Source organism: Methylothermaceae bacteria B42, from assembly GCA_001566965.1.
Lineage (GTDB): Bacteria > Pseudomonadota > Gammaproteobacteria > Methylococcales > Methylothermaceae > Methylohalobius.
The window spans coordinates 1-52,978 of sequence record LSNW01000036.1 but is presented as its reverse complement, the minus strand read 5'-3'; the positions used below and the strand labels follow the sequence as shown (position 1 = coordinate 52,978).

Sequence of the window (52,978 nt, the reverse complement as noted above, 5' to 3'; positions counted from 1 at the left end):
AAATCGCCCCGGGCGGCGGCTTCCGCCAGAACCGCGTCTTCACTCACCGGGATAAACGCCCCCGATAATCCACCCACCGAGGAAGAAGCAAACGCGCCACCTTTCTTGACGGCATCGGTCAACAAAGCCAGGGCGGCGGTGGAACCGGCAGCGCCAACGCGCTCAATCCCCATCATCTGCAAAATTTCGCCCACTGAATCGCCAATCCGCGGCGTCGGGGCCAGGGACAAATCCACAATGCCAAAGGGAACCCCCAACCGCTGCGCCAAGGCGGTGCCAATCAACTCGCCGATGCGGGTGACGCGGTAGGCAGTGCATTTGATCTCCTCGGCCAAATCCCCCAAATTCAGGTCACCGCAACCGGCCCGCAGCCGTTCCACTGCCCGCTTGACCACGCCAGGGCCGCTTACCCCCACATTGATCACGCATTCTGGCTCGCCCGCGCCGTGCACCGCGCCGGCCATGAAGGGATTGTCGTCAGGCATGTTGGCGAAAATCACCAGTTTGGCGCAACCAAACCCGTCGGCATCGGCAGTGCGCCTGGCCAGATCGAGAATCGACCGGCTCACCGCCAGCAAAGCATCCATATTGATGCCGGACCGGGTGGAAGCCACATTGACCGAACCGCAGACCCGTTCGGTGGATGCCAGTGCCTGGGGAATGGCGGCAATCAATGCATTATCGGACCGGGTGGCGCCCTTTTCCACCCGCGCGGAAAAGCCGCCGACAAAATCCACGCCCACTTCTTTCGCCACTTCATCGAGCGCCCTGGCCACCCGCGCCACACCATCCACGTCGTGCTCCGCCGCCCACCACGCCACCGGAGTAATGGCAATGCGGAAATTGACAATGGGAATGCCATAATCTTCGGCCACCCGAGTACCTTCCTGGACCAAATTGCCCGCAAGGCGGCGGATTTTTTTCTGAAGCTTGCGGCATGTGACTGCTATATCAGAATCAGCACAATCCATCAGATTGATGCCCAGCGTCACGGTGCGCACATCGCAGTTCTCGTCCTGGAACATGCGCAGCGTCATCAAGATATCTTCAATCCGCATCATGACAGACACTCTCCTTGTCGCACCATCCGGCGAATCGCACCCACTTCACTGGTGGCGCGGAGGATATCCTGGTGGAGCAGATGAATTTGAATGCCCAGTTCTTCGCCCAGCTTGTCCAGATCCTCCCGCAATTGCTCCGCGCTCCGCCGGTTTTGGGGACGGATTTGCAAGATCAAGGTAATGGCGTCGCCTTCAGTACGGGTGTAAAGGTCTTCTATATTGATTTGCCGCCCGGCAAGATAACGGGTTATGCGGGCAATCAAGCCGGGGCGGTCCCCGCCCTGCATGGTCAGAAAATACGCAGCGGTATCCAATTCCGGCTCAAACAACCGCTCGGGCGTGTAACGCCTCACGCACGCCGCCAGCCCTAACTGGGGCCAGTCCCCTTCCAGACGTTGCTTTATAACGTTTTCCTCCCGCTCCGCCGGCAATGTGGCCCTAAGAATCAAAGTAAAATAACCGCCCATCACGGTTTGACTCAACTCGGTCACATTCCCGCCAAGCTCGAACACCGTTTGGGCGATGGCGGCAATAATGCCAGGCCGGTCTTTCGCCATCACGGCGATGATGAAGTCTTCACAATTGTTGGACATGATTCCCCTTCCTTCCCCGATTGCCTGTTTATGGTAGTGTAGCCGCCCCTAGGTAAAAAAAGCCAATCCCTTTTGCCATGAAACCTAAGGCATAAGAGTCTCGTAAAAAATTTGGTCCGTTCAAGGAGAATAAATCCCGCCAACTTCGAGCACCGTTTTTGTAATGGCCAATTAAAGCCAAGTGAGTCCCTAGAACATGAAAGCCCAGGATTGTCAAGCAAATATCTCACAGAATTTTTGTAAAATTTTTATTACTCATAGTTTTCAACGTCTTCTTATCTTGAGTTAACGAAAGGATGCGTTAATTCCGCAAAGGACTGAAGTTGAACCATCAACCTCAATGAAAAAGGAGACTGTTATGAATAGAGAAGCCTTTTAACCACATTGTTCGTGCTTTCTTCCGCCCTGGGCCAACCTGCTTCGGCTGATCTCAGGGATAACCTGGTCAATCTGATTGACGAACCACAATTAAACCCGCTTGATCCTCCGGTCATCATTTTGCCCCCGGTGAAAGAATCGGATTATGAAGTCCGCACTTCCGGTGCGCATTTTTTTAAACAGGTCATCAGCAGCACCAAGCCGCAGACCACCTCTTCCCGGAAGTTCGTTCCCTTAAAACACGCCAGGACAAAAGTGACAATTCCACCCCGCAGCACGGTACTGGTCAATGCCAGTTTTGACGCGGAATCGCGCTGTAAAGATTTGGCCGGGAAAACCGATTTCGGCTGGTGCGAAGTGAGGATTCTCATAGATGGCAGCGAAGGCGCGCCGAAAGCTTCGGTGTTTCCTCCAGATACCTTTGCCTTTGATAGCACCGACGGTGGAACGGAAGGCGATGGATCTTGGGAAGGCCACGCCATGAGCCGGCATCAGTGCGTAAAAAACAACAGCGATAACTTCAAAACCGTCGAAGTTACCGTTGAGTGGAAAGTAACCAATTTTTCCACAGGCGCCAACCCTAATTTCTGGCTGGATGACTGGAGCCTGGTGGTGGAAATGTCGGAAGGTTGTCAGTTGAAAAAATTTACTGAATAACACCATAACCAATTAACCACAGGAGATCATCATGAAGAAACCAGCAAATCTTTTAGTGATTACGTGTCTTGGGATCGCCATGACCTTACCTGCCTTGGTAAATGCCGCAACCTATACCGTTTACGGAAACCGCGCCTCTTTCCTGGCGGATTTGGGCGGACCGACAGACACCCAGGATTTCGAGAGTTTTCCCAACGGGACCGATATGATGGGCGTGGAATTCTTGCCGGGGATTTCTGTCACCACCAACCTGGACCGCCTGGAAATTTTCCAAGGCACCGGCGATAAAGAGCTATTCTCCATTGATAACCAGGGACGGGGAGATAACGGGGCCTTTTCCGCCTATGACATCCATTTTTCCCTGCCCCACAAAGCCGTTGGCTTTGATATAGAGGCATTTGACCCGGACGCCAATCCCGGGCTGCTGAGCATAGAATTCAAAGACGGGGATTCCTTGGGGCCATTCCCGGTGCCTCCCGGGGCCACGGAACAAACGCCGGTTTTCATTGGTGTGCTTAGCGATACCCCCATCACCAAAATCACCTGGAACGAGCCGTTTGACCCTATTTCCAAAAGTTGCTGCGAAGAAACCTCATTGGATAACTTTGTCATCCCCCAGGCGGTTCCCTTGCCGCCCGCCCTTGTGATGGCGCTGCCCGCCTACGGACTCATTGCGGGAATGTCATGGAGGAAAAAACCCCGTAATTAAAAAATCGCTTCAACTTCCCGCCGGCGCAGGATGCGCCGGCTTCTCTCTTTTTAATGGCAAACGCATAATAGGCCCTTAATCCCCCTCCCGATCAATATCACAGCAATGCCGGTCCGACAAGGTTTGCGGCATTCTGACTGTATTGACATCAACACAACGTAACTCAAAAATACATCTAAAATCAACGGACTGCTAACCGCATTCAACTACAGCGGCTCGGTAATATAACTGCTTGGACTTGCGAAAATGAAAAAATCTGCTTTTTTCCCTGCTTCTGCTTGCCATTTGCCTGGGTGGCTGCGCGGTCAATCCTGTCACAGGTCACAGAGAGCTAATGTTGGTTCCCGAATCCATTGAACTGCAAATCGGGCAAAAAAATTACGCCCCCATGCGGCAAATCCAGGGAGGGGATTATGTGGCCGATCCAGAATTGACCGCCTATGTAAACGAAATCGGCCAAAAGCTGGCGGCTGTCAGCGACCGCCGCTTACCATATGAATTCAAGGTTATCAACAATTCCGTTCCCAACGCCTGGGCGCTGCCTGGCGGGAAGATTTCAATTAACCGGGGCCTGCTGACGGAACTCAATAACGAAGCCGAGCTGGCGGCCGTGCTTGGTCATGAAATCGTGCATGCGGCAGCAAAACACACCGCCCGCAAATTATCCCGTGGCATGTTGTTAAAAGGCGCGATTTTGGCGACCGCCATCGGCACCCAGGGTTCCAATTATGCCCAGCTGGCAACCTTGGGCGCCCAGTTAGGCTCGGCGCTTCTAACCCAGAATATGGCCGGGACGCGGAACGGGAAGCAGACCTCTACGGCATGAAATATATGTCTAGGGCGGGTTATGACCCGCAGGGGGCGGTCACCTTGCAAAAAACCTTTGTCGAGCTGGCCAAGGGACGCCGGCGGAACTGGTTGACTGGCTTGCTTGCCAGCCACCCGCCGTCACAGGAACGGGTGGAAAATAACATGCGAACCGCGGCGACATTACCCAAGGGCGGCATTATAGGGGTTAAGCGCTTTCGACAAAAACTGGCCCATCTCAAACGGGTCAAACCAGCTTACGATGCCTATGGCAAGGGGCGGAAGGCTCTGGCGGAAGGCGATCTCAGCCAGGCGCTCAGGCTGGCCAATAAGGCCATCCAGATCGAACCCAAGGAAGGCCATTTTTGCGCGCTGCTCGGAGATATCGAAGGGAAAAGACAAAATTTCCGTGCCGCCAAAAGACACTTCGACAAAGCCATCCGCCTGAATGGCGATTTTTTCTATTACTATCTGAAACGCGCCCTGCTCAACAAATACCTGGACAATACCCTGGCCGCCCACCGATACTGCCTTTTGCCTTGGCGTAGTATTGTTGGGCGCGGCAAATCTTCCCGCAAATCGCTGGTTAATCCTCGCGGCGGTAATCCCGGGCAATACCTGCGCCTCAGAACCGGCGTGGATTTGTTTGGGCGCTTGAAAGCCGAGATAAGCAATCCAACCCAGCATGATATGAGAGGCGTCGTCATTGCCGTTCAATACCAGGACGCCAGAGGACACAGTCGGCAATTCAAGCGCCGTTTATTCGGCGTTTTGCTGGCCGGCAGAACAAGATATATCAACCTGGGCCTACGCAACCTGCCCGCAAAAAGGCTGCGTACTGTCAGAACCCAGGTGATTTCGGCGCGTATCGCCCGTTAAAAAGCCTTTATACTGAGGTTACGCACAGTCAGGCTCAAACACAGTACATGACCAGACAAGGAATCCTTTCATTGGCTCGCAGGCAAAACAAAGCCCCCTCCCCGGCCCTCCCCCGCAAGCGGTGGAGGGAGCGACGAACCCTGCCTTGAACCCCCTCTCCCTCTGGGAGAGGGGGTGACAGCGCGGTCTTTGCCGTAAATTGCGTAACATCAGATTTAAAGCTGCCCCTAACCGCTCCGTCAGAGCTTACCTAGCTTAGCTGCAAGTCTTTAAATACTAAACCGTATTTTTGGAGATACGCCCGAAGACGCTGTGAATCATTACCAGCTTTTCTGCGCAAGCGGCTTTTGTCAAACAATTTCCGGCCGGCGTCGGCCAGGCTGTGGCTTTGCTGGCAGATACGGATAACCTGGGCAAGTTGAAGCCGCTCGAACAGATCAAGCTGCTCATAAACATCCTTTTTTAACAACGCCCCGAGGGAATCAAAGTCTTCATCAAGCCTGACGCCACCCTGCCAATCCGCCCGCAAGCGGGCAAGTTCGTTTTCCACAATTTCCTCGCTGATTCTGCCACTGGTGGCCAGGGTGGCCATGCGAGTGATGCTGGCGTTCAAATCCCGGAAGTTAGCCCGCCACAAGGCCTCGTTGCTTAAGGCAAAGGCGAGATATTTGGCTTTGGCGGCGCGGTTGAAGCTGACCTTCTGGTTCCGTTCCCGGGCAAAGCGTTGCAATTCAAACTCAATATTGGGTTCGATATCTTCTGATCTTTCCCGCAGGCTGGGCAAACTGTAGCGCCACAAGTTTATCCGGGCCAACAAATCCTCCCGAAACAGTCCCTGGCTTATCCGCTCTTGCAAATCCCGGTTGGTGCCCGCAATCAACTGAAAATGACTGCTGACCTCACGATCCGAACCGAGGGGTGTAAATACCCGGTCCTCAATGGCGCGCAACAACATGGCTTGCTCGTCCAGCCCCAGCTCGCCGATTTCGTCCAAAAACAGCAAACCGCCGTCTGCTTCCATTAACAATCCGGCCCGGTCTCGGGCGGCCCCGGTATAAGCGCCCTTCACATGGCCAAACAAAGTAGACATGGCATTATCGCCGCGCAAGGTGGCGCAATTAACTTCCACAAAACGTCCCGTGAGTTGGCCCCGTTGCCGCTTTAATTCATAGATTTTCCTGGCCAGGTGGGATTTGCCAACGCCAGTGGGACCGGTCAGGAAAATCGGCGCCGTGGACCGTACCGCCACCTGCTCTATTTCCGTAATCATCTGGTTATATCCACGGTTGCGGGTCTCGATTCCGCTTTTGAGATGGCGAATAGCCTCCTGTTCTTCCCGGCGGAAACGGGAAGCGATCTTGTCATAACGGGATAAATCCAGGTCGATAATCTGATAAACGCCGTCAGGGCCGGTTTTACTCGGGGCGGTTTGAATTAATTTGCCCGGGAAATAATTCGCCTCGGTCAGCAAATACACACATATCTGGGCAACATGGGTGCCAGTAGTGATATGGAAATAATATTGGCGGCGCTCAGGATCGAAAGGATAGTCGTGGGCAAAATCATGGAGCTGGCCATAGACCTGCTCAAAATCCCAGGGATCATGAAAGTCGGTAACATAGGGTGTCACCTTCAAGCCGGGACAGATGTGCAAGACATCATTCATGGTGAGATCCGCCAGGCGTTGTTCCTCCCGATGGTGGATCAAGACCAGTTCGTCCACGGGAAACTCATGGTGCATGAGTAGCGATAAAGTAGGACGCCAACGCAACCAGCGTTTTTGGCCGTATCCAGCATTATCCAGACGCTGGCCCAAAATACTTACAACGGTATTATTCATTTTTATAACTATTTATAAAATTATATACAGAAAATGTTATCTGTTTGGAATCCAGGTTGCCAGCATAATTTCTTTTTCAGGAGAAAATAACGCAGTTTCAATAACATACAAGAAATATAGGTCCTGAATAATTTTTGGCACGCTCCATGCTGTTACCCTCATGAGAGATTTTTTTTACAGGAGAAAATCACATGGTCAGTTACGAAGTAATGCATGAAGCCTATTCCCAGGTTCCGGTGAAATCCTGGACCCGGGGCGTGCCATGCGACGATAAAACCAGACAACAGCTGTTGAATCTTACCCGGATGCCTTTTATCCACCGCTGGGTGGCGGCCATGCCTGATGTCCACGTCGGCAAAGGCGCGACTATCGGAAGCGTGATTCCCACGGTGGGCGCGGTGATTCCCGCTGCGGTTGGCGTTGACTTGGGATGCGGGATGATGGCGGTAAAAACTTCCCTTACCACCAGTGATCTGCCAGATCATCTGGGTAACATGCGCAGCGCCATTGAAAAGGCGGTCCCCCACGGCCGCTCCAAAAAATTACGGCGCGGCGCACGGGACAAGGGAAGTTGGGGCGAGGTGCCAGAGGATGTAGCCGACGCCTGGCAACCATTGGCCGAGGGATTCAATCGCCTGACGGAAAAGCATGGATTCATAAAAAACACCAATAATATCAAACATCTGGGAACACTAGGTACCGGCAATCATTTTATCGAAGTGTGTCTGGATGAAAACCAGCAAGTTTGGGTAATGCTGCACAGTGGTTCAAGAGGGGTTGGTAATGCCATAGGCAACCATTTCATTGAAAAGGCGAAGAAAGAAATGGAGCGCTGGTTCATTCACCTTCCCGCCCAGGATCTGGCTTATTTGCCCGAAGGCAGCGAACACTTCACTGACTATGTAGCCGCGGTGGCCTGGGCACAGGATTTCGCCCGGGTCAACCGGGAGGTCATGATGAGAAGAACCCTGCAAGTCATCGCCAAAGCCTTGGGACGAACTTTCGAATCGGCGCTGGAAGCGGTGAACTGCCACCACAACTACATCCGCAAGGAGCAGCATTATGGCCAGGGGGTCTGGGTAACCCGCAAGGGCGCGGTCAGCGCCAGAAAGGGAGAAATGGGCATCATCCCCGGCAGCATGGGAGCCAAATCTTTTATCGTCCGGGGCCTGGGCAATGAGGAAAGCTTTTGCAGCTGCAGTCACGGCGCGGGCCGGGTCATGTCCCGCACCGAGGCCAAAAAGGCAATCACCCTGGAACAGCACCTGCTGGCCACCGACGGCGTGGAATGCCGCAAGGACGAGGGCGTCATTGATGAAACCCCAGCGGCTTACAAACCCATTGAACAAGTGATGGCCGCCCAGCGGGACTTGGTGGAAATTGTCCACACACTGAAACAGGTGGTTTGTGTCAAAGGATAAAACATACCGGTGGCGGCCGAATGCCAGTGCCGCCTGCTGGTGGGGGGATACCCCCCAGGAATTCATTTCCGGGCTGTCTTGCGGTGCTGGTTCTGGATACCAGCCTGACGCCGGACTCACTGAGTCTGGGCGTATCTGGCAGAACGGAATGGATAGCGTCTTCCCGACGTGGTTACGATGGTTCGAATCCATCTCATGACCAACGCTATAGCTCATTCTGGTAGAGCAATCGATCTGTAATCGATGGGTAGCCGGTTCGAATCCGGCTAGCGTTACCAGCCGAAAGGCGTTCTTTCCTCCCGCAAGGGCATACGGTAAAAACCCCGGATTCGCGCCGTGGAATGGAAGCCTTCAAGTTTCCCGGCGCGGGGCAGCCAAACGGAAGCCCCACACCGCGGAAGCCGGAGACTGCCAAACCATGGCAAGAATCAGCGTCCAGACCGCCCCGGTGGCGGGTTTGATTCCAGCGGGTTCATGGCCCGGAGGGACAATATCCCTCCCACCCTTGATCCTCCTGGGTTTCACAAACCATTGGGCCGGGCTGAGCGTGGGGCTTTTGCCATTTGAATTTTGTTTCAAGCAAGGAGAAGACTATGTTGTTTTTTAAAAAAATCATCGTTCCCGAAACCCATCGGGGTCTGTTGTTCAGGAACGAACAATTTCAAAAGGTTTTAATGCCCGGCGTTTACAGACTATTAAATTGGAACAGGAAATACCGGGTTTTGCTGGAAGACATTAGCACCACCCTGGAAAACGGTGTCAGCGATGAAGTTCTAAAGGTTTTGAAATTGCACCCCGAAATTTTGGGGCGACATTTGCAATCCTGGCAAACCGGCGAGCAGGAAGTGGGGCTGGTCTATAACAACGGCGCCCTGCGGGAAATCAAGCCACCCGCCCGGGAAGGCGCGTATTGGCGTGGATTTGGCGATATCGAAGTGCGTAAGCTGAACATTTTACGGGAGTTCAAACTGGACAAAACCCTGGCCAGAATCGTGCTGGCATCCAAAGCCCCGCAATTGAGAGCTTCCGCCGTGGATGCCGTCATCACCGCAACCATCCCTCAACAACATGTGGGGTTTCTGGAAATCGACGGTGAACAACCTATTGCATTAGAGCCGGGTATTCACGCCTGGTGGAAATTCAACCGCAATCTGAAAATCCGTCAGATTGACTGCCGGTTGCAAAACATGGAAGTCAATGGCCAAGAAATCCTCACCAAGGACCGGGTCAGCCTGCGCATCAATCTATCGGCAACCTGGCAAGTTGCCGATGCGCTCAAGGTATGTGAATCCCTCGCCAGTCCGGACGACTTCCTCTATCGGGAATTGCAACTGGCATTGCGGGCGGTGGTTTCCACCCAAACCCTGGATGAACTGCTGGAGGACAAAAACCAGTTGAACCAGGAGGTCAAGAAAATCGCTGCCAAAAAAGCCGCTGAATACGGCATCACCGTCGTCAGCGTGGGAGCCCGGGATATTGTCCTGCCCGGGGAAATGAAAACTATCCTGGCCCAGGTGGTGGAAGCGCAAAAACGGGCTGAAGCCAATCTGATCAAGCGCCGGGAAGAAACCCAGGCGACCCGGTCACTGCACAATACCGCCAAAGTCATGGAAGGCAACCCAACGCTATTGCGCTTGAAGGAACTGGAAGTGCTGGAGAAAATCACCAGCCAAATCAGCACCTTGAACGTCTATGGCGGATTGGACGGCATTCTTAATGATATGGTGCGCATTCCCGCAGCTTTGGGGAAAACCGCGAATGGATGAGGTTGGGGCGATATTGCCCCAACCTTGACTGAAGCAAACTCCGCTTTATCGGCGCACAAGTGATTTCGGCGCGTGACAGTCATTGAGTTTGCAAATGCAACGGTAATCCCATTATTCGTTCTCAAACTGAGCGGCAAATTCGTTTAGCAGAAACCACTTTCTCTCAAAGGCAAGTTTTACCTGAATTTTAATGTGATATGACCTCTTGAACTAATCCCCCTCCCGATCAATATCACAGCAATGCCGGTCCGGCACGGTTTGCGGCAGGATGACGGTGCCGCGAACAGGGCTGGGGCGGTAGGTGGTGCAGCCTTTGAGCCCCAGTTGGTAGGCGCGCAGATACACATTCTGGAAATCCTCAAAGGGGTAGTCTTCTGGAATATGAATGGTTTTGGAAATGGCATTGTCCACATGCTTTTGCAGAACTGCCTGCATGACCAAATGGGCGTTTGGGGAAAGTTCGGTGGCGGTGACAAAGGTGGAAGGCAAGGGCTTGTCTGAATATATTTTCCGCCATAAGCGGTAAGCGGCGTCTTCCACATCCACCATCCGGCACTCAGTGCCAGCCAGTTGGATGCGGCGTTGATACCGGAAGGAAAAAACCGGTTCCAAACCGCTGGAGACGTTGCCCGCCAGCAGGCTGATAGAACCGGTGGGCGCGATGGCGGTCAAGTGGCTATTACGGAGTCCATGCTTGGCGATGGCATCGCGAATGTCATTTGGCAACCCGGTAACGAAAGCGCCATCCAAATAGGGCTCCGCTTCAAAAGCGGGAAAAGCACCCTTTTCCTTCGCCAAAGCCACCGATGCCCGGTAAGCGGCATGGCAGATGGTGGCCATGATTTTTTCGGCCAATTCCCTGGCGGCGTCACTGTCATAGTGAAGTCCCAGCATAATCAGCACATCCGCCAATCCTGTCAGTCCCAGTCCGATCCGCCGGGTCTTATGGGCCTGCGCCTTTTGCCGGGTGAGGGGAAACCGGGATAAGTCAATCACATTATCGAGAAAACGCACCGCCACGGGCACCAATGCTTCAATGGCCTGGAAATCTAGGCGGGCTTCTGGGGTGAAAGGATCACGGACAAAGCGGACCAGATTAATTGACCCCAAATCGCAAGCCCCGTAAGGCGGCAATGGAATTTCCGAGCAGGGGTTGGTGATATGGATCTTTTCGCAATAGTACAGATTGTTGAGGTGGTTGATGCGGTCAATGAACAGCACCCCAGGTTCCGCCACATCATAAGTCGCTTGCATCAACCTGTGCCATAAATCCCGGGCCGGGAGACGCTTCAGTATCTTACATGGTACCGGTCCCGGGTAGCCGGGCCACTCGCGAAGCACGGCCCCCTCTCCCACCCCATCAGCCAACGCGGCTTGAGGAAACACCAGCAGCCATTCCTCGTCCTTTTCCACGGCCTTCAAGAAATCATCCGTGACCTTGACCGAGAGGTTGAAATTACGCAAGACATTGGGATCGCGCTTGGCTTCGATAAAGTCTTCGACATCGGGATGATCGCAGCGCAAAGTCGCCATCATGGCACCCCGGCGGCTGCCGGTGGACAGGAGAATGGCACAGGTCACATCCCAAATATGCATAAAGGACACCGGGCCCGAAGCGATGCCGCCCACGCTGCGGGCCGGGGTACCCTTGGGGCGGAGGGTGGAAAAATCATAACCGACGCCGCCACCGTGCTGCATGGTCAAGGCCCCTTCCTTTAGGGATTCGAAGATTCCGTCCAGGGAATCTTCTATCAACCCCATTGCAAAGCAGTTGAACAAGGTGACTTGTTTGCGGGTGCCGGCACCGGCAAGGATTCGCCCGCCGGGAAGGAATTTAAAATCCTTCAAAATGGCGTAAAACCGGCCGCTCCACTCATCGGCATCCGCTTCCACCGACGCCACCGCGTTGGCCACCCGCTGCCAGGTATCGCGAATACTTGTCTCGCCCTCGGCCCGGTACTTGGTCTGCCAGACCAGTTGGGAGATTTCTGGCGCTGTATTCATCTCCATCGTTTTATTTCCTATGATCGGGTCCAAGCGTTAACCGATATCTGCTCCAACGGAACAGCATGTAATATGAGCCATCCTGATGACCAAGAATGCCACTATTCAGCAACACTATTCCCTTGCGTTCTGGAAATAGCAACCGCCGTGCTTCAGTTTCTTTCGTATTCCGCCATCACGGTGGTGTAAATCCCGCCGCGGACGTTGAATTTGGCTTCCACCTTCATCCAGCGGGGTTGGCACGCCCCTACCAAATCATCCAGAATCTGGTTGGTGACCGCCTCGTGAAAGGCGCCCAGATCGCGGTAGGACCAGATATAAAGCTTGTAGGATTTGAGTTCCACGCATAATTTATCGGGAATATATTCCACGGTGATGTGGGCGAAATCCGGCTGCCCGGTTTTAGGACACAAGCAGGTAAATTCCGGGGTCTCGATACGGATAGTGTAATCACGATCCGGGTTAGGGTTGGGGAAGGTTTCAAGTTCTCTGCTGGGTTTTGTCGACATAGTTCTAAATACGGGTGTGAGATTAACGGTTGGGTGTTCGAACAGGAAACAGGTTTTTTCCTGGCTCCTTGCGTATAATACGGGTTTTCACAACTTTCGTCAGCGCCCGGCTCTAGCCCGGATATTTCACCAGCCGGATTCGGGCTTTTTTGTAATCAACTGATTCTTAAACATAAAGTGCTCAGGTTTGATGATTTCTACGAAATCCAATTTGGATTCAGCCCGAATCCGGCTGGTGAAATATCCGGGCTAGCAAAACTCTCTGATTATTCATGCGTCTGGAAAAAATCAAACTCGCCGGCTTCAAATCCTTTGTCGAACCCACCACCATCGTTTTCCCCAAACGGTTGATTGGCATTGTCGGCCCCAATGGTTGCGGCAAGTCCAACATTATCGACGCGGTACGTTGGGTGATGGGGGAAAGTTCCGCCAAACATCTGCGTGGCAGCGCCATGGCGGATGTGATTTTCAATGGTTCCAGCAGCCGCAAACCGGTGGGCTTGGCCAGTGTGGAACTAATATTTGACAACAGCGAAGGCCGGCTGGGCGGAGAATACGCCCGCTACGCCCAAATCGCGCTCAAACGCCAGGTCAGTCGGGACGGGCAATCCCAATATTTTCTCAATGGTACCCGCTGCCGCCGCCGCGATATTATGGACGTGTTTCTGGGAACCGGCTTGGGGCCAAGAAGCTACGCCATTATCGAACAGGGCATGGTGTCCCGTTTTGTGGAGGCCAAGCCGGAAGAATTGCGGCTGTTCATTGAGGAAGCTGCGGGCCTGTCCAAATATAAGGAACGCCGCCACGAGACCGAACTGAAAATCCAGCACACCCGGACCAATCTGGAACGGTTGGAAGATATTCGCAGTGAGCTGCAAACCCAGGTCAAACGCTTGGAACGCCAAGCCAAAAAGGCGGCAAAGTACCGGGAGTTGCAGCAGACCATTCAGCAACAACAACAAGAGTTACTGGCCATCAAATGGCGCGAAGCCAATGCCGCCCATCAAACCCATCAAGAAAAGATCCAGACGCTTCAACAAGAAGTAGACAGCAAAACCACTGCCCTGCACGAACTGGGGCAGGCTTTATCCCGCCAGCAACAAAGCGTGGAGGAAACCCAAACCCAGCTCCACGACTTACAGGCCCGGCTTTATGAATTAAACAGCGCCATCAGCCGTTGCGATCAGACCATCCAACACGCCCAAAAAACCCTGGAAGAACGGGAGAAAAGCCTCAAAGCCTGGCGGGATGAATTGCAACGCATTGAAGCCGCCAGCCAGCAGGACCGCAGGCAACAGGAAACGTACCAAGCCCAAGGCCAACAGTTGGAAAAAGCTCTGGAACAAGCCCGGGCTGACGAACAAGCAGCCTGGAAGCAGCGTGAAGACACCGAAACCCGGTGGCATCAACTGCGCCGGGAATTTGCCCAAAAGCGGGATGAATTGAACCAAAAAAAAGAACAACTGGAATTGTTGCGCCTGGAAATCCGCCACCTCAAGCAGCGCCGGGAAGAAGCCCAAAACCGCCTCAGCCGCCTGCGGGAAGAACATAGCCAGCTGGATCAAAATGCCGAACAAGCCAATTTATCCCGATTGGAACAGGCACTGGCAGAAACCGAAACCGCCCGCGCCCAACACGCCGAATCGCTCCAGTCCGTCAAGGAGCAAATTCAAGCCCTGCGCCAATCGCTCACGGAAACCCAGAAACAACTGCAATCCCTGCACAGTCAGCACAGCCAGGTTCAGGGAGAAATCCGCGCCATGGAAACCCTGCAGCGCCACGCACTGGGCAAGGACAAACCCAAGCTGCATGCGTTGTTGGCGCAACATGGCTGGGACAACGCTCCCCGCCTGGCGGAACGGCTGGAAACCGCCGAAGGCTGGAGCAATGCCGTGGAAACCGTGTTGGCGGAATTCCTGGAAGCGGTTTGCATTGAAGACCTGGATCTTTGCCACCAACTGGCCAGTCAACTGGATCAGGAAAATGCCGCGTTTTTTCATGGCCAATCCATGGCGTCTTCCCCAGATTCCGAGACCCTGGCGGCCAAAATCCAAAGCCCGTGGAATCTCGATTCCCTGCTGAAAGGCGCCCGCTGTTGTGATTCCCTGGAAAAGGGATTGCGTCAGCGTCATCAATTAAACCCCGGAGACTTCTGGGTTACGCCGGAGGGTGACCGGATTGGCCGCGACTGGCTGCGATTTCAACGTGGCGAGGATAACACTCACGGTGTTCTCGAACGGGAAAAGGCCTTGCGGGAACTCAAGGCCCAATTAGTTGAAATAGAAAACCGCCAAACCCAAACCCAGACTATGCTCCACCAGTACCAAACGAAACTGGAAGCACTGGAAAAACGGCAGGAATCCTTGCGCCAGCAGGAAAAAGAACACACCCAGCAGGCCGGCAAGATTCAGGCCGAATTGAGCGCCACCCGCGCCAGGGTCGGGGAAATTCAGCGGCGTCTGACAAGAATGGCCGAGGAACAAGCCACGCTTGAAGGTCAGCTGGCGGAATTTGAGGAAAATCTCTCCCGGCAACAAGCGCAGTTACACTACCTGGAACAAGAAGAACAGCAATACAGCCAGCACTTGAATACACTGCAAAACCAATCCCATCAGGCCCGCTCCGATTTTGAACAAGCCGACGCCCATGCCCGCCGCATGCGGGAACAACGGCAAAAACTGGAATCTTCCCTGGAGCATTGCAACAACGCCGCCAAATTATTACACCAACAGTTGGAACGGGCATCGCAGCATCAGCAAGCGCTGCGGGAACGCTTACAAGGCGCGCAGTCCCAACAAAGCGAGGGCAAAAAACCTCTGGCGGAGGCGCAGCAAGAGCTCCAATCTCTCCTCGCACAACGCCCGCCGCTGGAACAAGCGCTAACGCAATCCAGGGAAGCGTTGCAACAGGCGGAAAACCAGCTTCAGGATTTCACCGCCCGCCATCATAAAGCCCAATCGGATCTGGACCAAGCCCGCCAGCGCCTGGAACAGGCCCGGCTCGATGCCGAAGCGGCACGGGTCAAACTCACTACGGTACAAGAACAAGCCCAGGAATCCCAAACGCCGCTGGATGGGGTGTTGAGTCAATTACCCGAAGACGCCAGCGCCAGTCAATGGCAAGCCAAACTGGAACAAACCAAGGCCGAGCAAGCCCGGCTGGGGGATGTCAACCTGACCGCCATCGAGGAACATCGCCTCCACAGCGAACGCCTGCGCTTTCTCGACAAGCAATTCGAGGATTTAAACGCTTCCCTGAAAATGCTGGAAAAAGCCATCCGCAAAATCGACCGGGAAAGCCGGGCCCGTTTCAAGGAAACCTTTGACACCATCGACGGTCATTTCAAGCAACGCTTCCCCACCCTGTTTGGCGGCGGCGAAGGCAAACTGGAACTGGTGGGAGAAGACCTGCTCGATGCCGGGGTCAAAATTGTCGCCCGCCCGCCCGGCAAGCGCAACAGCTCCATTCATCTTCTCTCCGGCGGCGAAAAGGCGCTGACCGCCGTGGCGCTGGTATTCTCCTTCTTTGAATTGAACCCCGCGCCTTTTTGCCTGCTGGACGAAGTTGACGCGCCACTGGATGAGGCCAATGTGGGACGCTATTGCCAACTTCTGCAATCCATGTCAGAGCGGGTACAATTCATATTTATCAGTCACAATAAAACCACCATGGAAATCGCCGAGCAGTTGATTGGCGTGACCATGCGCGAACCCGGCGTTTCCCGCATTGTCGCCGTGGATCTGGAAAAAGCCGCGGAAATGGCGGCCGCATAGAGGAAGAGGATTGCAATGGAAAAGACCACACTTCGCATCATCCTGGCTGTCGCCGGGGTCCTGTTGATTCTGGGGATTTATCTTTGGGACCGCTGGAAGCGCCATAAAAAAGCGTTGGACCAGGAATTTGCCGACCTTGATGCCGATATCACCTGGGAAGACGACTTCGAGCCGGAAGAAGTCGATACCATCTCCCTCAATCCCATGGAAGAATCCGCATCTCCCGATTCCGAGGTTTTGGAAAACCAACAGCTTGCTGGAGAGGAACCCCCCCCATCCGAAGAACCTGCCGAACCGGCTCCCCCGCCCCCTGAACCTGCGCCAGCCAAAAAAGAAAGCAAAACCGCTTTGCCAGAAGTCATACAAGTCAGTATTGCCGCGCCAGATGGCGAGACTTTTCAAGGAATTGCCCTGCTCAAGGCCTTCCAGGATTTGGGGCTGAAACATGGAGAAATGGATATTTTTCATTTTTACCAAGGAGAAAATATTCAATTCAGCGTCGCCAGCCTGGTAAAACCTGGAATTTTTCCAGCCGAGGACATGGAGAATTTCAGCACCCCCGGCATTACCCTGTTTTTCCAGCCTGCCTTGGTCAACGATCCAGAAGCCACTTTTGACCGCATGATGCACACTTGCCACGCATTGGCCAAACGACTGGGCGGCAGTGAATGGGATGACCGGCGCCAGCCGCTTTCAGCCTCCAAAATATCCGCTTGGCGGTGGCTATTGCGCGGAGCACGGTAAGCATCTGTGGCAGTTCCAGAATCCATCCGCAAAAGGGCCGAAGAACTCCGCAAGGAGATCGAGTATCACAATTACCGTTATTACGTTCTCGACGAGCCCGTCATTTCCGACGCTGAATATGACGCCTTGATGGCGGAACTGAAGCGGCTCGAGGCACAATATCCGGAATTGATTACCCCGGACTCCCCCACCCAGCGCATCGGCGCGCCCCCCTCGGAAGCCTTCGCGCCCGTTCGCCATGAAGTGCCGATGCTGTCTCTGGAAAACGCCTTTACTGATGAGGATGTCCGCGAGTTCGACCGGCGGGTCCGGGAGCGGCTGGGGGTGGAGAGCGTCGAATACACCGCCGAACCCAAACTGGACGGCCTGGCGGTGAGCATCCTCTACGAACACGGCTATTTAAGCCTGGCGGCTACCCGGGGCGACGGGTACACAGGAGAAAACGTCACTGCCAACGTGAAAACCATCCGTACCATTCCATTAAAACTCGAAGGCTCTGGCTGGCCGGACCGCTTTGAAATTCGCGGCGAAGTCTTTATGCCCATCGAAGGGTTCAAGCAGCTGAATGAATGGGCGCTCAAACACGGTGAGAAGGTCTTCGCCAATCCCCGCAATGCCGCCGCAGGCAGCCTGCGTCAATTGGATCCGAAAATCACCGCCCGCCGGCCTCTGGATTTTTTCTGCTACGGCCATGGCTTGTACCCACCCGAACAGCTGCCAGAAAAACACCATCAGTTGTTGGAGAAATTTAAATCCTGGGGTATTCCCGTTTCGCCGGAATTGGCGGTAGTACAATCCGTGGAAGGCTGCTTGCGTTATTACCGCCGCATGCTGGAAAAGCGGGAATCGTTGCCCTATGAAGCCGACGGCGTCGTGTATAAAGTCAACCGCTTCGACTGGCAGGAACAACTGGGTTATATCGCCCGCGCCCCCCGCTGGGCCATCGCCCACAAATTCCCGGCCCACGAAGCCACCACAGTGGTGGAAGATATCGAAGTGCAAGTAGGCCGCACCGGCATCTTGACGCCGGTGGCAAAACTGAAACCGGTACAGGTCGGCGGCGTGACCGTCTCCAGCGCCACCTTGCATAACTTCGAGGAAGTCAAACGCAAAGATATAAGGGTGGGGGATACGGTCATCGTGCGCCGGGCCGGAGACGTCATTCCTGAAGTGGTCAAAGTCATCAAGGAAAAGCGCCCACCCGACACCAAACCGGTGGAACCGCCGGACCACTGCCCCGTGTGCGGTGCCGAGGTGGTTTCAGAACCCGGCGAAACCTTGATCCGCTGCAGCGGGGGATTATTCTGCCCGGCGCAACGGAAAGGTTCCATCAAACATTTCGCCTCCCGCCGGGCCATGGATATTGAAGGCTTGGGGGACAAGCTGATTGATCAATTGCTGGAAAAAGGGCTGGTTAAAACGGTGGCGGATCTTTACGACCTTACCGTGGATCAACTCGCCAGCCTTGAACGAATGGGGAAAAAATCAGCCCAGAATCTGATTAATGCCCTGGAAAAAAGCAAACACACCACCCTTGCCCGTTTTCTCTATGCTTTGGGAATCAGGGAAGTAGGAGAAGTCACCGCGCAAATTCTGGCCGATCATTTCCGTTCCCTTGAAAAATTGATGTCTGCCTCGGAAGAAGCATTGGAATCGATTCCAGGCATCGGCCCCATTGTCGCCAAGCATATTGTGACTTTTTTCCGCCAACCCCATAATCTTGAAATCATCCAGCGGCTAAGGAAAGCGGGGGTCCATTGGGAAGAACCCGAAGAAGAAACCGGACCTAAGCCGCTGAGCGGGAAAACCATCGTTTTTACCGGCACCCTGTCTTCCATGTCACGGGATGAAGCGAAAAAACGTATCGAAGCCTTGGGCGCACGGGCGACCAATACCGTTTCCAAAAATACTGATTATGTCGTGGTTGGAGAAAACCCAGGGTCAAAACTCAATAAAGCGCGGCAATTGGGCGTGACAATTCTCGATGAAGAACAATTTTTGGATTTACTGCAACAGTTTGACGCTATTTAGACTACGCTTGGAATATTAACCTTGGAAAGTCGAAATTTGACTATAGAACTTGATGAACTCCAAACCCAGCTTTGCATCCTGGAAAGCCATCAGGAAAAGCTGCTGGAACGGATACGCCAAAACGAAGCCAAGCTGAGTCAATTCCATGCTTTGGAAACGACTCTGTTGTCTCTCAATGCGTTGCGGGAATTGGTGGAACACGTCATTGAAGATACCAAGGCTGCTTTCGATCTGGATTTAGTCTCCCTGGTTCTCGTCGATGAAGACGGAGATTTAGCTCAATTCATGAAGGAAGACGGCCTACAGCTGGAAAGTGTTCCCAGTTTGATCCTGCTGCAAACCCCCCAGCCTCTCAAAGAAATTTTTGGCCGGGCGTTTCGCCTCCACTTGGGAGAATTTAAACCGAAATTCAGGTTTTTACTCCCTGGCAACGACTTTCCTTCGAGTGTCGCCCTGCTGCCACTGGTTAGAAGAGGGCAATTGCTAGGCTGCCTGAACCTCGGCAGTCATGATCCATCAAGATATTCGCCAACCATGGCCACTGACTTTCTTGACAGGCTGCGCGCGATTCTATCGGTCTGCCTGGAAAATACCAAGAATTTCGAACAGCTGCGCCGCACCAGCCTTTACGATACGTTGACCGGCGTCAATAACCGGCGTTTTTTTGAGCAACGGTTGGGAGAGGAAATCGACCGGGCACAACGGTCTGGGGAACCTTTGTCATGTTTATTCCTAGATATTGATCACTTTAAACAGGTCAACGACACTTATGGACACCAAACGGGAGACTTGGTCCTGGCGGAAATAGCCTCGCAAATCCGCTCGCAACTACGCAACAATGACGTCTTGGCCCGTTACGGCGGGGAAGAGTTTGTCGCCCTGCTTTCAGGCGCCAACGAAGACCGGGCGATGGAAGTCGCGGAGCGTATCCGCCGGCGGATTGCCAATCACAGTATTACTGATCATAATCACAATACCATTACCTGCACCCTTTCTGTGGGTGTTGCTGAGTATAATCCGGAGAAAGTTTCTCCTGTCTCGGCAGCGGATATACAACGTTTCATCGAACTGGCCGATCAAGCATTGTATGCCGCCAAACACCGTGGCCGCAACCGGGTCGAAAGCGGCGGTGTTTATCAAAGACAAGCATCCAAAGCCGTTTTAGTCAGCGTTTAACCCGGATATTTCACCATCCATCCGGGATGCTGGTGAAATATCCGGGTTAAACAACAAAGGCGCCATTAAGGCGCCTTTGCTTAAATTAGCTTGGGTTAAGCTAAAACCTAAATTCTGCAAGTGTTTTGGCATTCGGCTGCCAAATCAAGCCTTTATGCTGCGTTGGCTGCACTCATTTTATGCTCGAAGTAGCGCTGCCACGCCTGTGCGAAAAGCGGCTTGCCGCCTTGCCCAAAGCCTTGCTTGACACCCTTGGTCTCGAATCACTTGCAAAGTTAGGTGGAATTTAAGACTTTGGCTCTGCTTGAGCTGCCTTTTCCTGTGGTTTTGCAGGTTCCGCCTTGGATTCAGACGGCGCCGGGGTTGCCTGGGCTGGCGCTGGCACCTGTTCCTTCGAAGCATCTGGTGCAGGTTGCTCGGAAGTTTCAGGCTTTTCTTCCGCAGGCGCCGCTTCAGGTGCTGCAGCAGTCGCTGTCAGAATTTTAACGTCCGCTTTTTCCCGTAGCTCTTTGATGTGTTCTTGGATGAGCTTGCGCTTGAGCATATTTTCCACTTGTGGCTTGACCTGCTCAAAAGGCGGTGGGGTTTTTTCCCGGGAGTCCTCCCGCAAAATGACGTGCCAGCCAAAGCGGGTTTGTACTGGTTCTTTGGTGTATTCGCCATCCTTCAACTTAACCACGGCTTCAGAAAAGGCAGGCACCATCCGCTGCGGCACGAACCAGCCCAGATCCCCACCGCTTGCGGCGGAAGGTCCGGTGGAATATTTCTTTGCCAACTCGGCAAAGTCCTTGCCCTTTTCCAGCTTTTTAATAATAGACTCGGCTTCTTCCTTGGTTTTGACCAAAATGTGGCGGGCTTTGAATTCCTTCTGCTTCATCGCGCCCACTAATTTGTCGTATTCTGCCCGCAGTTGCTCCTCGGTGACGGGATGATTTTTCAAGTATTCTTGCACATCTGCCCGAGACAATACCGCCCGTTGAGCGTAACGCACTTTTGCTGCCACTTCTGGCTGCTTGGGAAGTTGCTGCTGAACTGCCTCTTGTTTGAGTAATTCATGGCTGATCAATTCTTCCACCAGCTTTTCTTCAGGCACGTCAATTTTTGCATTGGGATTGCCACGGGCGATATCCGCTTTCACATATTCCAATGCCTGGCGACTGATGGGCTGGCCATTGACCATGGCTACCGCATCTTTTTCGTCGATAGGCGCTAAAGTCAGGCCACCGCTTTTGTTACTGCCGGCATTGCAGCCCGCCAAAATGGCGAAAGATAATGTTGTTAAAGCAAACGTTTTTTTCATTCAATTAGTCCTCAGTAGTTTGATATTCATCGGGGGTAAAAGCCTTAATGCTCAGGGCGTGGATTTCACTTTGCATCAAATCGCCCAGTGTTTGGTAAACCAGTTGGTGGCGCTGTACTGGGTTTTTGCCTGCAAAATGCTCTGAGACGATAGTCAGAAAAAAGTGCCCGGCGCCACCCGCCTGGGCGTGGCCAGCATGATCCGCGCTTGCGTCCACAAGCTCTATTTTGATTGGAGACAATTTTTCCAGCCGCTGCTGGATCATTGCAACTCGATTACTCATTTTGGGAATACCTTGAGAAAGGGTTTAATAATGACTTTTTGATAGACACCCGCCTTAAGATAAGGATCTTCATCAACCCATTTTTTAGCTGCTTCCAGACTGGGAAATTCAGCGACTATCAGGCTGCCCGTGAAGCCGGCTTCGCCAGGATCGGGAGAATCAATAGCGGGATGAGGCCCTGCCAAAACCAGACGCCCATCGTCCTGTAATTTCTCCAAACGCTGGAGGTGAGCGGGTCTATTTTCGCGGCGCAGATTCAGACTGTTGTCGGCGTCTTCACAAATGATGGCATACAGCAAATTCATTCCTTGGTGCTGGATTCAGGCTCCGGCATGTAGCGGGACAAGAAAACTGCCTGCAGCAGGACAAAGGCGAAAGTCAGCCCTAGCATGCCAAACAGTTTGAAATTAACCCAAATATCCGTATTAAAGTTATAAATGACAAATAAGTTGACTGCCCCCAGGAAAATAAAGAATAGCGCCCAACTGAGGTTAAGCTTGTACCAGACCGGTTGCGGCAATTCCACATTCCCCCCCATCATTCGCTGAATGAAGGGGGCCTTGCCAAAAAACTGACTGGCAAGAAAAGCCACTCCGAACAACCAGTTGATGACGGTGGGCTTCCATTTTATGAACTGTTCGTCGTGGAGATACAATGTCGCGCCACCGAAGACGGCGATCAAAACCAAGGTAACCAAATGCATCGGCTCCACCCGGCGGTGTTTTATCCACACCAGCCCCACTTGAATGAAGGTGGCTGCAATTGCCACCATGGTCGCAACATAAATTCCTTGAAACTTGTAAGCGACAAAGAAAAGGATGATGGGAAAGAAATCGAACAGCAGTTTCATAACATTCCAAATTCAAAGCACGTGTCAAACGTAAAGATCTATGCCATATACGATATTAGAAGGATTTTCAGCCGGTATGGATTGATAGCTAGCATAGACTGAAAGCGCCTTTTGCGCCCGCAGGTTTAAATTCTTATCCAATTGCAGGCCATGTTTAGCCGCGGCTTCAAACCAATGCGTGAGAGAGCCACCGCCATTACCATCCCTTTCCGGTTTGTGCGTTGGTTCGACCGCAGTTACCGGATTTAGTTTCTCCTTACGTGCCGCCTCGGTTGGCAACCTCACCGGCGGTTTTATAATATGATTTACAATCTTCATAGCGGGCCCAAGATATGCTTGGCTATGCTATCCTGTCATGGCTTGCAGTGCAAGTATAGCACCAGTTTATTACCTATTAAGTAAATATTACCCATGGACAAACAAAGCCAAACCGAAATTGAAGCTGCTGTTTTCAGAAGGCTGATTCAGCATTTACAAACCCACACTGAAGTACAAAATATCGATTTGATGATTACCGCCGATTTTTGCCGGAACTGTCTGGCTAAATGGATTAAGGCAGAGGCGGAGGCCAGGGGCATTGAAATCGACTACCCAAAGGCTCAAGAAATAGTTTATGGCATGCCTTACTCTGAATGGAAAAAACAGTTTCAGACGGAAGCCACGCCGCAGCAGCTAAAGGCCTACGAAGCGCGGCAACGTCAGAAACAAAAGTCGGAAACATAATCATTACTCATTTTCAACCCAGAGGAGACAGTTATGCGCTTGATCATTTTACCCATTTTGTTTGCCTTTCTTGCCGTTGGTTGCGAAAGCGGCGGACAAAGCAGTTCGGCTAAATCGACCGTCATCGAAGGATTGGTCATCGGAGAAGAAGGACCCGCCGAAAAGGCCCGTATTGAGGCAGTTGACAGCCGCGGTCAGATCATTGCCAAGGCGCAGGTCAAAGGGGAAGGTCGCTATCAGATCACCCTGCCGGCCAATGCCAATTATCCGGTGTTGCTCAAAGCCACATTACCTCAGGAACGCAATAAAGTCTTTCAAGCCGTGGTGACCAGCGATTTAGTGGAAGAACAGGACATCAGTCCGATGACGGATTTGGTTGTCAAATCCGCCCTCGGTCAAGGCGGTTTGACCCCCGAAAACATCGCCCGCGCGGCTGGCGCCGCTATTAACCAGCGCCCGACGCAAGGAGGCAAACGCACATCCAGTGGATTTAAAGGTGATCTCACGAAACAATACAGTGGCTGGCATTAATTCTCGCGAAGTAGCGGGGCTTTAGACCCCGCTATTAAAAGGATTTCTGCTCCTAAAAGGTTCCGCCATTCCACCCCCAGAACTTGCCGGGGATGTTAATAAATTCAATATAAACCCTGGAAGCAGGAATATTCAGTTGTTCTTCAAGAAAGCTGCAGACAAAGCTCGCCAGGGGTTGTGTTTGGGCTTCGGATAGCCCAATGCTTTTTAATTCCACATAGGCTGCCGGTTCTTTATTCCCGGAAAAGCGTAAATGGGTGGCAGCGGTCAATTCCACCATGACATAGCGTTCCGGCTTGCCTAATTCTTTGGCAAGCCGTTTGGAAGCTTCAGTTAAAAAACCATCTGCTCGATCTTCTGGAATTGAAATATTGGTCTGAACATGAAAGTAGGGCATGATCATTCTCCTTGACTTGCTTAAGACAGGAAAATCATACCCTATTGCACCAAAAATTCAGTAAAGAAAACATCCTTGAGCCCATAGCTGTCTGAATAACGGTCCAATACCTTTCTAATCTCATTTAACGCGCTTTCCCGTAATTGCTCCCGCTGGGATATATCCGCCACTTTCTGCATCGGTAAATTACTAAAGTGCATGATCAACGCATGGCGAATCAAGGGGAGATGTTTACGTATTCGCTCGAGATTTTCTTTATCCTCCACAAGTAATTGTATATCCGCCCTCAGATAATGGCGCCTCCCATCCAAATTCACAATCAATTTGGGTTTAACAGGCAAATATTCAATTTCTGGGGCGGAAGAAGCGCCTTCTTCCTCATCTTCTCCCGCCCAGCTTAAAGATACGCAAACAAAAAAAACGATGAAAACCTTTGCAACCGTTTTGAACCAACCGGTTTGATACATACCTCACCCACGCTGTCTTATATTTCAAGAATAATTTGTAACCGATGCGGTCCGGTTACAGCTTCCCTTTAAGTATAGTCAGAAGTAAGGCCTTACCAATGTGGTGGGAAAGATCAAACCAAGGTGCTGTTGAGCCAGGTGTCGTGCTTGTTACATACACTCAAGACATAAATCTGGCCCCTATAGCGGCCCAATGAAAACAGGGAAACTGGTTCCTGGTCATTTTCTGGATCAAACATATGCTCATCGAGAAACCGGTATTTTCCATCGAGGACAATATGCTTGACGATGTAATGCTCGCATCCGTTCATCTCATGGGCGGTTATCACTTGGACTCGAACGGTGCCTTTGTCCTTGGAAATCTGGATTTTAGGCACATGCCCACCTTCCTTGCCTTTCCACCTTCCCGGCGCTTCGCGGGTGTAATAGAGTCCCCCAGCCAATTGCGGCTTGGCCTGGGCAACATTTGGCAAAACTAGACCTGTAACCGAACTTGCTGCAGTGAATTGAAGGAAAATTCTGCGGTTCATTAGCAACCTCCTGTTGTTGAATGAACCTTTATCTTGCACTAGATAGCGGAAAAATCCAAAGGAGAAAGAAAATTCCCCCTTGCCACCTTATCGTGACAAGGGGTTTCCTGGAAGTTATTCGACTGTTACTGACTTGGCCAAATTACGCGGCTGATCCACATCCGTGCCTTTGATAACCGCAACATGATAGGCCAGCAGTTGCAAGGGCACGGTGAAAATTACTGGCGACATTTCGTTTTCCGCCGGCGTCACCCGCATGACGTGGGTGTTTTCGTCCGGGTGGACATCCAGGGTTTCATCGGCAAATACAATCAACTCACCGCCCCGGGCCTTCACCTCTTGCAGATTGGATTTCAGCTTTTCCAGCAAGCTATTGTTGGGGGCCACGGCAATGACGGGCATTTCCGCATCCACCAGCGCCAGCGGGCCATGTTTCAATTCCCCGGCTGGATAAGCCTCAGCGTGGATATAGGAAATTTCCTTAAGCTTCAAGGCTCCCTCCATGGCGACCGGATAATGACTGCCCCGGCCAAGAAATAAAGCGTGGTGCTTATCGGCGAAATGCTCGGAGAATTCCTTGATTTCCTGATTCAACCCCAGTACATCCTCAATCCGTGCCGGCAAGGAAAAAAGCTGGGAAGCAATGCGCTTTTCCGTCACTTTATCCAGCTTGAATCGCCGCCCCAGAGCAATGACCAACATCATCAACGCTACCAATTGGGTGGTAAAAGCCTTGGTGGAAGCCACGCCAATTTCAGGACCGGCGCGGGTCAATAACACTAGATCAGATTCGCGCACCAGGGAGCTTTCTTGCACATTGCAAATGGACAAGGAATGCATTGCGCCGAGGCGCTTTGCTTCTTCCAAAGCAGCCAAGGTATCGGCGGTCTCGCCGGATTGGGAAATGGTCACTACCAACGTATTGGGCAGAAGTACCGGCTCGCGATACCGATACTCACTGGCAATCTCCACATTGCACGGGATCCCAGCAAGGGATTCGAACCAGTATTTGGCTATCAGTCCCGCGTGGTAGCTGGTGCCACAGGCCAGTATTTGTACCGCCTTGACGTTATCAAACACTTCTGAAGCTTGATTGCCAAAGGACTGTTCCAGCAATTTCAGACCGCTGAAGCGGCCTTCCAGCGTTTCCGAAATTGCACGGGGCTGCTCGAAGATTTCCTTGAGCATGTAGTGGCGGTATTCACCGCGCTCCACCGCATCCAGGTTGACTTCGCTTTCCTTGATCGGCCGTTCGACCTGCTCGCCTTGTTCATTAAAAATAGTCACGCCGTCGAGGGTAACCTCCGCAATATCCCCGTCTTCCAGAAAAATGAAGCGCTGGGTGACCGGCAATAATGCGGAAATATCCGAGGCAATGAAATATTCGCCGATGCCGATGCCAATCACCAAAGGACTGCCTTTGCGGCAAGCCACTAATTTGTTTGGCTCCGATGTACTGATTACGCCCAAAGCGTAGGCGCCATCTAGCTGTTTTACTGTTTCTTGAACCGCAGTCAGCAGCGAATCGGTATAGCGCATTTGGTCATAGACCGCGTGGACGATGACTTCGGTATCGGTTTGGGATGTAAACTCGTATCCTTGATCTTTCTGCTCGCGGCGCAATGCCTCGTGGTTTTCGATGATGCCGTTATGAACTAGGGCCACGGTATCCCGGCAGATATGGGGGTGGGCATTTTGTTCGCTGGGAACGCCGTGGGTGGCCCAGCGGGTATGGGCGATGCCGGTCAGCCCAGTAAAAGGGTCATCCTTGAACGCTTCCGCCAATTCCGCCACTTTCCCACGCCGGCGTTTCCTTTTGATTTGCCCTTCGTCAATCACCGCTATCCCGGCAGAGTCATAGCCGCGATATTCCAATCGCCGCAGCCCCTCCAAAAGAATTGGTACCACATTTCTTTGCGCCACTGCGCCAACTATGCCACACATATCTGTTACCTCTCTTGCTCCAATTTCTTAGGCCGCTGCCAATTATCCACGGTAATTTGTTTACTCCGGCTTAACGTCAATTTCCCTTCCGGCGCATCCCGGGTAATGGTGGAACCGGCGCCGATGGTCGCATCCTTGCCCACTTTCACAGGCGCTACTAATTGGGTATCCGAACCGATGAATGCCCCATCTTCAATAATAGTCTTAAATTTATTGACCCCATCGTAATTACAGGTAATGGTGCCCGCGCCAATATTAACGCTATTGCCAACCTCACTATCACCCACATAGCTCAGGTGATTGATTTTCGAACCTTCGCCGACGGAGGATTTCTTGATCTCCACAAAATTGCCAATATGGGTCTCCCGCGCCAGGCGGGTCCCAGGACGCAATCGGGCAAAGGGGCCGATACGGCTGCCCGCGCCAATCCAGGCATCGTCGATGTGGCTGTTGGCCAATATTTCCACATCGTCGTCAACCATGGCATTGCAAATCACCACATTGGGGCCGATTTTGACCCGATTGCCCAATTTGACTTGTCCCTCCAGCACCACATTAACATCTATCTCTACATCCCGGCCGACTTCTACTTCGCCCCGAAGGTCAAAACGCTTGGGATCGCGCAAAGTCACCCCTTGGTCCATCAGCCTTTCTGCTTGGGATTCCTGATACGCCCGTTCCAGTTCCGCCAGTTGGCGTTTATTGTTAATGCCTTGCACTTCACATTCGTTCTCTGCCAGCACGGTTTCAACCACCACCCCATCATCAACCGCCATGGCAATCACATCGGTCAGATAGTATTCCCCTTGGGCATTATTGTTTTCCAGACGGTTCAGCCACTTGTTTAAATAAGAAACCGGCAAAGCCATGATGCCGGTATTGACTTCGTTAATCGCTTTCTCTGCCTCATTGGCATCTTTTTCTTCCACTATCCGCTGAACCTGTCCCTGACTATCCCGGACAATCCGCCCATAGCCGGTGGGATTGTCCAGCTTCACCGTCAACAGCGCCAACCGCTCCGATTCCGCTGTTTGCAGAAGGCGCTGCAAGGTATGTGCTCTCAATAAAGGAACATCGCCATAAAAGATTAAAACAATGCCATTATCATCGGGCAGAGCCACTTGCTGGACTGCGTGACCCGTGCCTAACTGCTCCGCTTGCTCTACCCACTGCACCGGCCAGCCGGAAAATCTTGCCAATACTTGATCGGCGCCATGTCCGTAAACCACGTTGATACTGTCCGGCTCTAATTGTTGGGCGGTTTCTATTACATGCTGCAGTAATGGCCGACCGCCAATTGTGTGTAATACCTTTGGCAAATCTGAACGCATGCGAGTGCCCTGTCCCGCAGCGAGGATAATGACATGAAGTTTCATAATGCTTCTTTCCTTGTTATAAAGCGTTTCACAACCAAGCAGGCATCGAATAAATCAGGTGAAGGAGAGAAAATTGATGATATAAAGATTAGTCCAAATTCATGCAATCATCAAAACAAAAAAGCCCGTTGAATCCGGGTTCATCAGGATTCAACGGGCTTAAATTGAATTGATTGAAGAACGGTTATTTTTCGAAACGGCCTTTGTGTTTCTTGTAACGCTCCAGCACTTGAAGCTGTTTGACCGCTTCCGCCAATTCGGCTTGTGCTTTGGCATAATCGATTTTCCCGGATCGATCCTTCAATGCCTCTTCGGCCCGGCGCTTGGCTTCCAAAGCTGCCGCTTCGTCAATATCGCGCGCGCGAACCGCGGTATCAGCCAACACTGTCACAATATGCGGCTGGACTTCAATCATACCGCCGGAAACAAAAAACGGAAGCTCCTCTCCGGAGGTAGTCTTGACGCGCACTTCCCCGGATTGCAAGCGCGCCAGGAAAGGCGCGTGGCGGGGCGCGATCCCCACCTCTCCCAATTCGGCAGGGGCGAAAACCATTTCCGCCTGGCCGGAGTAGATTTCCTCCTCCGCGCTGACGATATCCACATGAATAATCATTGCCATCGTGGTTTACCTATTAAGCTGCAATCTTTTTGGCTTTTTCCAGCGCTTCTTCGATGGTTCCCACCATATAAAAGGCTTGTTCGGGGATATCGTCGTATTCTCCTTCGACTATGCCTTTAAAGCCACGGATGGTTTCCTTCAAAGGCACATATTTTCCGGGTGATCCTGTAAACACTTCGGCAACAAAAAATGGCTGAGAAAGGAAGCGTTGGATTTTGCGGGCGCGGGATACCGTCAATTTATCTTCTTCCGACAACTCATCCATGCCCAAAATCGCGATAATGTCCCGCAGTTCCTTGTAACGCTGCAAGGTGGATTGAACCTGCCGGGCAACGTCGTAATGTTCGTGGCCGATGACCAAAGGATCCAACTGGCGGCTGGTGGAATCCAGGGGATCCACCGCAGGATAAATGCCCAACTCGGCGATCTGCCGCGACAACACAACGGTTGCATCCAAATGCGCGAAGGTTGTGGCCGGGGACGGGTCGGTCAAGTCGTCGGCTGGAACGTAAACCGCCTGAATGGAGGTAATGGAACCGGTTTTGGTGGAAGTAATTCGCTCTTGCAGAATGCCCATTTCTTCAGCCAAGGTCGGCTGATAACCTACCGCGGATGGCATCCGTCCCAAAAGCGCGGATACCTCGGTCCCCGCCAGGGTGTAACGGTAAATATTATCAATGAACAGCAAGACATCCCGGCCTTCCTCGCGGAAATTCTCGGCGATCGTCAGTCCTGTCAATGCCACCCGTAGACGGTTGCCGGGTGGTTCGTTCATCTGGCCATAAACCAGCGCCACCTTATCCAGAACGTTGCTTTCCTTCATTTCGTGGTAGAAATCGTTCCCTTCGCGGGTACGCTCCCCAACACCGGCGAATACGGAATACCCACTGTGCTCGATGGCGATGTTGCGGATCAATTCCATCATATTCACGGTCTTGCCCACACCGGCGCCGCCAAACAGACCCACTTTACCACCCTTGGCAAATGGACAGATCAGGTCGATCACTTTAATGCCGGTTTCCAGCAATTCCTGTGCCGGGGACTGTTCTTCGTAACTGGGCGCCTTGCGGTGAATTGGCCAGCGTTCCTTTTCCCCTATCGGCCCTTTTTCATCAATGGGCTCGCCCAGGACATTCATAATCCTTCCCAGGGTTTCCGTGCCGATGGGGACTGAAATCGGCGCACCCGTATTGGTAACTTCCATCCCTCGGCGCAAACCGTCGGTGCTGCCCATGGCTACGGTCCTGACCACACCGTCACCCAACTGCTGTTGGACTTCCAGAATCAAATCCTCATTTTCCACTTTTAACGCATGGTAGACGTGGGGTAATGATTCTCTCGGAAAGTCCACATCCACTACCGCCCCGATAATTTGAACAATCTTTCCCGAACTCATTGAAGTTCCTCTCAAATCTAAAATTCTTATTGAATAGCCGCCGCGCCAGAGACAATCTCTGAAAGCTCTTGAGTAATTGATGCCTGACGGGCTTTGTTATAAACCAGTTGCAATTCGTCAATAAATTTACCGGCGTTGTCTGAAGCGCTTTTCATCGCCACCATTCTCGCCGCTTGCTCGCAGGCTTTATTTTCCACCAGTCCCTGAAAAACGATGGACTCGATATAACGAGTCAACAATTCATCCAAAACTTCCCGCGCATCAGGTTCGTAGATGTAATCCCAGTGGGTTATCAATGACTCATCTTCGGCTTCTTCCTCTTCTTCCACTTCGATGGGTAAAAGCTGTTGGATGACCGGCTTTTGTGTCATGGTATTGACGAATTCATTGAAAACCAGATAAATACGGTCCAATTCTCCGTCGTCATATTTGTCCAACATCACTTTGACGACCCCGATAATGTCCTCAAGATGGGGGGCATCGCCCAGTTGCGTGACTTGGGAAGTGATATTACCGCCAACCCCCGAGAAAAAGGAAAAACCTTTTTGGCCAATCACGCCCATCTCTAGCTGATTGCCGGCCTCTTCCCAGCTTTTCATCTGCCGCAGAAGGCCACGGAACAAATTAGCATTGAGGCCGCCGCAAAGACCACGATCTGTCGATATCAATATGATCCCAATTCTATTTCCATCCCGGGGAAGCAAAAAAGGATGTTTATACTCTGGATGGGCATAGGCTAGATGCTTGATGATCTGATGAATGCGCCGCGCATAGGGCCGGCTGGAACGCATCCGGTCTTGAGTTTTGCGCATCTTACTCGCAGCCACCATCTCCATGGCCTTGGTGATCTTTTGAGTATTTTTGATACTCTCGATTTTGGTGCGGATTTCTTTACCGACAGCCATTAGCTTTTACCAAGTGTGGGTGGATTTGAATTTCTTGATGGCCTCATGCAAGGCTTCTGCGATTTCATCATTGTAATCGCAGGTCTCGTTTATTTTGGCCAGTAAATCCGCATATTCACTGCGCATAAAATCCTGCAACGCATCTTCGAAATCCCGGATCTTATTCACTGGAATATCATCGAGATAGCCTTCATTGGCGGCAAACAGGGAAACCGCTTGTTCCGCTACGGACATGGGGGAATACTGAGGCTGCTTGAGGAGCTCGGTTACTCGCTGACCGCGTTCGATCTGTTTGCGGGTCGCTTCATCCAAGTCCGAAGCAAATTGAGCAAACGCAGCTAGTTCCCGATATTGAGCCAAGTCCAGGCGGATACCGCCGCCCAATTTTTTGATGATCTTGGTTTGGGCCGCGCCCCCTACCCGGGAAACGGAAATCCCCGGATTCACCGCAGGCCGAATGCCGGCGTTAAACAGATCGGTTTCCAGATAAATCTGGCCGTCGGTGATGGAAATCACGTTAGTCGGCACGAATGCCGAGACATCGCCTGCCTGGGTCTCAATGATTGGCAGCGCGGTAAGGGAACCAGTACGGCCTTTCACTTTACCGTTGGTGAGCTTCTCCACTTCCTCGGCATTAATCCGGGCGGCCCGTTCCAGCAAGCGTGAGTGGAGATAGAAAATATCCCCAGGGTACGCCTCTCGCCCTGGTGGCCGTCGGAGCAACAAGGAAACTTGGCGGTAGGCCCAGGCTTGTTTGGTTAAATCGTCGTAGATAATCAGCGCATCCTCGCCTTTGTCACGATAATACTCGCCCATGGCGCAACCGGCATACGGCGCAATAAACTGCAGTGCCGCGGCTTCCGCAGCGGTAGCCGCCACCACAGTGGTAAATTCCATGGCGCCGTGCTCTTCCAGCTTGCGCACGATGTTGGCTACCGTGGATTGTTTTTGCCCTACCGCCACATAGATACACTTAACGCCGGTCCCTTTTTGATTGATGATAGTGTCAATGGCGATCGCGGTTTTACCGGTCTGGCGGTCACCAATAATCAACTCACGCTGACCACGACCAATGGGGATCATGGCGTCAATCGCCTTCAATCCGGTTTGCAGCGGCTGATCAACGGACTGGCGCGCAATTACCCCAGGCGCGATTTTTTCAATGGGAGAAAAGACATCGGTTTCCACCGGTCCTTTACCATCCATGGGACGGCCCAAAGCATCGACAACCCGGCCCAACAAAGCTTCTCCCACTGGCACCTGGAAAATCCGGCCGGTACACTTCACGCTGTCGCCTTCGGCCAAGTGTTGGTAGTCTCCCATGACCACGGCGCCCACTGAATCACGCTCCAAGTTCAGCGCCATCCCAAATGTGTCGCCGGGAAATTCCAACATTTCCCCGTGCATGACGTCTTCCAATCCATGAATGCGCACAATGCCATCGGTCAAACTGACGATGGTGCCTTCCGTACGGGCTTCCACGCCCGTTTCAAATTCCTTGATCTTCTCTTTGATAAGATCGCTGATTTCCGCTGGATTCAATTGCATTTTTTATCTCGCTCTAGCTGAAGAGTCTTTTTGCCAATCGTTCTAATTGCCCACGGACTGAACCGTCAATGACTTTATCGCCTGCTTTGATCTGAACGCCACCAATCAGACTATTATCTTTGATAACGTGGAAGCGGACCTTTTTGCCAAATTTCTTTTCCAAGGCGGCACTGAGTTTTTTCTCGTTCTCCTTGCTCAAGGCATAAGCTGTCCTGACCTCGACATCAAGCAACCCTTCGTGCTCCGCCCGAAATTGTTCATAAAGCTCTCGTATCTGATCGATTAAAGTAATCTTGTCATTCTCAACCAGAAGTTTGACGAAGTTCTGACCTTCTTTATCCAAGTACCCCTTGCCGACATCCAAGATCAATCGCAATAGATCTTCCTTGGAGACGTTGGGGTTGACCGCCGCCCAAGCCAACTCCTTGTCCTGCATCGCCAGGGACAAGAATTCCAGCATTTCAGACCAATGATCCAGTTTCCCGCTCTCCAAGGCCAGTTTAAAGACGGCCTCGGCATAGGGTCTTGCAAGCGTGGACAATTCGCTCATTACGCTTGCTCCAGTTGCTTGGTCACATTTTCAAGAATTTCCTGGTGCTTGGCTTTGTCAATTTCCTTATGCAGGATTTGTTCTGCTGCGGTGACTACCAACTGAGAGACTTGTTCTTTGAGATCTTCTTTTGCCCGGTGAACTTCTTGCTCAATTTCCGCACGCGCTGCCGCGATTATCCGGTTGCCTTCTTCCCGGGCGGTTTCCTTGGCCTCGTCAACAATTTCATTGGCACGCTTCTGCGCCAAGGTAATGATTTCATTCGCCTGATCCTTGGCTTCTTTTATGACGGTCTTGGCCCGTTTTTCCGCCAATTCCATTTCATGCTTGCCGCGTTCCGCAGCAGCCAGACCTTCGGCAATCTTCTTTTTGCGCTCTTCCAGCGCCTCTGTTAGGGGCGGCCACACATACTTCATGGTGAACCACACCAGAAGCGCAAAAGTGATCATTTGCCCCAAGAGGGTAATGTTAATGCTCACAACACCTGACCTCTAATCTCCAAGGTGAATGGGATATTCCTTCTTTCGAGGACTTTATAATGCTTATCCACCTGTAACCGGAGAAAGGAAAGGGTTTGCGAAGGTGAAAAACAACGCCATACCGACGCCAATCATGGTCACCGCGTCCAAGAGACCGGCAACGATAAACATCTTGACCTGCAACATCGGTACCATTTCCGGCTGGCGGGCGGCGCCTTCAAGAAATTTACCTCCCAACAGACCAAAACCGATCGCTGTTCCCATCGCCCCCATGCCGAGCACCAAACCCACGGCAATTGCGGTCAAGCCTTGAATGTCAGCAATCATAGCCAAATTTTCCATCGTTTCCTCCGTATTATTAACTGAATAGTATTAACTTAAATCAATGGGATGCGTGCGCCATGCTTAAATATACAATGGTCAGCACCATAAAAATAAAAGCTTGCAGGGTGATAATCAGAATATGAAAGACCGCCCATGGAAAGCTCAGTAATGGCTGGAGATACCAAGGCATCAGAGCAATCAAAATAAAAATCAACTCGCCAGCGTACATGTTCCCAAATAAACGAAGCGCCAGCGAGACAGGCTTGGCAAACTCCTCAACCAACCTTAACAACAAGTTGAATGGAATAAACCAAACGCCGAATGGATGCAGCATCATCTCTTTGAGAAAGCCCCAACCGCCTTTCACCTTGATACTGTAAAAGATAATCAGCAGAAAGACGCTGATGGACATGGCGAAGGTAGCATTCAAATCCGTGCTCGGCACCACTCTCAAATAAGGGGTTCCTTCCAGGGCGGCGATGGTGGGAAGCAAATCCACCGGCAACAAATCCATAGCATTCATCAAGAATACCCAGCAGAAAATAGTCAAAGCCAATGGAGCGATTAATTCGTTACGCCCGTGAAAGGTATCCTTGACCTGGGTATCGACAAATTCCAGCAGCATCTCGGCAAAATTCTGTAAAGGACTAGGGACATCAGAAGTAGCACGTTCTGCCGCCCACTTGAAAGTCAAAACAAATACCAAGCCCAAGACAGCGGAAAAAAACAGGGTATCCAAATGCAGGGTCCAAAAACCATCACCTGCATGAAGCGGCGTTAAATGGTGGACGATGTACTCGGTAGCGCTTTTTGCTGCCATTTTCCCCTCTTAAATCTCAAGACTTTTAGCTTTTTTCCAACAGGAGCGCGAGCCAATGCACGCTCAATACTGCGGCAAATCCAATCATTAACGGCAAAAACAGGATATTTGGCATTTGAAATACCATAACAAACAAGACCATCGTTAAGATGAATTTCACTGTTTCCCCGATATAAAACCCGCGCACAATCTGTTCGGGTTTTTTGCCGCTCGAGCGGCTTATTTTTATCGCCAAATAGGCGTTTGGTATCCAGGATATCGCCCCACCCAGTAAAATCGAGCGGGCTACTTGCCAATCGAAAATTATCCAACTTGCAAGGGCGACACACAGCAATACCACTATTTGCCTGTGGAGGATTCTCCTGACAGCTTCGATAACCAGACTGTCCACTCTATCAACCACACACAAATAAGCGATGGATTGTATAGTTCTCCACTGCCAAAATCAAGGTTGCCTTACAATCGTGTTATTCCAAAGCAGTAATGTCCCTTTTGTCCATAGCCGCCATGAGAACACACGCTTTCCGGCATTCTGGCATGCGCCAATTGGCGCTGATCGATGTTGAGCCTGTCAATTTCTATTTTCATATAGGCCGGCCAACGTGCCGCCGAAACCACATCCGGCATCAAGCAGCCCGCTGATTCTGGAACAAACGTCTCTGTCCGAATACCGCGCAGATAACGGCTCTGCCGACTGGCGCATAGGCTGACCAGCGACGAAGGCGCCCCCACTGCCGTGCCGAAGCGCTGCAACAGCCGATCCGCGTGGGTGATGAAGACTTCAGCATCGATGCCCAATCGAGCCAGGATTTTGGGCTGATGAGCAGGAATATGCCTGTGCTTGTCATCCCGAATGGCCCGGCCAGTCCAGTCCACCAGTTCCAGATAATCCTCGAAGGCGAAGGGAATCGTAAAGGGGGTGCGACCGGTGGCGTCGAAGGGCATCAAGGGGGCCTGCGGCAGGCTTTGGACCTAGGCTTCCGGCAAGGGAACATTAGGCTCTCGGGATTGGACTTCAGGCGGGGGTGGTTCTGCGGTTTCCATCTTTTCCGGCAATCCGCCGGCCCGTTCTTGAATCGAGGTGTAGTCCGAAGTTTCCGGGGTTTCGGCAATCCCGGCCCGCACCAAGTTGAAATCTACATAGGCCATCGCCGCCAGCAGGGTAGGCTCATCCAACAACGCCTGGCTCTTGAAACGCCCTTCCCAGAACCGGCCTTTCACGCCATCCTCGGCATTGGCGCGGCGTGCGATGTACTCGTTCAAAGTGCGCATTAACCAGGAAAGATCGTACAACCGCCCCCGATAGATCGACGCCAGCTCCTCCACTTTGGCGATTTCCGCCTTGCTCATTTCACCACGGGCCTCTGAGAGATATTTCGTCACTAAAGGCGGGCCGGAAAACAGCATCGTCCAACGCTGAAGCACCTCCTCCACCGACCAGCCCAAGGCCCGTTCCCGGTCGATGCGCACCACCAGTGATTGCTCATCACCGCATAGGCGGCCACGTCGATGGCGAAGATTCCCGCCAGTTGCTTGATCCGCTCGGCAATCCAGTCCCGCCGGTGCTCGAAACTTTCCCCCGCATAGCTATCCTCGCCACACAAAAAGGCGCAACGGACACAATGGCTGACGCAGTGGTACCTGGGGGTGTCCTGCAGAGAGACGCGAGAAGAACGGGCTTTGGTCATGTTGGAAGTTCAGGGTTGATTGTGGAGGTTAAAAAAACTAGCATGGGGCAATCCGGGGATCAAATCCATGGGTGTCCTTCAGTTTCCCGTCACCGGCGCCGCCTCTTGATTTGGTGAAGCCACCGGGCAGAAGCAGCAGGCGCATCCCTGCGCCTTAAAGCAGATTAGTCTTGAATCGGTCTGCGCTTCCTGGCGCTTATTCCGACAAGACCGAGAAACCCTGAGCCAAATAGCCAGATTGCAGCGGGTACGGGCACCGTTGATACACTCGGGCCAACACTAAAAAATGGCCCTGGCGTACCACCAATGGGGTCCCAGAACTGAGTTTTAGCTAATGTTTCTCCACCTTGTGCAACTGCGGAAGAAATTGCAACCCATTCAACTATAAATTCATCACCGACAGCGATTTCAGTGAATTGTTGATACAGAGGAATCTCGACTGAAAAAGTATCCAAATCATAAACGGCTGCTAAAGGCGTCCCAACTGGACTTACCTCTTCCGTATAGATGCCGGTAAAAAGATCAGTATCACCAGATAATGAAAAACCTCGGCCTGCTCGACCCCGTAGCGAAACCTCACCAATGATTGGAGTATATGTGAATGACGGGCGAGGGGATATGTTTACAATAAATTTAAACCTAGCTTCCAGATCACCCTGCACCGAGCTACCAAAGTCCCGTAAAGATAAAAAGGTATTGCTAATCCTGGTCGTTAAGACATCCTGATCACTATGCTTGGTAAAAGTGGCCTGATAAACAGAGGTTGCTTCAATACCAGCATCAATAAAACGGGCATTCGCTGAGTTCCCCCATTGCCCTTGAGCATCTGCGTAGCTGGTGCCCACCAACTTGGAATTATTGTCTAAAGCCTGATTGGTCACATGAGGAGCAGGATTAACATCGAAAGCTCTTGTATCAAAGAAATCTGCCGTCGTTGAAGAATGAAGTTTAGTGTATTCAATGGTACTGACAATATTCCGAGGCAACGAAACCGCCTGCGCGACCTGGGTGGAAATCAACCCTGAGACAGCAAGCACTGCAACAAAAAGGTTACAGCACATGCGCCGGTATTGATGCTGAGTTTGTGTGGCGGCCGGTTGCCTGCGGTTCTGTCTGGGGTATGGGTTGGAGTGGTTAAGATAGCTTTGTTGTCGTTTCATAATATTTACCTCTAAACGTAATCCTAAGGTATTTCTCGGCTGCAATAGTAACAAGGCATCTGTGACAGATTGGGAACAGATGGGGGGAATTTACATGGTTACGTATGATAGTATTTGCTTGACAGGAGCGATCGAACCCGAACTCATGACCATGTATCAAGCACGATCATTCGCCAAGCTAAGTGTTCCGCATTGCAGTCGTGTATTTGAGAGAAAAAGGCTTTTTTTACAAATGGATGCGATGCTGGAACACCCGGTTGCCTGGATATCGGGGGCGGCCGGGGCGGGTAAAACGGCATTGGTGTTAAGTTATTTTCAAGCCAAAGCCATAACGCCGCTGTGGTTTCGGATTGATGCGGGTGACAGCGATCTGGCCTCCTTCTTTTATTATCTTGCGCTATTGGCCGAGCAAGACGCCCCGGCAAAAGGTCTGCTGCCGCGGCTGACACCGGAATATGAGCACGGCATTGCTGTGTTCGCCCGGAATTTCATCCGTGATTTTTATTCTCGGCTTCCGGAAAACACCGTTCTGGTGTTTGACAATTTTCAGGATATCGGCGGCAACCATCCGCTTGAACCCTTATTACCGATTCTCCTTGGAGAAATTCCATCGACTATCCGTATTGTGATAATAAGCCGATCTTCGCCTGCGGAAAATCTGACGCGGATGCTGACAACCGGGGATATGCAATGGCTTGACGGACAACCGCTGGAATTTACTGAAGACGAGATCGGCGGCTTGATTAGGTTACGCAACATCGAACAACTTTTCGATCACAACAAAATTGCAGCCCTGCATCACACAACCCGGGGCTGGGCCGCCGGTCTCATTCTGATGCTGGAACAGTCTGCTGACAAGGCGTTGCCTCTAACGACAACAGAATATACTCACTATAAGATATTTCACTATTTTGCCAGCGAGATCTTTCAACACACCAGCGAAACGGTCAAGGCGTTTCTGTTAAAAACCGCTGTTTTGCAACAGATTGACATCCCTGTCGCCAAGCAATTAACAGCTAACTCTCAGGCCAAAGCCATATTGCTGGACATGGCGCAGCGCAATTATTTTACTTTTCACTGCTCAGGCGCCATTGACAGCTTTCACTATCACCCCCTGTTCCGTGAATTTTTACTGGCGCAAGCTGAGCAGCTTTTCGGGCGGGACAAATTGAATGCGTGCCGCGTACAGGCCGCCGAGATTTTATTGCGTGAAAATAATATTGATCATGCCGCCGAGTTATTTCGCCAGGCCCGGCAATGGCGGCGATTATGCGCTGTGATTGAGAATAACGCGCACACAATGATTGAGAAAGGCTTGCACAATACCCTTCGTCACTGGATTGTCTCGCTGCCAGAACCAATGCAAACCCGGAATCACTGGCTCTGCTATTGGCGCGGAATCACAGAAACATCCAAAACTCCTCGCGCAGCCATTGCTTATTTTCAAAAAGCATACCAGTCCAGCAAGCAAGAAAAGGATGCGCTGGCGCAAATTGCAAGTTGGTGCGCCGCTGTCAATGCCTATGCAAGCGCCTGGAGTGAAGTAAAAACCCTGGATCACTGGATTGAAGACCTGGACTCGATTGTTCTTTTGGCGCGAGAACAGGGCGACCCTGTGATTCAGGCGCAAGTGGATTATGCGGTATTTCTGGCTTTGATGTGGCGCCAGCCCGGGCATGAAAAAATGCCGGAATACAGGGAAAAAGTATGGAACATTGTCATGCTCGGCAAGGATTTTGAAACCCGGGTGCAGGCGGCTGGTCAACTTTTGTTTCACCTGACCTGGTGGTGCGGCGAGTTTGAAAAAGCAAAAATGCTGGTGCAGACCGTTCAACCCCTTATGAATCAGCAACAGACTTCTCCTTTGGTAAAAATTACCTGGCATACCATGCTGGGCAATTATTACGCCACGGTTTTCAAACAGGAAGAATGCCTCGGCAATATTCGCAAGGGTGTTGAACTTTCGGATAAAACAGGGATTTATCTGTGGAAATCGTGTCTTTATGACCAGCTATGTTATTTGAATCTGCATCATGGCAAAACCGAGCAGTCAACGCGCTACATTGAGCGAGCGAATGAAACCAAAGCCTTGGGAGGCGAGTTTCATGATGCGATGTATCACGTTTTGAGAGCCTGGTATGAAATACATACTGGCGACATTCATGCCGCCGGTGAAAACATTGGACAGGCAAAAAAACTGGCCAGCATGGTCGGCGCCGTGATGCTGGAAAAAATTGTTGATGTTTGTTATGCAAGTTATTTATTAAAACGAGGGGACCATCACCAGGCGCGGGAATTGACCCGCTCTATTCGCCAAGACCCATCAACTGCACACTCTAATATGCTGATATTTTTGTCCCGTATTGTCGATGCGGAAGACTGTTTAATCAATAACAATCAGAAAGCCTGTGTCGCAGCCCTGGCTGATTTATTCGGCGGCGCCAGGATTTACAGTGCGTTCTGGTGGCGGGATCAGGATTTTTCAAAGTTTTGTTCACTAGCCTTGCAGAATGGTATTGAAAAAGACTATGTAAAGGAAATGATAGCTCGCCACCGATTACTGCCGGAGCCTGGATATGAAACAGACCTGTGGCCGTACCCCGTAAAAATTTATACATTGGGCGGCTTTCGGTTGGTGGTCAATAATAAGGAAGTGGTTTTTAACAAAAAAGCCCCAAAAAAACCTTTGGAGTTGATCAAGGCGCTGGTTGCTTTCGGAAGTCAAAATGTCTCCGACGCGCTGATCATGGAAGCATTATGGCCTGACGCGGACGGTGATGCTGCGTGCAACAGCCTTCGAACAACAGTTAAACGGGCGCGTCAATTGTTAAAAGAAAAGCAGGCTATTCTGTACAGTGATGGCAAACTGGGTTTGAATCCTGACTATTGCTGGGTCGATGCTAGCTGCTTTGACCGCATATGCCGGCATATGCATGATGATAGCACGCAACTGGAAAAAGCCTATGAGTTGTACGCTGGAAAATTTTTGGCAAACCATAGCGAGCATTGGATACTGTCGATGCGCGACCGGTTGCATCATCAGTTTGTTCGCGCCACTTGCCTTTTGGCTGAAGGATATGAAGTTGCTGATCAATGCCAACAGGCGATTGATATCTACCTTAGGGCGTTGAGCATCGATGAACTGCCCGAGGCATTTTATCAGGGTTTAATGCGCTGTTATGAAAAAACCGGACAGGTCGATCAAATCGAAACAACATACAGCCAGCTCTGTCAGCTATTTGACGCCAAGTTACATTCCAGACCTTCTTCGGAAACCATGAAACTATACGATATGTTCATTAAAGAATCTCTTTAAGCTTCCCCCAATAAAATGATTAATTTTCGGGAAAAATAGCGCGGTTATTTATGGCAGGGGCGATTTGCTTCCTACCCGATGGATGAGGGCTGGTTGTTAAGTGCGGTGGTTTATGTTGAGTTGAACCCGGTCAAGGCCGGCATGGTGCGGTACGCTTGGGATTACCCGTGGAGTAGTGTACATGCGCATCTAAAGGGTCGAGACGGGTAGGGTATCGTGGCAACCGGGCCGTTATTGTCTTTGGTCGGGGATTGGGATGGGTATCTGGAAGCAATGCGGCTAAAGGATCTGCCAGATTTCGAGCGGCACGAACGAACCGGGCGTCCATTGGGAGATGCTGGTTTTGTGCAAATGGCAGAAAAGCTGCTTGGGCGAGATGACTTGCGGAAAAAGAAACCTGGGCCAAAGGCGGGTAGTTAAGTATTGTGTCCCCAGAACTTCATTGCGCACTCCAATAAAACAGATGCTTGTGGATTATCACTCACATCATGATACAAGCAGATAGGGCGAAGCACATTTAGCTCATTAATCCTTACGAAGGCTACATGGTAGGGTGTATTGCGACGAGGCATTATTGAGACCCCCAAATCCGATGAAACTAGCGACAATACCGTTTCATCTTCTTCCGCGCTACAGACTTTATGTAATACTATGTCGCGTGATTCAATAAGTGATTGTACTTTGTGCCAAACGTCGCATTGTCGCCGATCTACAAATCGGAACCCGTTAATTTCATGTATATTGATGACATCAAGTGTGGATAGAGGGTTGTCTTTTGAAACTACCAACTCTAGAGATTCCGTAAACAATACCTTGCATTCCGCCTCACAAGGTATACGTTCAGAAAAGAGCAAGTTAATTTTCCCCAACATCAACTCATCTTTAAGAATGTTGCTGTTACCCACCGTGATCTCAATGATTGAAGAGGGGTGCAGTCTGACATAGGACTTCATCATTTCTGTGATACTGGGCATGGGAACGGAATTGCTCACACCAATTCTTACTGTACTGACCTCACCGGAAAGCTGGGATTTGACATTTATGAGCTTGGCATATGCGTCACGAGCCTGCGAATGAAAGATTTCGCCCTCTCGGGTCAAGATAGCCTTTCTCCCACCTCGATGAAATAGCTTCACACCTAGTGAGTCCTCTAGCTTTTTGATTCCCGCCGAAAGCGTTGGTTGGCTGACATGCACCATTTCGGATGCAGCTAAGAATGTTCCAGCATCTATGACTGCGAGGAAATACTTAATTTGCTGCAAATTCATATAGATATCATCTATGTTTTCTATAGAAAACATCTGTTTTAACTATACTACAATTTTGGTTAATATGGCCACGTAGTTAACCGAGCGGAGACAAATATGCTTGAAAATCAAACGGCTGTAATTACAGGAGCATCATCAGGAATTGGCAGAGCATTGGCATCTGCTTTCCTTAGAAAGGGCGCCAATATAGTGATTAATTCGCGCAGTAAGGACCGGTTGGAGAGTTTCTTTGACGAGCACCCAGATCACGCAGCACGTATATGTATGGTACCAGGAGATGTGGGGAATAAATCTACAGGTAAGGCGTTGGCTGAAACAGCGATACGCGAGTTCAGAAACATTGACGTACTAGTCAACAATGCCGGGATCTTCGTACCAAAGCCGTTTTTGGAGGCAACAGAAAAAGATCTTGACATGTACCTTTCAACGGCGGTCAAAGGAACGTTCTTCACAACCCAGGCCGTTATTCCATCGATGATTAGGAACAATAATGGAGCAATCATAAATATAGGCTCTATGTGGGTTGAACACCCACTTGCCACGACACCTTGTTCAGCTTCACAGGTTGCCAAAGGAGGTGTACATACATTAACTCGACACTTGGCCATCGAATTTGCCGCGAACAATATCCGAGTCAACACAATTGCGCCCGCAGTAATTAGTACATCACTGTATGACAACTTGATGCCCCCTAATGAACTAGAAAAACTTGCTGCATTGCACCCTCTTAATAGATTAGGAACCACAGATGACATCACGGCTTGGGTGTTGCACTTGGCAAGTGATGGCGGACGATTTGTGACTGGCCAAACTTTCTTTGTGGACGGAGGAATAACTGTCGGATCTCACTTTTGAGCACCCAATAATGGACAGCTGCTCAAAAAACAAAAAAGGACGTTGCCATAAAGTTGAGCGATAAAACTGAGCAGCGCCCCCAAGACCACTTTAATACCTTCGCCTCACTGGCCTTCCTCTTTTGTTTGTTAAAAATACCTGAAAAAAATGGGGAAACGCCAGTACTTTATAATCAAATAGGCAGGACTCCGCTTTCCTGGCCTTCAAATATTAGGTTTGAAGTAATGCCCTGGCTTGCTGATCCGCATGATAAGAAGAACGCACCAGCGGCCCCGAGGCGACTTGTTTGAATCCCAGATCTTTGGCAATTTCAGCCAATTGATCAAATTCTTCTGGGGGTATATATCGCTGTACTGGCAGGTGGTCACGGGTGGGTTGCAGATATTGGCCGAGGGTGAGCATTTCGCAATGGTGACGGCGAAGGTCATGCATGACGGCGATGACTTCGTCTCTGGTTTCTCCCAACCCCAGCATCAAGCCAGATTTGGTGGCCACTTGGGGCATGGTTTTCCTGGCCATTCGCAATAGGTTCAGCGATAGCTGATAATCCGCGCCAGGGCGAGCCTGGCGGTAAAGACGGGGAATGGTTTCCAGATTATGATTAAACACTTCAGGCGGATGTTGCGCCAGAATTTCCAGGGCCTTGGTTTGTTGCTTGCGGAAATCCGGGGTCAGGATTTCCACAAAAGTTTCAGGCGCATGCTCTCGAATCACGGCTATGCATTCAGCAAAATGAGCGGCGCCGCCATCGCGCAAGTCATCGCGATTGACGGAAGTGACAACCACATATCTCAACTTAAGCTCTCGCACAGCCAGCGCTAGGTTGAGGGGTTCCTCAGGATCTGGAGGGGCTGGACGGCCGTGGGCAACGTCGCAAAAGGGACAGCGGCGGGTGCAGAGATCGCCGAGAATCATGAAGGTGGCTGTGCCGTGTCCGAAGCATTCTCCCAGATTAGGACAAGCGGCTTCCTCACAAACGCTGGATAAGCCATGGCGGCGCAGCAGACCTTTAACCCTGGTAACATTGGGATCGGCACTGAGCTTGACCCGCAGCCACTTGGGCTTGGGCAAGGGCTGATCCACAGTCTCCACTTTCACTGGAATGCGGGACAATTTGGCGGCGCCCCGCTGGTGGGTGTCTGGCTGGGCCCGGGAGGGGGCGCGGAAATCGTCAAGCAATTTGGTCATCCAGGTTTTCCTCAAAACGGGGCAGTTGATGTTCCACCCTTTCTATAGCATCAAAATTCAACTGTTGCAGCAAACTGTCCAACAAGGGAACCGCAACCTCGTGGATTTTCAGGGGTACTTCCAAATCGGCCAATTGGGTAACTTTTAGCCCCTGATAACCACAGGGGTTGATTCGTTGAAACGGGGTCAGATCCATATCAACATTCAAACTCAGGCCATGATAACTCCGGAATTTCTTGACCCGTAGGCCAATCGAGGCAATTTTGGCCTCATTCACATAAACACCAGGCGCGTCAGCCCTGGCCTTAGAATGAATCCCATATTGCTTCAACACCGAAATAACGGCGTTTTCAAGCATTGTCACCAAATCCCGAACCGAGAGCGCCTTGCGGGCCAAATCCACAAGAACGTAGGCAATGAGTTGTCCGGGGCCGTGATAAGTTATCAGGCCACCCCGGTCTGTTTGGATGACAGGAATATGCTCGTCCCCTTGTCCGGCGACAGGGTAGGATATGCCTTCATCCTTGCCATGCCGGTGGGAATAACCCCGTACCCCCAGAGTATAAACGGGGGGATGTTCCAGCAGCCAGATTTCATCCAGGGTTTGTTCTCTCCGGCGGGCGGTGTAATGTTGCATGGCGCGCCAAACCGGTTGATATTCCACTTGCCCCAGCCAGCGGACCCGGACCTGGTTCACAACACCATGACAACGTCTGGGTGGGCGCGCAGATCGGTGTAGATAGCTTCCAGCTGCGCTCTGCTTTGGGCGCGGATGGTCACCGTCACGGCGCTATACTTCCCAGCTTTACTGGGACGGGTTCTGACCGCATTTTCCTTGAGATCCTGTGCATGGCGACGAACTATGCTGACCACTTCCAATTCAAATGCTTCCGTTCCCGGCCCAAACGCCTTGACGGGCCAGTCACAGGGAAATTCCAGAATGTCTTGTTGGTTTTCTTTCATGATCCGCTGCGGAGTGATTGCTTATAGCCCTGGAAAATGCCAAGCATTTTTTCCCACAGTGGCCCGGGTCTTCCCTTGCCCACGGGTTGATCATCCAAAGCGATAACGGGAAGCAGTTCCCGGGTGGAACTGGTGAGCCAAATTTCTTCAGCCTGTTTAAGGTCATCCGGCGTGATTTCCTCTTCCCGAAATGCGATTCCGTTCGCTCCCGCCAGCTCCAGCACAACGTCACGGGTAATGCCCGGAAGTAGGTGGGGGCCTTTTGGGGGCGTCACCAGCACCCCATCCATCACCGCGAATACATTACTTGCAGCGCCCTCGGTTACCTTGCCATCGCGCACCAATATGGCCTCATGACAGCCTCGGTCAATGGCCTGCTGGCGCAATAGCACATTGGCCAGCAGGGTAATGGCTTTGATATGACACCACTGCCAGCGGATGTCATCAACCAGAATGGCTTTTACCGCTTGCGGTTCGCCCGTTTCCATGGGATTGACCATCACCAGTACCGTAGGCTGACCGTCTTTGGGAAAAGCATGATCCCGTTTGGGGGCCACGCCCCGGGTGACTTGCAGATAGACCGATTGATCGCCCTGACCTTGCAGCAGTCCGTGGATGATTTCTTGCCACTGGGCATGGGTCAGGGGAGGAGGCAGACGAATGCCCGATAAGCTATTATCCAAGCGCCGCAAATGGTCATCGAGTCGAAAAGGCTTGCCGCCGTAGACCGGAATAACTTCATAAACCCCATCGCCAAACAGAAAACCGCGGTCAAGGACGGAAACCGTGGCCTCGCTCAGAGGAATAAACTCACCATTTAAATAAACCAGTGGATCGTGCATCGGCATTACCACTGCTTGATCATCAGCCAGGCCTCGTCCATCCACTGGCGGATCAAACCACCTTCTTCGATGGATTCCAAGGCAATTAATGGCCTTTCAGCAATCACCTTGTCTTCAACTTTCAATATCACTTTACCCAGATTTTGGCCTTTTTCCACGGGCGCGCTTGGCCAGGGTTCCACCACCAGTTCGGTCACTAGATTTTTCTCTTGGCCTTTTGGCAATGTAACATATACTGGTTCTGTCACCCCGAGGGGCAGGGTTTCCGTTTTTCCTTTATACACCCTGACTTCAGTCAAAGGTTTGCCGTTATCGTGAACCTTTTGCGTGGTAAAAAAACGGAAACCATAATTGAGGAGGGCTTGGGAGGCGCTAGCCCGTGCATTCTCGCTGGCGGTTCGCATCACTGCGGAAATCAAGCGCATGTCATCACGCTTGGCCGAAGCCACCAGACAATAACCTGCTTCCTCCGTATGGCCGGTTTTCACGCCATCCACAGTGGGATCGCGCCATAGCAGAAGATTGCGGTTTTTCTGGGTAATCCCGTTGTAGGTGAATTCCTTAATGGAAAACCAGCCATAGTACTCAGGAAATTCTGCTATTAACGCCCGGGTTAGACGAGCGAGATCCTTGGCGGTTGTGTAATGATTTTCATCGGGAAGGCCGGTACTATTGACATAGTTGGTATTGGTTAGACCCAGAACTTTGGCGTGATGGTTCATCAGCTCGGCAAAGGTGCTTTCATCGCCGGCGATATGTTCCGCCAAGGCAATGCTGGCATCATTACCCGATTGAATAATCACCCCTTTGAGTAAATCTTCGACAGGAACTTGCTTGTTGACTTCAATAAACATCCGCGAACCCGGCGCCCGCCAGGCTTTTTCACTCACGGTGACAAGTTCATCCAGCTTTAAATTGCCTTGCTTCAACTCTTTAAACACCACATAGACCGTCATGATCTTGGTCAAACTGGCGGGCGGCAGTTTTTCATCCGCATTCTGTTCGGCCAGGACCGTGCCACTGTGAAAATCCGTTAGGATATAGCTTTCGGCCGCCAGTTTAGGCGGGGTGGGAACCACCGCAAACGTTAGGGAAGCAAAAAGCGCTATCGCCCAAAAAAACAGGGCAGTTGAAAATAATCGTGTTTTAGGCATGGATTGGCGTCACTTGAATTGTGAGATGTCGCGGTAAAACTAATTGCCGCTCCCGGCACGACAAGACGTACTTGGGGCCATAAGATAAACGCTTTTCACTCGTATCGCAATGCCTCGGCGGGAGAAGTCCGCGACATCTTCCAGGCGGGATACAAACCTGCCAGCACAGCGGCCGTCACCGCCAATGCTACCCCGCCCACAAGGATAGAACCGTCGATGGTCATCTCCAACGTCCAGCCAAAGGCCCGGTGATTGATTACTTCAATCAAAAGCCAACCCATGGTGATACCCACCGGAATAGCCAGTACGCCAGCCAGTATCCCCAAACAGGCGGTTTCCGCCAAAATTTGTCCCCACAGTTGCCGCGGCGTCAATCCCAAGGCCCGGAGGATTCCCATTTCCCGGACTCGCTCCAGCTGCAAGGCAAGCAGCGCGCTGAACACACCAACAAACGCCACGCCAGTGGTCAACCATCGCAATAATGTCGTCACGGCAAAGGCTTGATCGAAAATCCGCAGAGACAGGCGCAGCAAGCTCCGGTTATCGCTGATCTGCAAATATCCCGCAGGCTTGAGGTTACGCAGATTATCAGTAACGGCGTCCGAATCAGCGCCGTCTTTCAAATAAATCCAATAGGTGGAAACTTGATCGTCATGCCAATACTGGTTGTAAATCTTGCGATCCATCGCCACAATCCCCCGGCCCGCATTGTAATCGATGAAAACAGCCGCCACTTTAAACGGTTGCATGCCGTTGGCCGTCGGCAACTGGATGGTATCGCCGGCTTCTACGCCATGGAGTGAAGCATACGCCTCGGAAACAATTACCCAGCCATTTTGAAAGGCGGCCCATACGTCCGCTACTGCCTTTTTCTTGAATTGGAAGATAGCAAAGGATTGAGGAGTAATTTGGTAGGCGTTGATCCGTAAAAATCCATGATCCGTGGGTTGACGTAAATAACGGACACTGCCAATGCCCGCCACGCCAGGTACTTTCAGGATTTCCCGTGCAAATTCGAGGGGAAGTTGCGGACGCCGGGTGACATCGCGGCCAGAGGTATAAAGATAGAAATCGGCATCCAGGCGTCGTTCCAACCATAGGGCAACCGAATGACGGAAACTGTGGATCATCAAGCTCATTCCTATGGTCGTGGCCATTGCCACCATCAACGCCGCGGTTGCCACGCCCGTTCTGCTGAGGGAAACAGAAACCGAGCGGGGCGGCATTCGCCCAAGAATGCCAAATAGCTTTCCACCCAGGTTTTGCAAGCCTTGCATAAGCAACAAGGTCAATAATGGAATAAATAGGGCACAGCCGAGCACGACCAAAGTCAGGGCAACAAAACCGGCCGTGAGTTTAGAGGTGGCGGCAAGCATCATCAACCCAGTACCCACCATAACGATACCAGCCACAAAAGCAGCCCGCGCACGCCTTCGGGCCTGATGTTCCAGTACCGAACGAGCCATCACGGTCACCGGGTTGACCCGGGAGGACTCCAGAGCCGGTTTGGCCGCGGCCAGCAGCGTGGCGCCCAATCCCAAAACGAATCCTTTCATCAGGGAAAATGGTTGCAGCGACAATTCAGCCCCCGGCATAGGGAAATACACGTCATTGAGCGTTTTGGCCAGTAAATCCAAGAGGACCCGGCCCAGTCCAATCCCTGACAAAACGCCCAGAAAACTTCCTAGCATACCCAACATAGCTGCTTCCAACAGTACGCCTAAAAGAATTTGCTGGTGGGTGAGACCCAACACCCGGAAGATACCGAATAATTTGCGGCGTTGAACAGCAAGAAAACTGACGCTGTTGTATATCAAAAACATGCCGACCAATAAGGAAAGCAGGCTCAATGCCGTCAGATTGATATAGAAAGCCCGGGTCATTTGCCGTGCGGAGGTTTTACCGGCCTCCCGCGTCATCCAATCGGCGTTTTTCGGCAACAACTTTAATATTTCAGCTTCCGGCTGATTTTCATCCACTATCACATCAATGGCTGTCAGCAGGCCAATTTTGTCAAAGATCTCCTGGGCAGTTGCAATATCGGTAATTACCGAACTTTTCAGTGCCTGACGCTGAAGCGCATTGCTGGGATTAAGGATACCAACCAGATGCAGCTTCTGATCTTTTTCGCCGGCTTTGATTTTAAATGTATCGCCCAATTTCAAGTTCAACTTTTCTGCGAGCGATTTCCCCATCGCCACAGCGCCTGGCTCTGTAATTATCCGCCGCCACAACTGGAATCCTTGTTGTCCCGATGTTTGCGTCCAAAGAGAATCAAATCCGGCTTCCGCCAAGGCATCAATGCCAATCAACTTGAGTGAGTCACCTTGCGCCTGGATATAACCTTCCACCACGGGCTTGATCTTGCGAATACCCCCCAAGCACAGTTTTCGATACAGGTTCTCATCCAGGCCGTCAGTTGCAGTGATTCTGTGGGTGGCTTTGCCTAGAACCGCGGCAGTGGCCCGATCGAATGAAACCAACGCGCTTGTTTTCGCCAAATCTATGGCGATCACTACCGCCACGCCCAGTACGACGCCAAAAAGCGTCAGCGAAATTTGCCATGGATGATGCTTGAGAAAACGAAATCCTGCCAGAAAGGAAAGCGAAGTCATTGGCCAGCAGATTCTAACTGGCCGTGGCGAAGCGTCAGGATACGGTCAGCCATGCCAATCACTTCCTGGCTGTGGGTTGCCATAATTAAGGTTTTTCCCCGTTCGCGAACAAGCTCGTCTAATAGATTCAGCACTTCCCGGCCGGTTTCCAGATCCAAATTGCCAGTAGGTTCGTCCGCCAGCACAATATCCGGTTGATGGATCAAAGCCCGGGCAATCGCCACCCGTTGCTGTTCCCCGCCTGAAAGCCGGTCCGGGAAGGTATTCTCGCGGCCTTGCAGCCTTAAGCGGTTGAGTAATTCTGCGGTTTCTTCCTGCGAAATATTATCTAGCAGATTATTAAGTTCTAAGGGGAAAAGAATGTTTTCTTTCACCGTTAAAGTAGGAATCAAATTAAATGACTGAAAAACAAAACCTATATGACGGCGCCTAAACAGCGTGCGACTCGTTTCTGAGAGCTGATTTAATTCGTTGCCACTGACAGTGATTTTGCCGGAATCGGGCGCATCAATACCGGCTATCAAATTGAGTAAAGTGGACTTCCCGGAACCGCTCCTTCCCAGTAAAACAATAAATTCACCGGCTTCAATTGCCATTGAGATGCTTTTAAATATCCAGTGTCTGTCATCGCCTTCAAGATAGGATTTGCTGACTTCCACTAAAGAAACAATCGACATGGGAACCCTTGTGCTTGGAAGCAAATCGCCTATGCTTGAATTAATGAAATGACTGTTTTCAGGAGCAATTCGTGGAATCGCTTGCTATTGAAGATTTAGCGTTACTGCTGGTGGAACCCTCCACCTCGCAAGCCAAAATTATACTCAATCGGCTGCATGAACAGGGGGTTGATAAAGTAGAAATCAGTAGAAGCGGCCAGGAAACGCTTCAGTTACTGAGCAGTTTTGTCCCGGATCTAGTGATTAGCAGCATGTATCTGCCCGATATGACTGCTGTGCAACTATTGACTAAAATCCGCAACGATCCCTCTCTGCATCAACTGCCATTTTTGCTGGTTTCCAGCGAATCTCATATTGAACTCTTAGATCCTGTTAGGCAAGCAGGAGTTGTTGCTATTCTACCCAAGCCTTTCGATAGTAAAGACTTGACTCGCGCCTTGAGAACGACTTTACAGTATTTAGATCCCGAAGAGATTCAACTAGAAACTTACGATATTGAAAACCTACGCATATTGCTGGTGGATGATAGCCGCATGGCTCGCAAACACATTCACCGGGTGCTCAACGATATGGGCATTGAAAATATCACCGAAGCCAAAGATGGCAAAGAAGCCGCGGAAATATTGAGTCAACAAGAATTTGACTTGATTATCACCGACTACAACATGCCGGAAATGGACGGTAGGGAACTGACCTGTTTTATCCGCCGTGAGCTGAACAACCCTTTTCTGCCCATCATCATGGTCACCAGCGAACAAAATACAGCCAGCCTGAGCAGCGTGCAACAAGCAGGGGTATCGGCCATTTGCGATAAACCCTTTGAACCGCAAAATGTAAAAGAGTTACTTTATCGCTGTTTAGAAGAAAGCTGACCTATTTGACGCGCCTATTCTTTTGGGAGACACTGTCAGTAAATCCATCATAGGATACTAATACTATGGCGTGGTTTACTGAAATACATCCGGTTTTTCAGGCTCTGTTGGCTGGCATTTTTACTTGGGCATCCACGGCACTCGGGGCTGCCACCGTTTTCTTATTCTCCAGCCCCCGCAAACAAATCCTAGACCTCATGTTAGGAGTTACCGCTGGCGTGATGCTGGCTGCCAGTTTCTGGGGATTATTGATACCCGCAATAGAAGCCAGCAAAATAGCCCCTCCTTTTCAGTGGTTTCCGGCAGCATGCGGTTTCTTATCAGGCTGGGTGGGGATTCAGATATGCGACAAAGTCCTTCCAGAACTGCCGGTCATCGATACCGCTAAAGCCATATCGGTACCTGGCCAATACTGGAAAAGAACATTACTTTTAGTTTTAGCAATGATCCTTCACAACATTCCTGAAGGATTAGGAATGGGAATCGCTTTTGCAGGGGCTTCGTATGGCGAGCCTTCCATTGATTTAACCAATGCTCTAATTCTTACCTTGGCGCTTGGCGTCCATAATTTCCCAGAAGGAATAGTCGTTGCTATGCCTCTATTACGGGCAGGATTTTCACCCGGGAAAAGTTTCTTTTTCGGTCAAATGTCTGCCATGGTTGATCCTATTTTTGCTGTGATAGGCGCACTAAGCATGGGAATTACTGAGCATATTCTTCCCTATGGAATGGGGTTTGCGGCCGGCGCCATGATTTATGTTGTTATTTCAGAAATATTACCTGAAACGCAACGCAGTCAAACACCCCATTTTGCCCACATAGGTTTTGCCTTAGGACTTGTGATAATGATGGCCTTAGAATTTGGCATAGGCGAATGATGATTTGGTGTCTTAGGGCTTATCACGCATAGTACCGGTAAATGTCAAAGTAACTGTCGCCAAAAGTTGAAAATTAATGAATGATATTGAGCTTGTTGACTGAGCGCGAATC

General features: G+C 51.4%; 51 protein-coding genes, 1 tRNA gene and 1 pseudogene. 18 read left to right on the top strand and 35 right to left on the bottom strand.

Going from position 1 to position 52,978, the window contains the following annotated elements; translation table 11 throughout:
- Together AXA67_01545 and AXA67_01540 are read right to left on the bottom strand one after the other, a co-directional pair.
- The coding region (locus AXA67_01545; GenBank protein ID KXJ39556.1) for a hypothetical protein at positions 1-1,061 on the bottom strand (1,061 nt) is incomplete at its 3' end.
- The gene (locus AXA67_01540; protein KXJ39555.1) at positions 1,058-1,654 is read right to left on the bottom strand and encodes a hypothetical protein; all 597 of its coding nucleotides are present in this window, start codon (positions 1,652-1,654) and stop codon (positions 1,058-1,060) included. The genes AXA67_01545 and AXA67_01540, both read right to left, overlap by 4 nt.
- A 384-nt stretch (positions 1,655-2,038) precedes the next feature.
- Between AXA67_01540 and AXA67_01535 the strand changes: the two genes are divergently transcribed.
- From AXA67_01535 to AXA67_01520, 4 genes are all read left to right on the top strand, one after another.
- Positions 2,039-2,689: a hypothetical protein gene (locus tag AXA67_01535; GenBank protein KXJ39554.1), complete on the top strand. Its 651-nt coding sequence runs from the start codon at positions 2,039-2,041 to the stop codon at positions 2,687-2,689.
- Between the two features lie 31 nt (positions 2,690-2,720).
- On the top strand, positions 2,721-3,398 hold the full coding sequence (locus AXA67_01530) for a hypothetical protein (protein ID KXJ39553.1): 678 nt from the start codon (positions 2,721-2,723) through the stop codon (positions 3,396-3,398).
- Positions 3,399-3,732: 334 nt separating this feature from the next.
- Positions 3,733-4,224, top strand: coding sequence for a hypothetical protein (locus AXA67_01525; protein ID KXJ39552.1), 492 nt, complete (start codon positions 3,733-3,735; stop codon positions 4,222-4,224).
- Positions 4,221-5,084 (top strand): hypothetical protein, encoded by an 864-nt coding sequence (locus AXA67_01520; GenBank protein KXJ39551.1) that lies wholly within the window; start codon positions 4,221-4,223, stop codon positions 5,082-5,084. The genes AXA67_01525 and AXA67_01520 overlap by 4 nt, the downstream gene beginning before the upstream one ends.
- 250 nt (positions 5,085-5,334) lie before the next feature.
- Here the strand turns inward: AXA67_01520 and AXA67_01515 are convergent, their stop codons facing one another.
- Positions 5,335-6,924 (bottom strand): transcriptional regulator, encoded by a 1,590-nt coding sequence (locus tag AXA67_01515; GenBank protein KXJ39550.1) that lies wholly within the window; start codon positions 6,922-6,924, stop codon positions 5,335-5,337.
- Between the two features lie 191 nt (positions 6,925-7,115).
- Here AXA67_01515 and AXA67_01510 point away from each other — a divergent pair, with 191 nt between their 5' ends.
- Together AXA67_01510 and AXA67_01505 are read left to right on the top strand one after the other, a co-directional pair.
- Positions 7,116-8,345 carry an RNA-splicing ligase RtcB gene (locus AXA67_01510; protein ID KXJ39549.1) on the top strand — a complete coding sequence of 410 codons (1,230 nt, stop codon included), beginning with the start codon at positions 7,116-7,118 and terminating at the stop codon, positions 8,343-8,345.
- A gap of 201 nt (positions 8,346-8,546) precedes the next feature.
- Positions 8,547-8,623, top strand: a tRNA-Thr gene (locus AXA67_01505).
- Between the two features lie 73 nt (positions 8,624-8,696).
- Here AXA67_01505 and AXA67_01500 read toward each other — a convergent pair.
- Positions 8,697-8,924, bottom strand: a complete 228-nt coding sequence (locus AXA67_01500; protein KXJ39548.1) for a hypothetical protein — start codon at positions 8,922-8,924, stop codon at positions 8,697-8,699.
- Between the two features lie 14 nt (positions 8,925-8,938).
- Here AXA67_01500 and AXA67_01495 point away from each other — a divergent pair, with 14 nt between their 5' ends.
- On the top strand, positions 8,939-10,111 hold the full coding sequence (locus tag AXA67_01495; GenBank protein ID KXJ39547.1) for a hypothetical protein: 1,173 nt from the start codon (positions 8,939-8,941) through the stop codon (positions 10,109-10,111).
- Between the two features lie 210 nt (positions 10,112-10,321).
- Here AXA67_01495 and AXA67_01490 read toward each other — a convergent pair whose 3' ends face one another.
- Positions 10,322-12,115, bottom strand: coding sequence for a ribonucleoside-diphosphate reductase (locus AXA67_01490; protein KXJ39560.1), 1,794 nt, complete (start codon positions 12,113-12,115; stop codon positions 10,322-10,324).
- A 152-nt stretch (positions 12,116-12,267) separates the two neighbouring features.
- On the bottom strand, positions 12,268-12,624 hold the full coding sequence (locus AXA67_01485) for a 7-cyano-7-deazaguanine reductase (protein KXJ39546.1): 357 nt from the start codon (positions 12,622-12,624) through the stop codon (positions 12,268-12,270).
- A gap of 272 nt (positions 12,625-12,896) precedes the next feature.
- On the opposite strand from AXA67_01485, the gene AXA67_01480 reads away from it, so the two are divergent.
- The 4 genes from AXA67_01480 to AXA67_01465 are packed head-to-tail and all read left to right on the top strand — an operon-like array spanning position 12,897 to position 20,348.
- Entirely contained in the window at positions 12,897-16,397 is a 3,501-nt protein-coding gene (locus tag AXA67_01480) for a hypothetical protein (protein ID KXJ39545.1), read from the top strand.
- A gap of 15 nt (positions 16,398-16,412) precedes the next feature.
- On the top strand, positions 16,413-17,141 hold the full coding sequence (locus AXA67_01475; GenBank protein ID KXJ39544.1) for a hypothetical protein: 729 nt from the start codon (positions 16,413-16,415) through the stop codon (positions 17,139-17,141).
- A gap of 6 nt (positions 17,142-17,147) precedes the next feature.
- Positions 17,148-19,172 carry a DNA ligase (NAD(+)) LigA gene (gene ligA, locus AXA67_01470; GenBank protein ID KXJ39543.1) on the top strand — a complete coding sequence of 675 codons (2,025 nt, stop codon included), beginning with the start codon at positions 17,148-17,150 and terminating at the stop codon, positions 19,170-19,172.
- Between the two features lie 42 nt (positions 19,173-19,214).
- Positions 19,215-20,348, top strand: coding sequence for a hypothetical protein (locus AXA67_01465; GenBank protein ID KXJ39559.1), 1,134 nt, complete (start codon positions 19,215-19,217; stop codon positions 20,346-20,348).
- Positions 20,349-20,634: 286 nt separating this feature from the next.
- Here AXA67_01465 and AXA67_01460 read toward each other — a convergent pair whose 3' ends face one another.
- The 5 genes from AXA67_01460 to AXA67_01440 are packed head-to-tail and all read right to left on the bottom strand — an operon-like array spanning position 20,635 to position 23,099.
- Positions 20,635-21,648: a hypothetical protein gene (locus AXA67_01460; protein ID KXJ39542.1), complete on the bottom strand. Its 1,014-nt coding sequence runs from the start codon at positions 21,646-21,648 to the stop codon at positions 20,635-20,637.
- Positions 21,649-21,652: 4 nt separating this feature from the next.
- Entirely contained in the window at positions 21,653-21,931 is a 279-nt protein-coding gene (locus tag AXA67_01455; protein KXJ39541.1) for a hypothetical protein, read from the bottom strand.
- Positions 21,928-22,230: a hypothetical protein gene (locus AXA67_01450; protein ID KXJ39558.1), complete on the bottom strand. Its 303-nt coding sequence runs from the start codon at positions 22,228-22,230 to the stop codon at positions 21,928-21,930. The genes AXA67_01455 and AXA67_01450 overlap by 4 nt, the downstream gene beginning before the upstream one ends.
- A 2-nt stretch (positions 22,231-22,232) precedes the next feature.
- A complete protein-coding gene (locus tag AXA67_01445) occupies positions 22,233-22,781 on the bottom strand; it encodes a septation protein A (GenBank protein ID KXJ39540.1) in 549 nt (182 codons plus the stop codon).
- Positions 22,782-22,805: 24 nt separating this feature from the next.
- Positions 22,806-23,099, bottom strand: coding sequence for a hypothetical protein (locus AXA67_01440; GenBank protein ID KXJ39539.1), 294 nt, complete (start codon positions 23,097-23,099; stop codon positions 22,806-22,808).
- A 93-nt stretch (positions 23,100-23,192) separates the two neighbouring features.
- Here AXA67_01440 and AXA67_01435 point away from each other — a divergent pair, with 93 nt between their 5' ends.
- Positions 23,193-23,504 (top strand): deoxycytidine triphosphate deaminase, encoded by a 312-nt coding sequence (locus AXA67_01435; GenBank protein ID KXJ39538.1) that lies wholly within the window; start codon positions 23,193-23,195, stop codon positions 23,502-23,504.
- A gap of 33 nt (positions 23,505-23,537) precedes the next feature.
- The gene (locus AXA67_01430; GenBank protein KXJ39537.1) at positions 23,538-24,035 is read left to right on the top strand and encodes a hypothetical protein; all 498 of its coding nucleotides are present in this window, start codon (positions 23,538-23,540) and stop codon (positions 24,033-24,035) included.
- A 52-nt stretch (positions 24,036-24,087) separates the two neighbouring features.
- On the opposite strand, the gene AXA67_01425 is transcribed toward AXA67_01430, so the two are convergent.
- The 16 genes and pseudogenes from AXA67_01425 to AXA67_01350 all read right to left on the bottom strand — a co-directional run bounded on the left by AXA67_01425 (position 24,088) and on the right by AXA67_01350 (position 38,238).
- Positions 24,088-24,432 carry a hypothetical protein gene (locus tag AXA67_01425; GenBank protein ID KXJ39536.1) on the bottom strand — a complete coding sequence of 115 codons (345 nt, stop codon included), beginning with the start codon at positions 24,430-24,432 and terminating at the stop codon, positions 24,088-24,090.
- Positions 24,433-24,473: 41 nt separating this feature from the next.
- Positions 24,474-24,899, bottom strand: coding sequence for a hypothetical protein (locus AXA67_01420; protein ID KXJ39535.1), 426 nt, complete (start codon positions 24,897-24,899; stop codon positions 24,474-24,476).
- Between the two features lie 113 nt (positions 24,900-25,012).
- Positions 25,013-25,429, bottom strand: a complete 417-nt coding sequence (locus AXA67_01415; GenBank protein ID KXJ39534.1) for a hypothetical protein — start codon at positions 25,427-25,429, stop codon at positions 25,013-25,015.
- Between the two features lie 114 nt (positions 25,430-25,543).
- Positions 25,544-27,373, bottom strand: coding sequence for a glutamine--fructose-6-phosphate aminotransferase (locus AXA67_01410; protein ID KXJ39533.1), 1,830 nt, complete (start codon positions 27,371-27,373; stop codon positions 25,544-25,546).
- A gap of 5 nt (positions 27,374-27,378) precedes the next feature.
- Positions 27,379-28,749, bottom strand: a complete 1,371-nt coding sequence (gene glmU / locus AXA67_01405) for a bifunctional N-acetylglucosamine-1-phosphate uridyltransferase/glucosamine-1-phosphate acetyltransferase (GenBank protein ID KXJ39532.1) — start codon at positions 28,747-28,749, stop codon at positions 27,379-27,381.
- 184 nt (positions 28,750-28,933) lie between these two features.
- Positions 28,934-29,368: an ATP synthase F0F1 subunit epsilon gene (locus tag AXA67_01400; GenBank protein KXJ39531.1), complete on the bottom strand. Its 435-nt coding sequence runs from the start codon at positions 29,366-29,368 to the stop codon at positions 28,934-28,936.
- 13 nt (positions 29,369-29,381) lie between these two features.
- Complete coding sequence (locus tag AXA67_01395) at positions 29,382-30,764, bottom strand: ATP synthase subunit beta (GenBank protein KXJ39530.1); 1,383 nt, start codon at positions 30,762-30,764, stop codon at positions 29,382-29,384.
- A 26-nt stretch (positions 30,765-30,790) separates the two neighbouring features.
- Positions 30,791-31,669 carry a F0F1 ATP synthase subunit gamma gene (locus tag AXA67_01390; protein KXJ39529.1) on the bottom strand — a complete coding sequence of 293 codons (879 nt, stop codon included), beginning with the start codon at positions 31,667-31,669 and terminating at the stop codon, positions 30,791-30,793.
- Between the two features lie 6 nt (positions 31,670-31,675).
- Positions 31,676-33,217, bottom strand: a complete 1,542-nt coding sequence (locus AXA67_01385; protein KXJ39528.1) for an ATP synthase subunit alpha — start codon at positions 33,215-33,217, stop codon at positions 31,676-31,678.
- A gap of 13 nt (positions 33,218-33,230) precedes the next feature.
- Positions 33,231-33,767, bottom strand: coding sequence for an ATP synthase subunit delta (locus AXA67_01380; protein KXJ39527.1), 537 nt, complete (start codon positions 33,765-33,767; stop codon positions 33,231-33,233).
- Positions 33,767-34,246 (bottom strand): ATP synthase subunit B, encoded by a 480-nt coding sequence (locus tag AXA67_01375; protein KXJ39526.1) that lies wholly within the window; start codon positions 34,244-34,246, stop codon positions 33,767-33,769. The genes AXA67_01380 and AXA67_01375 overlap by 1 nt, the downstream gene beginning before the upstream one ends.
- 63 nt (positions 34,247-34,309) lie before the next feature.
- Positions 34,310-34,588 (bottom strand): ATP synthase F0F1 subunit C, encoded by a 279-nt coding sequence (locus tag AXA67_01370; protein KXJ39525.1) that lies wholly within the window; start codon positions 34,586-34,588, stop codon positions 34,310-34,312.
- Between the two features lie 40 nt (positions 34,589-34,628).
- On the bottom strand, positions 34,629-35,390 hold the full coding sequence (locus AXA67_01365) for a F0F1 ATP synthase subunit A (protein KXJ39524.1): 762 nt from the start codon (positions 35,388-35,390) through the stop codon (positions 34,629-34,631).
- Positions 35,391-35,415: 25 nt separating this feature from the next.
- Entirely contained in the window at positions 35,416-35,730 is a 315-nt protein-coding gene (locus AXA67_01360) for a hypothetical protein (GenBank protein ID KXJ39523.1), read from the bottom strand.
- Between the two features lie 326 nt (positions 35,731-36,056).
- Positions 36,057-37,078, bottom strand: a pseudogene (locus AXA67_01355) (transposase).
- Between the two features lie 164 nt (positions 37,079-37,242).
- Positions 37,243-38,238, bottom strand: coding sequence for a hypothetical protein (locus AXA67_01350; GenBank protein KXJ39522.1), 996 nt, complete (start codon positions 38,236-38,238; stop codon positions 37,243-37,245).
- Positions 38,239-38,470: 232 nt separating this feature from the next.
- Between AXA67_01350 and AXA67_01345 the strand changes: the two genes are divergently transcribed.
- Together AXA67_01345 and AXA67_01340 are read left to right on the top strand one after the other, a co-directional pair.
- The gene (locus AXA67_01345; protein KXJ39521.1) at positions 38,471-41,554 is read left to right on the top strand and encodes a hypothetical protein; all 3,084 of its coding nucleotides are present in this window, start codon (positions 38,471-38,473) and stop codon (positions 41,552-41,554) included.
- Between the two features lie 234 nt (positions 41,555-41,788).
- Complete coding sequence (locus AXA67_01340; protein ID KXJ39520.1) at positions 41,789-41,974, top strand: hypothetical protein; 186 nt, start codon at positions 41,789-41,791, stop codon at positions 41,972-41,974.
- Here the strand turns inward: AXA67_01340 and AXA67_01335 are convergent.
- Positions 41,971-42,822: a hypothetical protein gene (locus AXA67_01335; GenBank protein ID KXJ39519.1), complete on the bottom strand. Its 852-nt coding sequence runs from the start codon at positions 42,820-42,822 to the stop codon at positions 41,971-41,973. The genes AXA67_01340 and AXA67_01335 overlap by 4 nt on opposite strands.
- Positions 42,823-42,918: 96 nt before the next feature.
- On the opposite strand from AXA67_01335, the gene AXA67_01330 reads away from it, so the two are divergent.
- Positions 42,919-43,677: a short-chain dehydrogenase gene (locus tag AXA67_01330; protein KXJ39518.1), complete on the top strand. Its 759-nt coding sequence runs from the start codon at positions 42,919-42,921 to the stop codon at positions 43,675-43,677.
- A 210-nt stretch (positions 43,678-43,887) separates the two neighbouring features.
- Here AXA67_01330 and AXA67_01325 read toward each other — a convergent pair whose 3' ends face one another.
- The 7 genes from AXA67_01325 to AXA67_01295 form a co-directional block, all read right to left on the bottom strand.
- A complete protein-coding gene (locus AXA67_01325) occupies positions 43,888-44,865 on the bottom strand; it encodes a lipoyl synthase (GenBank protein ID KXJ39517.1) in 978 nt (325 codons plus the stop codon).
- A complete protein-coding gene (locus AXA67_01320; protein KXJ39516.1) occupies positions 44,849-45,562 on the bottom strand; it encodes a hypothetical protein in 714 nt (237 codons plus the stop codon). The genes AXA67_01325 and AXA67_01320 overlap by 17 nt, the downstream gene beginning before the upstream one ends.
- Positions 45,559-45,828, bottom strand: a complete 270-nt coding sequence (locus AXA67_01315; protein ID KXJ39515.1) for a transcriptional regulator — start codon at positions 45,826-45,828, stop codon at positions 45,559-45,561. Before AXA67_01315 ends, AXA67_01320 begins: the two co-directional genes overlap by 4 nt.
- Positions 45,825-46,670, bottom strand: coding sequence for a D-amino acid aminotransferase (locus AXA67_01310; protein KXJ39557.1), 846 nt, complete (start codon positions 46,668-46,670; stop codon positions 45,825-45,827). The genes AXA67_01315 and AXA67_01310 overlap by 4 nt, the downstream gene beginning before the upstream one ends.
- A gap of 5 nt (positions 46,671-46,675) precedes the next feature.
- The gene (locus AXA67_01305) at positions 46,676-47,824 is read right to left on the bottom strand and encodes a D-alanyl-D-alanine carboxypeptidase (GenBank protein ID KXJ39514.1); all 1,149 of its coding nucleotides are present in this window, start codon (positions 47,822-47,824) and stop codon (positions 46,676-46,678) included.
- Between the two features lie 95 nt (positions 47,825-47,919).
- Entirely contained in the window at positions 47,920-50,439 is a 2,520-nt protein-coding gene (locus AXA67_01300) for a hypothetical protein (protein ID KXJ39513.1), read from the bottom strand.
- The gene (locus AXA67_01295; protein KXJ39512.1) at positions 50,436-51,116 is read right to left on the bottom strand and encodes an ABC transporter ATP-binding protein; all 681 of its coding nucleotides are present in this window, start codon (positions 51,114-51,116) and stop codon (positions 50,436-50,438) included. Before AXA67_01295 ends, AXA67_01300 begins: the two co-directional genes overlap by 4 nt.
- 71 nt (positions 51,117-51,187) lie before the next feature.
- On the opposite strand from AXA67_01295, the gene AXA67_01290 reads away from it, so the two are divergent.
- Together AXA67_01290 and AXA67_01285 are read left to right on the top strand one after the other, a co-directional pair.
- On the top strand, positions 51,188-51,988 hold the full coding sequence (locus AXA67_01290; GenBank protein ID KXJ39511.1) for a two-component system response regulator: 801 nt from the start codon (positions 51,188-51,190) through the stop codon (positions 51,986-51,988).
- A 65-nt stretch (positions 51,989-52,053) separates the two neighbouring features.
- The gene (locus AXA67_01285; GenBank protein KXJ39510.1) at positions 52,054-52,866 is read left to right on the top strand and encodes a hypothetical protein; all 813 of its coding nucleotides are present in this window, start codon (positions 52,054-52,056) and stop codon (positions 52,864-52,866) included.
- The last annotated feature ends 112 nt before the right edge of the window (positions 52,867-52,978 follow it).

Coding starts and splice junctions, on each gene's coding strand:
- AXA67_01490 (KXJ39560.1), bottom strand. CDS start 12,115: ATGAATACAGCGCCAGAAATCTCCCAACTGGTCTGGCAGACCAAGTAC.
- AXA67_01525 (KXJ39552.1), top strand. CDS start 3,733: ATGTTGGTTCCCGAATCCATTGAACTGCAAATCGGGCAAAAAAATTAC.
- AXA67_01325 (KXJ39517.1), bottom strand. CDS start 44,865: ATGACCAAATTGCTTGACGATTTCCGCGCCCCCTCCCGGGCCCAGCCA.
- AXA67_01410 (KXJ39533.1), bottom strand. CDS start 27,373: ATGTGTGGCATAGTTGGCGCAGTGGCGCAAAGAAATGTGGTACCAATT.
- AXA67_01385 (KXJ39528.1), bottom strand. CDS start 33,217: ATGCAATTGAATCCAGCGGAAATCAGCGATCTTATCAAAGAGAAGATC.
- AXA67_01305 (KXJ39514.1), bottom strand. CDS start 47,824: ATGCCTAAAACACGATTATTTTCAACTGCCCTGTTTTTTTGGGCGATA.
- AXA67_01515 (KXJ39550.1), bottom strand. CDS start 6,924: ATGAATAATACCGTTGTAAGTATTTTGGGCCAGCGTCTGGATAATGCT.
- AXA67_01520 (KXJ39551.1), top strand. CDS start 4,221: ATGAAATATATGTCTAGGGCGGGTTATGACCCGCAGGGGGCGGTCACC.
- glmU (KXJ39532.1), bottom strand. CDS start 28,749: ATGAAACTTCATGTCATTATCCTCGCTGCGGGACAGGGCACTCGCATG.
- AXA67_01330 (KXJ39518.1), top strand. CDS start 42,919: ATGCTTGAAAATCAAACGGCTGTAATTACAGGAGCATCATCAGGAATT.
- AXA67_01485 (KXJ39546.1), bottom strand. CDS start 12,624: ATGTCGACAAAACCCAGCAGAGAACTTGAAACCTTCCCCAACCCTAAC.
- AXA67_01380 (KXJ39527.1), bottom strand. CDS start 33,767: ATGAGCGAATTGTCCACGCTTGCAAGACCCTATGCCGAGGCCGTCTTT.
- AXA67_01365 (KXJ39524.1), bottom strand. CDS start 35,390: ATGGCAGCAAAAAGCGCTACCGAGTACATCGTCCACCATTTAACGCCG.
- AXA67_01335 (KXJ39519.1), bottom strand. CDS start 42,822: ATGAATTTGCAGCAAATTAAGTATTTCCTCGCAGTCATAGATGCTGGA.
- AXA67_01310 (KXJ39557.1), bottom strand. CDS start 46,670: ATGCACGATCCACTGGTTTATTTAAATGGTGAGTTTATTCCTCTGAGC.
- AXA67_01350 (KXJ39522.1), bottom strand. CDS start 38,238: ATGAAACGACAACAAAGCTATCTTAACCACTCCAACCCATACCCCAGA.
- AXA67_01370 (KXJ39525.1), bottom strand. CDS start 34,588: ATGGAAAATTTGGCTATGATTGCTGACATTCAAGGCTTGACCGCAATT.
- AXA67_01445 (KXJ39540.1), bottom strand. CDS start 22,781: ATGAAACTGCTGTTCGATTTCTTTCCCATCATCCTTTTCTTTGTCGCT.
- AXA67_01480 (KXJ39545.1), top strand. CDS start 12,897: ATGCGTCTGGAAAAAATCAAACTCGCCGGCTTCAAATCCTTTGTCGAA.
- AXA67_01400 (KXJ39531.1), bottom strand. CDS start 29,368: ATGGCAATGATTATTCATGTGGATATCGTCAGCGCGGAGGAGGAAATC.
- AXA67_01300 (KXJ39513.1), bottom strand. CDS start 50,439: ATGACTTCGCTTTCCTTTCTGGCAGGATTTCGTTTTCTCAAGCATCAT.
- AXA67_01395 (KXJ39530.1), bottom strand. CDS start 30,764: ATGAGTTCGGGAAAGATTGTTCAAATTATCGGGGCGGTAGTGGATGTG.
- AXA67_01495 (KXJ39547.1), top strand. CDS start 8,939: ATGTTGTTTTTTAAAAAAATCATCGTTCCCGAAACCCATCGGGGTCTG.
- AXA67_01440 (KXJ39539.1), bottom strand. CDS start 23,099: ATGAAGATTGTAAATCATATTATAAAACCGCCGGTGAGGTTGCCAACC.
- AXA67_01345 (KXJ39521.1), top strand. CDS start 38,471: ATGGATGCGATGCTGGAACACCCGGTTGCCTGGATATCGGGGGCGGCC.
- AXA67_01390 (KXJ39529.1), bottom strand. CDS start 31,669: ATGGCTGTCGGTAAAGAAATCCGCACCAAAATCGAGAGTATCAAAAAT.
- AXA67_01415 (KXJ39534.1), bottom strand. CDS start 25,429: ATGAACCGCAGAATTTTCCTTCAATTCACTGCAGCAAGTTCGGTTACA.
- AXA67_01420 (KXJ39535.1), bottom strand. CDS start 24,899: ATGTATCAAACCGGTTGGTTCAAAACGGTTGCAAAGGTTTTCATCGTT.
- AXA67_01475 (KXJ39544.1), top strand. CDS start 16,413: ATGGAAAAGACCACACTTCGCATCATCCTGGCTGTCGCCGGGGTCCTG.
- AXA67_01460 (KXJ39542.1), bottom strand. CDS start 21,648: ATGAAAAAAACGTTTGCTTTAACAACATTATCTTTCGCCATTTTGGCG.
- AXA67_01430 (KXJ39537.1), top strand. CDS start 23,538: ATGCGCTTGATCATTTTACCCATTTTGTTTGCCTTTCTTGCCGTTGGT.
- AXA67_01510 (KXJ39549.1), top strand. CDS start 7,116: ATGGTCAGTTACGAAGTAATGCATGAAGCCTATTCCCAGGTTCCGGTG.
- AXA67_01295 (KXJ39512.1), bottom strand. CDS start 51,116: ATGTCGATTGTTTCTTTAGTGGAAGTCAGCAAATCCTATCTTGAAGGC.
- AXA67_01315 (KXJ39515.1), bottom strand. CDS start 45,828: ATGAAAGAAAACCAACAAGACATTCTGGAATTTCCCTGTGACTGGCCC.
- AXA67_01540 (KXJ39555.1), bottom strand. CDS start 1,654: ATGTCCAACAATTGTGAAGACTTCATCATCGCCGTGATGGCGAAAGAC.
- AXA67_01435 (KXJ39538.1), top strand. CDS start 23,193: ATGGACAAACAAAGCCAAACCGAAATTGAAGCTGCTGTTTTCAGAAGG.
- AXA67_01530 (KXJ39553.1), top strand. CDS start 2,721: ATGAAGAAACCAGCAAATCTTTTAGTGATTACGTGTCTTGGGATCGCC.
- AXA67_01285 (KXJ39510.1), top strand. CDS start 52,054: ATGGCGTGGTTTACTGAAATACATCCGGTTTTTCAGGCTCTGTTGGCT.
- AXA67_01455 (KXJ39541.1), bottom strand. CDS start 21,931: ATGAGTAATCGAGTTGCAATGATCCAGCAGCGGCTGGAAAAATTGTCT.
- AXA67_01425 (KXJ39536.1), bottom strand. CDS start 24,432: ATGCCCTACTTTCATGTTCAGACCAATATTTCAATTCCAGAAGATCGA.